This is a genomic window from Vibrio sp. AND4 (assembly GCF_000171815.1).
Taxonomy (GTDB): Bacteria; Pseudomonadota; Gammaproteobacteria; order Enterobacterales; family Vibrionaceae; genus Vibrio.
Map to the genome: position 1 here is coordinate 115,343 of NZ_ABGR01000007.1, position 57,671 is coordinate 173,013.

The 57,671-nt window shown below is 46.4% G+C and carries 54 protein-coding genes (2 of these 54 running past the window's edge); 28 read left to right on the forward strand and 26 right to left on the reverse strand.

The window, feature by feature from the left end; translation table 11 throughout:
- Window positions 1-1,198 carry the 3' portion of a translational GTPase TypA gene (typA, locus tag AND4_RS10275; protein WP_009842899.1) on the forward strand. It extends 632 nt beyond the left edge of the window, so only the last 1,198 of its 1,830 coding nucleotides appear in the window; the start codon falls outside the window, past its left edge; it ends in the stop codon at window positions 1,196-1,198.
- 171 nt (window positions 1,199-1,369) lie between these two features.
- Here typA and AND4_RS10280 read toward each other — a convergent pair whose 3' ends face one another.
- A complete protein-coding gene (locus tag AND4_RS10280; RefSeq protein WP_009842900.1) occupies window positions 1,370-2,011 on the reverse strand; it encodes a DUF2959 domain-containing protein in 642 nt (213 codons plus the stop codon).
- A gap of 35 nt (window positions 2,012-2,046) precedes the next feature.
- Here AND4_RS10280 and AND4_RS10285 point away from each other — a divergent pair, with 35 nt between their 5' ends.
- The 3 genes from AND4_RS10285 to AND4_RS10295 all read left to right on the forward strand — a co-directional run bounded on the left by AND4_RS10285 (window position 2,047) and on the right by AND4_RS10295 (window position 4,409).
- Complete coding sequence (locus AND4_RS10285) at window positions 2,047-2,991, forward strand: virulence factor BrkB family protein (protein ID WP_009842901.1); 945 nt, start codon at window positions 2,047-2,049, stop codon at window positions 2,989-2,991.
- Window positions 2,963-3,397: a D-aminoacyl-tRNA deacylase gene (dtd, locus tag AND4_RS10290; protein ID WP_009842902.1), complete on the forward strand. Its 435-nt coding sequence runs from the start codon at window positions 2,963-2,965 to the stop codon at window positions 3,395-3,397. Before AND4_RS10285 ends, dtd begins: the two co-directional genes overlap by 29 nt.
- 94 nt (window positions 3,398-3,491) lie before the next feature.
- Complete coding sequence (locus tag AND4_RS10295) at window positions 3,492-4,409, forward strand: bifunctional GNAT family N-acetyltransferase/hotdog fold thioesterase (RefSeq protein WP_009842903.1); 918 nt, start codon at window positions 3,492-3,494, stop codon at window positions 4,407-4,409.
- On the opposite strand, the gene AND4_RS10300 is transcribed toward AND4_RS10295, so the two are convergent.
- The 4 genes from AND4_RS10300 to hslR form a co-directional block, all read right to left on the reverse strand.
- Window positions 4,395-6,398, reverse strand: a complete 2,004-nt coding sequence (locus AND4_RS10300) for an AsmA family protein (RefSeq protein ID WP_009842904.1) — start codon at window positions 6,396-6,398, stop codon at window positions 4,395-4,397. The genes AND4_RS10295 and AND4_RS10300 overlap by 15 nt on opposite strands.
- A gap of 209 nt (window positions 6,399-6,607) precedes the next feature.
- Window positions 6,608-8,236, reverse strand: coding sequence for a phosphoenolpyruvate carboxykinase (ATP) (pckA, locus tag AND4_RS10305; protein ID WP_009842905.1), 1,629 nt, complete (start codon window positions 8,234-8,236; stop codon window positions 6,608-6,610).
- 333 nt (window positions 8,237-8,569) lie between these two features.
- Window positions 8,570-9,445, reverse strand: a complete 876-nt coding sequence (gene hslO / locus AND4_RS10310; protein ID WP_009842906.1) for an Hsp33 family molecular chaperone HslO — start codon at window positions 9,443-9,445, stop codon at window positions 8,570-8,572.
- 31 nt (window positions 9,446-9,476) lie between these two features.
- Complete coding sequence (gene hslR / locus AND4_RS10315) at window positions 9,477-9,863, reverse strand: ribosome-associated heat shock protein Hsp15 (RefSeq protein ID WP_009842907.1); 387 nt, start codon at window positions 9,861-9,863, stop codon at window positions 9,477-9,479.
- Between the two features lie 252 nt (window positions 9,864-10,115).
- Here hslR and gspC point away from each other — a divergent pair, with 252 nt between their 5' ends.
- Genes gspC through AND4_RS10375 form a run of 12 tightly spaced genes read left to right on the forward strand, consistent with a single transcriptional unit; the run spans window position 10,116 to window position 21,528 of the window.
- Window positions 10,116-11,039: a type II secretion system protein GspC gene (gene gspC, locus AND4_RS10320; protein ID WP_009842908.1), complete on the forward strand. Its 924-nt coding sequence runs from the start codon at window positions 10,116-10,118 to the stop codon at window positions 11,037-11,039.
- A 36-nt stretch (window positions 11,040-11,075) separates the two neighbouring features.
- Entirely contained in the window at window positions 11,076-13,103 is a 2,028-nt protein-coding gene (gene gspD / locus AND4_RS10325) for a type II secretion system secretin GspD (RefSeq protein WP_009842909.1), read from the forward strand.
- A complete protein-coding gene (gene gspE / locus AND4_RS10330; protein WP_009842910.1) occupies window positions 13,096-14,598 on the forward strand; it encodes a type II secretion system ATPase GspE in 1,503 nt (500 codons plus the stop codon). Before gspD ends, gspE begins: the two co-directional genes overlap by 8 nt.
- On the forward strand, window positions 14,598-15,818 hold the full coding sequence (gspF, locus tag AND4_RS10335; RefSeq protein ID WP_009842911.1) for a type II secretion system inner membrane protein GspF: 1,221 nt from the start codon (window positions 14,598-14,600) through the stop codon (window positions 15,816-15,818). The genes gspE and gspF overlap by 1 nt, the downstream gene beginning before the upstream one ends.
- 60 nt (window positions 15,819-15,878) lie before the next feature.
- Entirely contained in the window at window positions 15,879-16,319 is a 441-nt protein-coding gene (gene gspG, locus AND4_RS10340; protein ID WP_009842912.1) for a type II secretion system major pseudopilin GspG, read from the forward strand.
- 34 nt (window positions 16,320-16,353) lie between these two features.
- Window positions 16,354-16,959 carry a prepilin-type N-terminal cleavage/methylation domain-containing protein gene (locus AND4_RS10345; RefSeq protein ID WP_043991615.1) on the forward strand — a complete coding sequence of 202 codons (606 nt, stop codon included), beginning with the start codon at window positions 16,354-16,356 and terminating at the stop codon, window positions 16,957-16,959.
- Entirely contained in the window at window positions 16,940-17,335 is a 396-nt protein-coding gene (gene gspI, locus AND4_RS10350) for a type II secretion system minor pseudopilin GspI (protein WP_009842914.1), read from the forward strand. Before AND4_RS10345 ends, gspI begins: the two co-directional genes overlap by 20 nt.
- A 22-nt stretch (window positions 17,336-17,357) precedes the next feature.
- Entirely contained in the window at window positions 17,358-18,086 is a 729-nt protein-coding gene (gene gspJ / locus AND4_RS10355; RefSeq protein ID WP_241210256.1) for a type II secretion system minor pseudopilin GspJ, read from the forward strand.
- The gene (gene gspK, locus AND4_RS10360; RefSeq protein ID WP_009842916.1) at window positions 18,079-19,095 is read left to right on the forward strand and encodes a type II secretion system minor pseudopilin GspK; all 1,017 of its coding nucleotides are present in this window, start codon (window positions 18,079-18,081) and stop codon (window positions 19,093-19,095) included. The genes gspJ and gspK overlap by 8 nt, the downstream gene beginning before the upstream one ends.
- A complete protein-coding gene (gspL, locus tag AND4_RS10365) occupies window positions 19,064-20,266 on the forward strand; it encodes a type II secretion system protein GspL (RefSeq protein ID WP_009842917.1) in 1,203 nt (400 codons plus the stop codon). Before gspK ends, gspL begins: the two co-directional genes overlap by 32 nt.
- A 7-nt stretch (window positions 20,267-20,273) precedes the next feature.
- Window positions 20,274-20,765 (forward strand): type II secretion system protein M, encoded by a 492-nt coding sequence (locus tag AND4_RS10370; RefSeq protein WP_009842918.1) that lies wholly within the window; start codon window positions 20,274-20,276, stop codon window positions 20,763-20,765.
- 1 nt (window position 20,766) lies between these two features.
- Window positions 20,767-21,528 carry a type II secretion system protein N gene (locus tag AND4_RS10375; protein ID WP_009842919.1) on the forward strand — a complete coding sequence of 254 codons (762 nt, stop codon included), beginning with the start codon at window positions 20,767-20,769 and terminating at the stop codon, window positions 21,526-21,528.
- 166 nt (window positions 21,529-21,694) lie between these two features.
- On the opposite strand, the gene cysQ is transcribed toward AND4_RS10375, so the two are convergent.
- From cysQ to AND4_RS10395, 4 genes are all read right to left on the reverse strand, one after another.
- Window positions 21,695-22,522, reverse strand: a complete 828-nt coding sequence (gene cysQ / locus AND4_RS10380; RefSeq protein ID WP_009842920.1) for a 3'(2'),5'-bisphosphate nucleotidase CysQ — start codon at window positions 22,520-22,522, stop codon at window positions 21,695-21,697.
- 29 nt (window positions 22,523-22,551) lie between these two features.
- A complete protein-coding gene (gene nudE, locus AND4_RS10385; protein ID WP_009842921.1) occupies window positions 22,552-23,136 on the reverse strand; it encodes an ADP compounds hydrolase NudE in 585 nt (194 codons plus the stop codon).
- A gap of 183 nt (window positions 23,137-23,319) precedes the next feature.
- The gene (gene nfuA / locus AND4_RS10390; RefSeq protein ID WP_009842922.1) at window positions 23,320-23,904 is read right to left on the reverse strand and encodes a Fe-S biogenesis protein NfuA; all 585 of its coding nucleotides are present in this window, start codon (window positions 23,902-23,904) and stop codon (window positions 23,320-23,322) included.
- A gap of 103 nt (window positions 23,905-24,007) precedes the next feature.
- On the reverse strand, window positions 24,008-24,727 hold the full coding sequence (locus AND4_RS10395) for an amidophosphoribosyltransferase (protein ID WP_043991607.1): 720 nt from the start codon (window positions 24,725-24,727) through the stop codon (window positions 24,008-24,010).
- 83 nt (window positions 24,728-24,810) lie between these two features.
- Here AND4_RS10395 and bioH point away from each other — a divergent pair, with 83 nt between their 5' ends.
- Window positions 24,811-25,575, forward strand: a complete 765-nt coding sequence (gene bioH / locus AND4_RS10400) for a pimeloyl-ACP methyl ester esterase BioH (protein ID WP_043991616.1) — start codon at window positions 24,811-24,813, stop codon at window positions 25,573-25,575.
- 136 nt (window positions 25,576-25,711) lie between these two features.
- On the forward strand, window positions 25,712-26,176 hold the full coding sequence (locus tag AND4_RS10405) for a hypothetical protein (protein ID WP_009842925.1): 465 nt from the start codon (window positions 25,712-25,714) through the stop codon (window positions 26,174-26,176).
- A gap of 104 nt (window positions 26,177-26,280) precedes the next feature.
- On the opposite strand, the gene AND4_RS10410 is transcribed toward AND4_RS10405, so the two are convergent.
- Window positions 26,281-28,602, reverse strand: a complete 2,322-nt coding sequence (locus AND4_RS10410) for a Tex family protein (protein WP_009842926.1) — start codon at window positions 28,600-28,602, stop codon at window positions 26,281-26,283.
- A gap of 207 nt (window positions 28,603-28,809) precedes the next feature.
- Between AND4_RS10410 and AND4_RS10415 the strand changes: the two genes are divergently transcribed.
- Window positions 28,810-30,693 carry a RimK/LysX family protein gene (locus AND4_RS10415; protein WP_086026820.1) on the forward strand — a complete coding sequence of 628 codons (1,884 nt, stop codon included), beginning with the start codon at window positions 28,810-28,812 and terminating at the stop codon, window positions 30,691-30,693.
- Window positions 30,694-30,860: 167 nt separating this feature from the next.
- Window positions 30,861-31,346, forward strand: a complete 486-nt coding sequence (gene greB / locus AND4_RS10420) for a transcription elongation factor GreB (RefSeq protein WP_009842928.1) — start codon at window positions 30,861-30,863, stop codon at window positions 31,344-31,346.
- 243 nt (window positions 31,347-31,589) lie between these two features.
- Here the strand turns inward: greB and AND4_RS20255 are convergent, their stop codons facing one another.
- The 3 genes from AND4_RS20255 to AND4_RS10430 form a co-directional block, all read right to left on the reverse strand.
- On the reverse strand, window positions 31,590-31,742 hold the full coding sequence (locus AND4_RS20255; RefSeq protein WP_186004051.1) for a hypothetical protein: 153 nt from the start codon (window positions 31,740-31,742) through the stop codon (window positions 31,590-31,592).
- A 204-nt stretch (window positions 31,743-31,946) separates the two neighbouring features.
- On the reverse strand, window positions 31,947-32,156 hold the full coding sequence (locus AND4_RS10425) for a cold-shock protein (RefSeq protein WP_009842929.1): 210 nt from the start codon (window positions 32,154-32,156) through the stop codon (window positions 31,947-31,949).
- A gap of 207 nt (window positions 32,157-32,363) precedes the next feature.
- A complete protein-coding gene (locus tag AND4_RS10430) occupies window positions 32,364-32,573 on the reverse strand; it encodes a cold-shock protein (protein WP_009842930.1) in 210 nt (69 codons plus the stop codon).
- Window positions 32,574-33,060: 487 nt separating this feature from the next.
- On the opposite strand from AND4_RS10430, the gene AND4_RS20535 reads away from it, so the two are divergent.
- The 3 genes from AND4_RS20535 (at window position 33,061) to envZ (ending at window position 35,203) form a co-directional block, all read left to right on the forward strand.
- Window positions 33,061-33,501 carry a response regulator gene (locus tag AND4_RS20535; RefSeq protein WP_009842931.1) on the forward strand — a complete coding sequence of 147 codons (441 nt, stop codon included), beginning with the start codon at window positions 33,061-33,063 and terminating at the stop codon, window positions 33,499-33,501.
- A gap of 39 nt (window positions 33,502-33,540) precedes the next feature.
- Complete coding sequence (locus AND4_RS20540) at window positions 33,541-33,786, forward strand: winged helix-turn-helix domain-containing protein (protein ID WP_009842932.1); 246 nt, start codon at window positions 33,541-33,543, stop codon at window positions 33,784-33,786.
- A gap of 124 nt (window positions 33,787-33,910) precedes the next feature.
- Complete coding sequence (envZ, locus tag AND4_RS10440) at window positions 33,911-35,203, forward strand: two-component system sensor histidine kinase EnvZ (RefSeq protein WP_009842933.1); 1,293 nt, start codon at window positions 33,911-33,913, stop codon at window positions 35,201-35,203.
- A gap of 110 nt (window positions 35,204-35,313) precedes the next feature.
- On the opposite strand, the gene AND4_RS10445 is transcribed toward envZ, so the two are convergent.
- The 13 genes from AND4_RS10445 to AND4_RS10505 all read right to left on the reverse strand — a co-directional run bounded on the left by AND4_RS10445 (window position 35,314) and on the right by AND4_RS10505 (window position 51,292).
- Window positions 35,314-36,705 (reverse strand): nucleobase:cation symporter-2 family protein, encoded by a 1,392-nt coding sequence (locus AND4_RS10445; protein WP_009842934.1) that lies wholly within the window; start codon window positions 36,703-36,705, stop codon window positions 35,314-35,316.
- 235 nt (window positions 36,706-36,940) lie between these two features.
- Entirely contained in the window at window positions 36,941-39,022 is a 2,082-nt protein-coding gene (gene recG / locus AND4_RS10450) for an ATP-dependent DNA helicase RecG (RefSeq protein WP_009842935.1), read from the reverse strand.
- A gap of 280 nt (window positions 39,023-39,302) precedes the next feature.
- Window positions 39,303-39,986 carry a tRNA (guanosine(18)-2'-O)-methyltransferase TrmH gene (trmH, locus tag AND4_RS10455; protein ID WP_009842936.1) on the reverse strand — a complete coding sequence of 228 codons (684 nt, stop codon included), beginning with the start codon at window positions 39,984-39,986 and terminating at the stop codon, window positions 39,303-39,305.
- A 52-nt stretch (window positions 39,987-40,038) separates the two neighbouring features.
- On the reverse strand, window positions 40,039-42,159 hold the full coding sequence (gene spoT, locus AND4_RS10460) for a bifunctional GTP diphosphokinase/guanosine-3',5'-bis pyrophosphate 3'-pyrophosphohydrolase (RefSeq protein WP_009842937.1): 2,121 nt from the start codon (window positions 42,157-42,159) through the stop codon (window positions 40,039-40,041).
- Window positions 42,160-42,198: 39 nt separating this feature from the next.
- Entirely contained in the window at window positions 42,199-42,471 is a 273-nt protein-coding gene (rpoZ, locus tag AND4_RS10465) for a DNA-directed RNA polymerase subunit omega (RefSeq protein WP_009842938.1), read from the reverse strand.
- A 166-nt stretch (window positions 42,472-42,637) separates the two neighbouring features.
- Window positions 42,638-43,261: a guanylate kinase gene (gmk, locus tag AND4_RS10470; protein ID WP_009842939.1), complete on the reverse strand. Its 624-nt coding sequence runs from the start codon at window positions 43,259-43,261 to the stop codon at window positions 42,638-42,640.
- Window positions 43,262-43,597: 336 nt separating this feature from the next.
- Complete coding sequence (locus tag AND4_RS10475) at window positions 43,598-44,812, reverse strand: hypothetical protein (protein ID WP_009842940.1); 1,215 nt, start codon at window positions 44,810-44,812, stop codon at window positions 43,598-43,600.
- Window positions 44,813-44,823: 11 nt separating this feature from the next.
- The gene (locus AND4_RS10480; protein WP_009842941.1) at window positions 44,824-45,456 is read right to left on the reverse strand and encodes an energy transducer TonB; all 633 of its coding nucleotides are present in this window, start codon (window positions 45,454-45,456) and stop codon (window positions 44,824-44,826) included.
- A 4-nt stretch (window positions 45,457-45,460) separates the two neighbouring features.
- Entirely contained in the window at window positions 45,461-45,868 is a 408-nt protein-coding gene (locus AND4_RS10485; RefSeq protein WP_005430119.1) for a biopolymer transporter ExbD, read from the reverse strand.
- Between the two features lie 43 nt (window positions 45,869-45,911).
- Window positions 45,912-46,439, reverse strand: a complete 528-nt coding sequence (locus AND4_RS10490) for a MotA/TolQ/ExbB proton channel family protein (RefSeq protein ID WP_009842942.1) — start codon at window positions 46,437-46,439, stop codon at window positions 45,912-45,914.
- A gap of 9 nt (window positions 46,440-46,448) precedes the next feature.
- The gene (locus AND4_RS10495) at window positions 46,449-47,810 is read right to left on the reverse strand and encodes a MotA/TolQ/ExbB proton channel family protein (RefSeq protein WP_009842943.1); all 1,362 of its coding nucleotides are present in this window, start codon (window positions 47,808-47,810) and stop codon (window positions 46,449-46,451) included.
- Window positions 47,811-47,813: 3 nt separating this feature from the next.
- Window positions 47,814-48,578 (reverse strand): DUF3450 domain-containing protein, encoded by a 765-nt coding sequence (locus AND4_RS10500; RefSeq protein WP_009842944.1) that lies wholly within the window; start codon window positions 48,576-48,578, stop codon window positions 47,814-47,816.
- A gap of 77 nt (window positions 48,579-48,655) precedes the next feature.
- Window positions 48,656-51,292: a TonB-dependent receptor gene (locus tag AND4_RS10505; RefSeq protein ID WP_009842945.1), complete on the reverse strand. Its 2,637-nt coding sequence runs from the start codon at window positions 51,290-51,292 to the stop codon at window positions 48,656-48,658.
- Between the two features lie 817 nt (window positions 51,293-52,109).
- On the opposite strand from AND4_RS10505, the gene AND4_RS10510 reads away from it, so the two are divergent.
- The 5 genes in view from AND4_RS10510 to AND4_RS10530 are tightly spaced (at most 37 nt apart) and all read left to right on the forward strand, a layout consistent with a single transcriptional unit that may run on beyond the window.
- Window positions 52,110-53,135, forward strand: a complete 1,026-nt coding sequence (locus tag AND4_RS10510) for an ABC transporter permease subunit (RefSeq protein ID WP_009842946.1) — start codon at window positions 52,110-52,112, stop codon at window positions 53,133-53,135.
- A gap of 1 nt (window position 53,136) precedes the next feature.
- Window positions 53,137-54,180: an ABC transporter permease subunit gene (locus AND4_RS10515; protein WP_009842947.1), complete on the forward strand. Its 1,044-nt coding sequence runs from the start codon at window positions 53,137-53,139 to the stop codon at window positions 54,178-54,180.
- 37 nt (window positions 54,181-54,217) lie between these two features.
- Window positions 54,218-56,044 (forward strand): extracellular solute-binding protein, encoded by a 1,827-nt coding sequence (locus AND4_RS10520; RefSeq protein ID WP_009842948.1) that lies wholly within the window; start codon window positions 54,218-54,220, stop codon window positions 56,042-56,044.
- Window positions 56,045-56,053: 9 nt separating this feature from the next.
- Entirely contained in the window at window positions 56,054-56,911 is an 858-nt protein-coding gene (locus AND4_RS10525) for an ABC transporter ATP-binding protein (RefSeq protein ID WP_009842949.1), read from the forward strand.
- 36 nt (window positions 56,912-56,947) lie between these two features.
- On the forward strand, window positions 56,948-57,671 hold the 5' portion of the coding sequence (locus AND4_RS10530) for an ABC transporter ATP-binding protein (protein WP_009842950.1). It continues 116 nt past the right edge of the window; 724 of the gene's 840 nt are visible here — the first part of the coding sequence; the start codon lies at window positions 56,948-56,950; the stop codon falls past the right edge of the window.

Consider the following 57,671-nt stretch of genomic DNA (forward strand, 5'->3'; position numbering starts at 1 on the left):
GCAAGTTTCTCAGCTAGATTACAGCTCTTACGTTGGCGTCATCGGTGTTGCTCGTGTAACTCGTGGTAGCGTTAAGCCAAACCAACAAGTAACAGTTATTGGTGCTGACGGTAAGACTCGTAACGGTAAAGTTGGTACAGTAATGGGCTACCTAGGCCTAGAGCGTCACGAAGTTGAGCAAGCGAATGCGGGTGATATCATCGCAATCACGGGTCTTGGCGAGCTAAAAATCTCTGACACTATCTGTGCACAAAACCAAGTTGAAGCATTACCACCGCTATCTGTTGATGAACCAACAGTAACGATGACGTTCCAAGTGAACACGTCTCCATTCGCTGGTAAAGAAGGTAAGTTCGTAACTTCACGTAACATCCTTGAGCGTCTAGAGAAGGAACTGGTACACAACGTTGCACTGCGTGTTGAGCAAACAGACGATCCAGACAAATTCCGCGTATCAGGCCGTGGTGAGCTTCACCTATCTATCCTGATCGAAAACATGCGTCGTGAAGGCTTCGAGCTAGCTGTATCTCGTCCAGAAGTAATCATCAAAGAAGAAGATGGCCAACTAATGGAACCGTTCGAGACAGTAACGATCGACGTTATGGAAGAGCACCAAGGCGGTATCATGGAGAACATCGGCCTACGTAAAGGTGAGCTGAAAGACATGTCTCCAGATGGCAAAGGCCGTGTACGTATGGACTTCGACATGCCATCTCGTGGTCTGATCGGTTTCCAAACTGAGTTCATGACGCTAACGTCTGGTTCTGGTCTTCTGTACCATACATTTGACCACTACGGCCCACACAAAGGCGGTAACATCGGTCAACGTGTTAACGGTGTACTAATCGCGAACGCGATGGGTAAAGCGCTAACAAACGCACTGTTTAACCTACAAGAACGTGGTCGTCTATTCATCGGTCACGGTGTTGAGGTTTACGAAGGCATGGTTATCGGTATTCACAGCCGCGACAACGACCTAACAGTAAACGCACTGAAAGGTAAGCAGCTAACTAACGTTCGTGCATCTGGTACAGATGATGCGCAGGTTCTTACTCCGCCAATCAAGATGACTCTTGAGCAAGCACTAGAGTTTATCGATGATGATGAACTAGTAGAAGTGACACCTGAAAGCATCCGTATCCGTAAGAAATTCCTAACGGAAAGCGATCGTAAGCGCGCTTCACGTTCAGCAAAATAATTTGCTGTAACGGATTCGATTAAGAAAAAGCCCTGAGTGATGCTCGGGGCTTTTTGTCTCTTACGGAAAAGACAAAGTTGGCAGGGATAATACTGAGAAATCACTTGGGTTGTCGGGTGGAACTTGGCAACCAGATAGGAAAACCTCCTCACGTGGAGGAGGCTAAGCAATTTATTTTTGATTCAGCTGTTGTAAGAACTCATCCGATTCAGCAATCGCGGCGTTCATTTGTTTTATCGCGTATTGAATCTCTTTCTCTAGACTAGAGAATTCCCCTTTCAATGAGCCAATCGCGCTCGCATTCAAGTTGTGCTTCAAGTAAAGCGTGTTATCACGCAGCGTATTCAGCACTGGCGTCATCTTGCTTTCTGCATGCTTCATCGCGCTCAGCATGTCTTTGTAAGACGCTTTGGTTTCACGTAGTTTCTGTTCGCTAGAGCGACGCAGTTTAGCGTTCGTGTATAGGTCTAGCTCGCCTTGCCATTCCTCAAACAACGCATCTGACACATCTTCAATCGCAGCGATACGGTCGCGTACGTCTTGTGCTGCTTTTTCACTGTCTTTGTATTTATCGTTAATGTTGTCATAGACACTTTCTAGCTCGCCACCGTCAAAGTTGGTGAGTGCCGAGACGGCTTCTAGTGCGCTGGTGAACTCTTTCTGCGCATCTTGTTGAGACTCTTTGGCATCTTCCACGCGGTCAACCATAATGTCACGTTTGTGGTACCCCACTTGTTCCATTGCCGAATAATATGCGGATTGACATCCTGTCAAAGTGAAAATTGATAGTACAATTGCTAATAAATAAGGCATTCTAATGTCCTCGACGCTAATATATAGGAAGAACTATGGACCAGTTATCAGAGAGTTACAAGGTGAGATTGAGCAAGCTCGTGCCGGTGAGTGTCGCGTTTTTCCAATATTTGCTCAAGCGCATGACGCACGATCGCGTTAATGTGAACGCAGGCTATTTAGCTTATATCACCTTATTGTCGATAGTGCCGATGTTGACGGTATTGTTGTCGATACTATCGAAGTTTCCGGTGTTTGAGAATGTGGGCGAAACCTTGCAAGGTTACGTCATTGATAACTTTGTCCCTGCTGCTGGTGATGCAGTAAGAACCGCGCTGCAAGAGTTTGTATCGAATACTGGCAAGATGACCGCCGTTGGTGGTGCGTTCTTGTTCGTGGCAGCATTGATGTTGATCTCTAATATCGACAAAAATTTAAACTACATATGGCGTGTGAAAGACAAGCGTCTTCCCGTATTTTCTTTCTCTATGTACTGGATGGTGTTAACTCTTGGCCCAATTTTAGTGGGGGCAAGTATTGCTGCGACCTCTTACGTCACATCGCTGAAGCTGATGGAAAACGAAACGTTATCGGGAGCGTATGACTTATTTCTGCGTTGGCTGCCGTTGCTGCTGTCATTCTTTGCATTCATGGGGCTTTACTTCTTAGTACCCAACAAAAAAGTGTATCTGTCTCATGGGGCCATTGGCGCTGCTATTGCCGCTGTGTTGTTTGAATTGAGTAAGAAGGGTTTTGCCTTCTACATAACCCAGTTCCCCTCTTATCAGTTAATTTACGGTGCACTCGCTGCGATCCCTATTTTGTTTGTATGGGTCTATTTATGTTGGTTAATCGTGTTAATTGGTGCGGAAGTGACCGCCGCTCTTGGTGAAAGAGAGCGCTGGAGTGATGACTTAGAAATGATACACTCGACCGCTGAATTACAATTAACAGATGAAGGAAGCGAGAGTCGTGATAGCACTAATCCAACGCGTCAGTGAAGCCGCCGTTCGTGTCGACGGTGAGGTTGTCGGCGAAATAGACCAAGGTCTACTTGTCCTACTTGGTGTAGAGAAAGATGATGATGAAGCAAAAGCAAAACGTCTAATGGAACGTGTAACGACTTATCGTGTGTTTGAAGACGATGAAGGCAAAATGAACCTCAACGTTAAACAGATACAGGGTAAGGTATTGGTGGTATCTCAATTTACCTTACCAGCCGACACCAAAAAAGGCACTCGTGCCGGCTTTTCTCGCGGCGCTCATCCAGCGGATGCAGAACGTCTGTATGACTACTTCTCGAACTTATGTGAACAAGAACTGCCAACGCAGCGTGGTCGTTTCGCGGCCGATATGAAAGTGTCATTAATTAATGACGGCCCAGTGACTTTTTGGCTGCAGGTCTAATCTGGTAACCAAAGCACCATGGTCTAAACTTTAATGCCAAGAAAATTTACTTGGGTATAAGGCTTTCACTTAGTTCGTATATCAAAGGATTGATATGTTTAAGCTCATAACTCCAAAAACAGAAAACCAGCTCAACAAGTACTATCAATTTCGTTGGCAGTTGCTACGCGAGCCTTGGCGCATGCCGGTAGGATCCGAGCGAGACGAGTACGATGGCATGAGCCATCACCGCATGATTACCGACAGTCGTGGTCGTCCGATGGCGATTGGTCGTTTGTATATTACTCCGGATAATGATGGTCAGATCCGTTACATGGCAGTGAAGAGCAATCGTCGTAGCAAAGGTCTGGGTTCATTATTGCTGGTGGCGCTTGAGTCTCTTGCTCGGCAAGAGGGGGCAAAGCGTTTGGTGTGTAATGCCCGAGAGGACGCAATCGCTTTCTATGAGAAGAATAGTTTTGAGCGTCGTGGTGAGTTGACTGATGAGCGTGGCCCTGTGCGTCACCAACAAATGGTGAAACCGCTCGACCCGATGGCGAATGTATTGCGTCGCCCAGATTGGTGTACTGAGCTGCAACAACGTTGGGAGGCGCAGATCCCAATTGCGGATAAAATGGGGATCAAAATCAACCAATACACGGGTTATCAATTTGAATGCAGTGCGCAGCTTAACCCAAACTTGAATCCACATAATACTATGTTTGCGGGCTCAGCTTTTACTCTGGCGACACTGACGGGGTGGGGCATGACGTGGTTGTTGATGAAAGAGCGTGGCCTACATGGTGACATTGTATTGGCAGACAGCTCGATTCGTTATCGCCATCCAGTCGAGCAGAACCCAGTAGCGAGCACCTCGCTTGATGGCATCAGTGGTGACTTGGACAGACTGGCATCAGGGCGCAAAGCGCGCATCGTTGTCCATGTGGTGATCCACAGTGGCAATGTGCCAGCTGTGGATTTTGTGGGTACGTTCATGCTGTTACCGAGTCAATCCAAGTTACTCGGCTGCTAGAGTGGTTGAGTCTTGCTCTGGTGCGCTCTGATCTGATTGGTCCTGTTCGGCCGGTGAGTGGCTTGACGCCGAAGCACTGCTTTTTTGCAGTGGCTTTTCCTCTCGCTCGGTCTGTGCTGGTTTATTTATGCACTGATTCGTTTCAATTTCGTCACTCAGCACATCGCCTTTAATCATGCCGCACAAGGTTTGGAGTTGGTAAATCACGCCGTTAAGCGGGTTGCTCGCCATATCAAATTGACCAGACAGGTTACCCTTAATGGTCTTGCCTGAAATGGTGACTGGTTGAAGTTTAACTTCGCCGCGCTGAGCCTCTAAACGCAGCGGGCTGAAGGTGATAGCATCGCGTGAATCATCGGCTGTTGATTTTAAGCTGGTATCACGTAAGTTGGCTTCCGCTTCTCCCGATACGCTGTAAGCAAACATGCTTTGATCGCCGGCCAGCCCCTTTAGGTCGAGACTCAAATCAGAGAAACCATCAACCGCGAGTGCCGCTGGTAAAAACGGGTGAAACCATGCCAGAGGAAGCCCATCTGCATTAAGGTTGAGCGCCCAAGGTTGGCTGGTTGTACTGAGATCGATCTGTCCCAAGCCTTCGATATAGCCGTGCTCAAGAGGAACGAACAGGCGTGTCAGTTGCCAGAGGCCGTGGTCACTTTGCGTTGCAATCGCCGCGTGTGAGGAGATTACTTGCTTGTAACTCGCGTTGACGACGCTCGCTTCTAACTTGCCGTTCCAAATCCCCCAGCGGCCGTTGTTATGTTTTGCTTCTAGCTGGTCCCCTTCCATATTTAAGCCAGAAAGCTGCCAGTAAGGTTGTTTTGATAACTGGATAACTTGGCTGCGTTTTATCTCAAACTGCTTTACATCGACCTGGCGGAGCTTATTGGTGGCTTTTTGCCACCAGTCGACCTTGTCATTCGGTTGGATAGTCCATTTTAATCCACTGATGATGGCGCTGTTGATTTTCCAATGCTCAGGTTCAAATATGCCTGAAACCTGCACAGCTCCTTGCTGCCAATCCAAGCTCAGTTCTTGCAGTTGAATCGCCCCGGGCTTGAGGGTGGCATTTAAGCGAGGCTCAACTGCGGTTTGATCTTGGAAACGCACGCTGTCTGCTTGCAGAGAAAGCTGCGCTGTTGTGTTCCATAGTGACAATGGCAGAGAGGCGTTCTCTAGTGATAACTCTAGGTTTTGCCAATGCCAAGCACCGTACTCAATATCCGCATTGAGGAGATCAAGGCTGTTGATATGATTGATGCGAACTGGCAGGGTTTGCCATGGTTTAGCGAGTAAAGATTGCAGCAGTTGATTGTCGATGTTCAGCTTATCGGCGGTCATGTTTATGATTGACCAACCTTGTGGGTATTGTTCACCTTGAGCGGAGATCTCACTGCCACGCCAGTTAAATGAGGCGCCGTAAAGTGTGCTGTCTTGTATTTTGTAATCCAGATCTACCAGCAACTTGTCGAATGCCTCACCATTCCAGTGCAGTTGTTCGGCAGAGAGCTGAATCGTACCATATGGCATCTTTTGTGCGTTAGTTGACCATGTTGGGTCTTGGATTTGTACATTCAAACCCGTAATGCTGAAGGTATCATCGGCGTAATCTAGGTTCTTGAGCGCTATTTGATGGAGGTAAACGTTGCTCGATGGCGGCAGCGTTGGTATGCCTTGTTGTAAGCTCAACCCATCAATCAATAACGTATCGACAATCCATTTCCCATCACGGCGAATATCCGGATTTAACCAGAGATCGATTTGCTCAATCAAGGGCAGATCTTGTCGCTTGGTTACCACGCCACTGAGGGTAAGATGATAAGGAAACTCGTATTGCACGTTATCGACTTGCAGTGGCAAATCGACAAAATCGGAAAACAGATGCCAGGTTTGGCGCGAATGCGAGGTGGTGAGCATACCCACAAAGACGGCCGGAGCTGCGATCGCCAGTATGAGAATAAGAAGTAGAATTCGACTTGTTGTTTTCATTCCTGCCCAAACCTATACATAAATTGGAGTATGAGAATCTCAACTTACTTATACCCAAGTCATTGTTGCTGAATCAAGCATCTCGAGGTTACTTGGGTATAGATAGGTTTAAGCTTGTATCAATCTGGGGCTGGATTCAACAAAAGCCCCTTAAAATAGGGGCTTGAAGATCATTTTTGCCACTGAGATAACAAGGTCTAGTGAATGGTTTAATCGAGCTGAGGCCCTGCTGCCACCAGTGATTTACCCTCAGTATGGTCAGTGTATTTATCAAAATTGTTGATGAAGCGCTTTGCCAAGTCTTTCGCTTTGCTTTCCCATTGCAGCGGGTCAACGTAGGTATCACGAGGGTCAAGGATGTTTGTCTCCACCCCCGGAAGTGAAGTTGGTACCTCTAGATTAAAGATTGGAATATGTTTGGTTTCTGCCTCTTCAATCGAACCATCAAGGATGGCATCAATGATACCGCGTGTATCTTGGATAGAGATACGTTTACCGCTGCCGTTCCAGCCAGTATTGACTAAATAAGCTTCTGCCCCCGCTGCTTCCATACGTTTCACCAGCACTTCTGCGTACTTTGTCGGATGCAAGGTTAGGAATGCAGCACCGAAACACGCTGAGAAGGTCGGTGTTGGTTCTGTAATACCACGCTCTGTCCCCGCTAGTTTTGCCGTAAAGCCTGAAAGGAAATGGTATTTGGTTTGCTCAGGAGTCAGTTTCGATACAGGAGGGAGTACGCCGAATGCGTCAGCGGATAAGAAGATCACCTTGTTGGCGTGGCCGCCTTTGGATACGGGTTTCACTATGTTGTCGATGTGATACAGTGGGTAAGACACTCGGGTGTTCTCAGTTTTAGAACCATCATCAAAGTCGATGGATCCATCGCTGCGAACCGTCACGTTCTCCAATAATGCATCACGGCGAATGGCGTCGTAGATATCAGGCTCGGCTTCTTTCGATAGCTTGATGGTCTTTGCGTAACAGCCACCTTCAAAATTGAAGACACCATCATCATCCCAACCGTGCTCGTCATCCCCAATTAGCGCACGTTTAGGATCGGTAGATAAGGTTGTTTTACCTGTGCCAGATAGCCCGAAGAAGATCGCCACATCGCCTTCTTCACCCATGTTTGCGCTGCAGTGCATCGATGCAATATCCTTCAATGGAAGGAAGTAGTTCATCATTGCGAACATGCCTTTTTTCATTTCGCCGCCGTACCAAGTGCCGCCGATCAATTGCATGCGCTCTGTTAGGTTGAATACAGTGAAGTTTTCAGAATTTAAACCCTGTTGTTGCCATTTGTCGTTGGTGCACTTCGCACCGTTCATTACCACGAAATCAGGTTCAAATGTTGCTAATTCCTCTTCTGTTGGGCGGATGAACATGTTTTTCACGAAGTGCGCTTGCCAGGCTACTTCGGTGATCACTCGAATACTTAAACGAGAATCTGGGTTTGCCCCACAATAACCGTCAATCACAAATAGACGCTTACCTGAAAGTTGGTTGGTCACTTGCGCTTTGAGATCATCCCACACTTCTTGAGTGATGGGTTTGTTGTCGTTTCTCACAGTGTCAGAGGTCCACCACATATGCTCTTCTGTCGTTGCATCTTTAACAATGTACTTATCTTTCGGAGAGCGACCAGTGAAGATACCAGTGTCTACAGCAATCGCGCCAAGCTCAGTAACCACACCACGTTCATAACCGGTTAGGTCAGCACGGGTCTCTTCCTCAAACAGCACTTCGTAGCTAGGGTTGCGTAAAACCTCTTTAGCGTTTTGCACTCCGTGCTTGGTCAGATCAATTGTTGCAGCCTTTGTGTGTTCCATAACGGTCATAGGTGCTCCTTCTAAGGACTTTTGTAGGGATTATAAGAATATTTAATTTTTAGTTGCTCACCATGCTAGCAACGGGATGGGCAGAAAACAGGGATACAGCTCAAAAAGCCCCATGATTTCATTAAGGCTTTCGTTGGCCCGCCACCTACTGGTAAGGGTAGTTTATCGTGGGCGCAAACCTTTGCGCCAGAGGAGAAGAATTATTAATTATATAAAATTAAGCAGTTGTTTTCTTACGCGCTAGGCGAGGTGTTTAGAGGGGGAGGTCACAAAAAGGCCAGCGTTAAGGTGGCCTTTTGAAGGGTAAATTACAAGCTTGTTAAGCTATGAGAATTAATGCAGGGTTTTCTTTGCTGTCGTTGTTTGCTCGTAGAGCTTAGCCACCTCTGCTTTATCAAATGAATATGACGTACCACAGTAATCACAATGTAAAGCAATGGCACCTTCTTCTGCTAAGATTTCATCAATTTCAGATCGTGCTAGGGTAATGATTGCCGCGCCGCTGCGTTCACGAGAACAACCACAGTGGAATTCGACTGGTTGTGGCTCGTACAGGCGAACAGAATCTTGGTTGTAGAGGCGGTAAAGCAGTTCGTTTGCTGGTAGCGTAAACAGCTCTTCGCTTTTCACCGTTGCCGTCAGTTGTTCTAAATGTTCGAAGTCTTCTGGAGACCCTGTCCCATCTGGCATTACCTGAATCATCATGCCGGCAGCGTGAACTTTGCCTTCGAGTTCACCAGTTCGAATCCATAGTCGCGTCTTGAGCTGTTCTGAGTTCGCGAAGTAGCCTTCAATAACGTCAGCCAGTGTCTCACCTTCTAGGCCAACAACGCCTTGATAGCGTTCACCCTTTTTGGGTTCAATGGTGATCACTAGATAGCCTTTACCCATCATTTCGTGCAGGCTTGCATCATCAGCGATGTCCCCTTCCCAGCGTGCAACGCCACGCACCTTCTGATCGTGGTCGCCGTTGATGACAGCAAGTGACACCGGGCCATCACCTTGTAGCTGAATCATGATTGAGCCTTCGAACTTCAAAGTTGCGGTTAAAAGAGTGGTGGAAACGAGAAGCTCACCCAGCAGTTTTTGTAGTGCTACCGGATATTCCTTGCTGGAGATAATACGTTGGTATGCTTCATCCAATTGAACCAACTCGCCACGTACAGAAAGGTCTTCGAATAGGTAGCGGTGTAAAACATTATGTGCCATGGAGTGCGTTCCTCGTTGATAATTCCGGCTTTTATTGATGTTTGAATTTTATGATGTCACGGCGCTGCTTCTTATCTGGGCGGCGTTCCGGACTCGGGTTGTGGGCGTTGAGTTTACGTTGCTTAGCGAACTCTTCACGTTGGCTAATACTTTGGTCGGTTTCGCGGTAGAGCGTTTGAGCGATAGGTGCTCCCATACGACGATCAGAGATTTTTTCGATGATGACGGTCCTCTCTTCATTACCTTGGCGAAGTCGAATCTCAGCGCCCAACTCAACAATTTTGCTTGGTTTGCTTCGTTGCCCATTATAGTGGACTTTACCGCCATCGACCATGTTACGTGCGATGGATCGGGTCTTATAAAACCTGGCGGCCCAAAGCCATTTATCTAGCCTTACGGCTTCATTTACGGAACTCATGCTATTCTACACTGTCTCAACACTGCAATAGAGTGCAGTGGCTGGTGGATTATTCACCTACAAATGGAGCCAAAGGGCTTTTTTTTCAAGGCAGTTATCATAAATTGCACAGGAAAAAGGTATGAAAAAGAGTTTGTGATATAGTTCAGTGCTATTTATTGAGTAATAAGTTTGTTGTAATTTTCGCAAGATAGAGTCGGCAGTCTTAACTTAATTTAGTCCGGCAGACATAAAAATAAAGGAATCAATTCAGTGAAGCGTTTAGAGCTGAGTGCAGGATTGTCAAGTAGCCCGCTACTGGCTCAGATCAAGTCCAACAATTATACCATTCAAGCGAAACTTAGTTTGTTATTTACTTGCCTATTTATTGCAATGACAGGCTGGGCACTAGGTAAAGTGGTGTGGTTAGCAATGCCTCAAACTTCTGATGTCACTCAATGGAGCCCGTCAGGTGTTGCCGTCGTATCTGGTAATAAAAAAGATGCGATTGATTTCGATGCGTTACAAAATGCCAATTTATTCGGAAAGTACAGCGAAAAAAAACCAGTCGTTGTAGAGCAGCCGGTCGTTCAAGATGCACCTAAAACTCGTTTAAACCTAACGCTGGTTGGTGCAGTGGCGAGCAGCAATGCAAAAACCAGTTTGGCGGTCATTGCAAACCGCGGTAAACAAGAGACTTACGGTATTGGTGAAGAAATTGATGGGACGCGAGTAGAATTAAAAGCAGTACTGGTGGACCGAGTCATTATTGACAATCAAGGCCGGGATGAAACCCTTATGCTTGAAGGGATTGAATACACAAAGCTGTCTGACACTCGTCAGGCGGCACGACCACAAGAGGCGAAGGAAAACAAGGCTTCGGCTGTTGGTGGAAAGTTAGAGAAAATTCGAGCGGAAATTGCAAAAAATCCACAGAGTGTATTTAGGTATATCAACATTTCTCCAGTCAAAAAAGACGGCGGAATTGTTGGCTATCGCGTCTCACCAGGTCGCGATGCCGCTTTGTTTAATGATGTTGGTCTAAAACCTGGTGATATTGCGGTGCAACTCAATGGGATCGATCTCAGCGACCCTTCATCTTCAGTGAAACTGATGCAAGTGATGAACAACCCGCAAGAACTGAATTTGACTGTTGACCGTGATGGACAGCAGTATGATATATACATCCAATTGTAATACTTAGGCAAACTGCGTAAGTTCAGGGAGACATACGTGAAACATTGGTTTAGCAAAAGTACTTGGTTACTTGCAGGGACTCTTCTCTGCGCGCCAGGTGCAATGGCGAACGATTTTAGTGCTAGCTTTAAAGGCACAGACATTCAAGAATTTATCCACATTGTTGGTCGTAATCTAGAGAAGACCATTATTGTTGACCCGTCCGTACGCGGTAAAATCGATGTACGAAGCTATGACGTTCTCAATGAAGAGCAATATTACAGCTTCTTTCTCAACGTATTAGAAGTGTATGGCTACGCGGTTGTGGAAATGGACAGTGGCGTTCTCAAAGTCATTAAAGCAAAAGACTCTAAATCTTCGGCAATCCCTGTCTTAGGTGATGGCAGTGCGAAAGGCGATAGTGTTATCACACGCGTGGTTGCAGTACGTAACGTTTCGGTTCGTGAACTTTCTCCGCTACTACGTCAATTGATTGATAACGCGGGTGCAGGTAACGTGGTCCACTACGATCCTGCCAACATCATCTTGATCACGGGGCGCGCTGCTGTGGTGAACCGCCTTGCAGAAATTATCAAACGCGTAGACCAAGCTGGTGATAAAGACATTGAACTGGTAGAGCTGCGCAATGCATCTGCTGCTGAGATGGTTCGCATAGTCGAAGCCTTGAACAAAACAACCAACCAAAAAAGCACGCCTGAATTTCTTGAGCCAAAAATCGTAGCGGATGAGCGCACGAACTCTATTCTGATTTCGGGTGACCCTAAAGTACGCGCACGCCTGAAGCGCTTGATTCGTCAACTTGATGTTGAAATGGCGACCAAAGGCAATAACCGTGTGGTCTACCTAAAGTATGCGAAAGCGGAAGATCTGGTTGATGTACTAAAAGGTGTCTCTGACAACCTGCAAGCGGAGAAGCAAGCAGGTCAAAAAAATACCTCTTCTGCGCAACGTGGTGAAGTGGTGATCGCGTCTCATGAGGCAACGAACTCACTGGTTTTGACAGCGCCGCCAGATATCATGATGGCGTTGCAAGATGTGATTGCTCAGCTGGATATTCGTCGTGCTCAGGTTCTTATTGAAGCGCTGATCGTCGAAATGTCTGAAGGTGATGGTATCAACCTTGGTGTTCAATGGGGTAACCTAGATACGGGTGCTGTAATCCAATATGGCAACACGGGAGCTTCAATCGGTAACGTTATGGTGGGTCTTGAAGAAGCGAAAGACCAGACTCGTACAGAGTACTACACCAACAGCGATGGCGAGCGAACGCCTTATGATGTCACGGAATCTGGTGACTACTCTACTCTAGCGGCAGCACTTGGCGGTGTTAATGGTGCAGCAATGAGCCTTGTGATGGGTGATTGGACGGCGCTTATTAGCGCGGTTTCATCGGATTCCAACTCGAACATCCTGTCTTCTCCAAGCATTACTGTGATGGATAACGGTGAAGCGTCATTTATTGTTGGTGAAGAAGTACCTGTGATCACGGGCTCGACTTCGGGGGCAAATAACGACAACCCATTCCAAACAGTTGACCGCAAAGAAGTCGGTATCAAATTGAAAGTGGTGCCTCAGATCAACGAAGGCGACTCTGTTCATTTAGACATTGAGCAAGAAGTGTCTAACGTATTAGGTGCGGAAGGTGCGGTTGACGTACGTTTTGCTAAGCGTCAGCTGAATACTTCCGTCATGATCCAAGATGGGCAAATGCTCGTGCTTGGTGGTTTGGTTGATGAGCGCGCAATGGAAAGTGAATCAAAAGTACCGCTATTGGGTGATATCCCAGTTATCGGTCAATTATTCAAGTCGACCAGTACGCAAACTCAGAAGCGTAACCTGATGGTATTCATCAAGCCAACCATTATTCGAGATGGCATGACGGCCGATGGGATTACTCAACGTAAATACAACTTCATTCGGGCTGAGCAGTTATACAAAGCACAAGAGGGTTTGAAGTTAATGGATGACGCTAAGATTCCATTAATGCCTGCATTTGGTGAAGACCGTACGCACCCTGCTGAAATTCAAGCTTTCATTGACCAGATGGTAAAGGACAATGGTTGATATGTTAGGCACAGCGCCAAGCATGCGCCGTCTGCCATTCAGTTTTGCCAATCGTTTTAAACTGGTATTGGAGACGGAGCACCCAGAGCGCCCTCCAATTCTGTATTACGTCGAGCCACTCAACCCTGTGGCTTTGGTTGAAGTGCGCCGCGTACTGAAACAAAACTTTATTCCTCAACCAATGGATAAAGAAGCGTTCGATAAAAAGCTCACGGAAGCTTATCAGCGAGACTCTTCTGAAGCTCGACAGTTGATGGAAGATATTGGTGCAGACAACGACGACTTTTTCTCATTGGCAGAAGAGCTGCCGCATGATGAAGACTTGTTAGAATCTGAAGACGATGCGCCAATCATCAAACTGATTAATGCCATGCTCGGTGAGGCGATCAAAGAGGGGGCGTCGGATATTCATATTGAAACGTTCGAGAAAACGCTTTCTATTCGCTTCCGAGTCGACGGTGTATTACGTGAAGTTCTTACCCCAAGCCGTAAACTGGCACCTTTGCTGGTTTCTCGTGTTAAGGTCATGGCGAAGCTGGATATCGCAGAAAAACGTGTGCCTCAAGACGGCCGTATTTCTTTGCGTATTGGTGGTCGTGCGGTAGACGTGCGTGTGTCTACTATGCCTTCATCGCATGGTGAGCGTGTGGTAATGCGTCTTTTGGACAAAAATGCGACTCGTCTAGATTTACACAGTCTCGGTATGACGCCATCAGTGCACGATAACTTTGGTCGTTTGATTCAACGTCCACATGGCATCATCTTGGTGACCGGTCCGACAGGTTCGGGTAAGTCGACCACTTTGTATGCGGGCTTGCAAGAGATCAACAGCAACGAACGCAATATTCTAACCGTTGAAGATCCAATTGAATTCGATATTGATGGTATCGGTCAAACCCAGGTAAACCCTAAAGTTGATATGACCTTTGCGCGCGGATTGCGTGCCATTCTTCGTCAAGACCCGGATGTGGTGATGGTTGGTGAAATCCGTGACTTGGAAACTGCGCAGATTGCGGTGCAAGCGTCTTTGACTGGTCACTTAGTGATGTCAACGCTGCACACCAACACTGCCGTTGGTGCCATTACGCGTCTGCGTGATATGGGTATTGAGCCTTTCCTGATTTCTTCTTCGCTTTTAGGTGTGTTAGCACAGCGCCTAGTTCGTGTGCTTTGTTCTGACTGTAAAGAGCCATTCGAAGCAGACAGAGAACAGAAGAAACTGTTTGGTTTAGAGGAGCACGAATCGCTGGTTCTGCATCGTGCTAAAGGCTGTGAAGTGTGCAACCAGAAAGGCTACCGAGGTCGTACCGGTATTCATGAACTGCTGATCGTGGATGAGCAAGTACAAGAGTTAATTCACGGAGAGGCTGGTGAGCAAGAAATTGAAAAGCTCGTTCGGCAGCATACCCCAAGTATTCGTAGTGATGGTCTGAGTAAAGTGAGCCTTGGTATTACGTCACTTGAAGAAGTCATGCGAGTGACCAAGGAAGTGTAATGGCAGCATTCGAATACAAAGCGCTGGATGCGAAAGGTAAGCAGAAGAAAGGCACAATTGAAGGCGATAATGCTCGTCAGGTGCGCCAACGTCTCAAAGAGCAGGGGATGATCCCTGTTGAGGTGATGGAAACCAAAGCTAAAGCTGCCAAGTCTTCAGGCGCGTCAGTGGGATTCAAGCGTGGCATCAAAACCGCAGAGCTTGCACTAATAACACGCCAGCTTTCCACGCTTGTTCAGTCGGGCATGCCGTTAGAAGAGTGTTTAAAAGCCGTATCAGAGCAAGCAGAAAAGCCCCGCATTCGTTCGATGATTGCAGCAGTGCGCTCCAAAGTCACGGAGGGTTACCCTTTGGGAGACAGCCTAGGTGATTACCCGCATGTGTTTGATGAATTGTATCTTTCTATGGTGGCGGCGGGTGAAAAATCCGGTCACTTAGATGCGGTACTTGAACGCTTGGCTGATTACGTTGAGAACCGTCAGAAGATGCGCTCGAAACTACTGCAAGCCATGATTTATCCTGTGGTTTTGGTGGTGTTTGCCGTTGGTATCGTCACTTTGTTGCTCTCTTCTGTAGTACCTAAGATCATCGAGCCAATCATTCAGATGGGGCAAGAGTTGCCCCAATCGACGCAAATGCTATTGTCGGCCAGTGAGTTTGTCCAAGAGTGGGGCTTGATCATCTTCGTGGTCTTTGTGGTGTTTTTCTACGGCTTAAAAGTGGCACTACAAAAACCCAACTTTCGTTTGGCTTGGGATCAAAAAATTCTTGGTGTCCCCTTGATTGGCAAAATTTCTCGTGGCCTGAATACATCGCGATTTGCTCGCACCTTATCCATTTGTACTTCAAGCGCAATCCCTATTCTTGAAGGCATGCGTGTCGCGGTTGACGTTATGTCGAATCGTTATGTGAAACAACAAGTTTTGGTGGCGGCAGACAACGTACGAGAAGGGGCGAGTCTGCGAAAAGCACTCGATCAAACTCGCTTATTCCCACCAATGATGCTGCATATGATTTCCAGTGGCGAGCAGAGTGGCGAGCTTGAAAGTATGTTGACCCGTGCGGCGGATAACCAAGACCAAAACTTTGAATCGACAGTGAATATCGCGCTAGGGATTTTCACACCAGTACTGATAGCATTGATGGCTGGCCTTGTTCTTTTCATCGTTATGGCGACATTGATGCCAATGTTGGAAATGAATAACTTAATGAGTGGATAAAATTTGAGTTAAGTCGTGTCTACTGATGATATGGCTTGAATCTAACTTTCGGAGATAATAATGAAATTTCAGCGTAATAAACAACAGGGCTTTACACTGCTAGAAGTGATGGTTGTTGTAGTCATCCTAGGTATTTTAGCAAGTGTCGTTGTTCCTAACCTACTTGGTAACAAAGATAAAGCGGATCAACAAAAAGCGATCACCGATATTGTGGCATTGGAAAATGCACTGGATATGTACAAGTTGGATAACAGTGTTTACCCAACGACAGACCAAGGTCTGGATGCATTGGTAAACAAACCATCTAACCCGGAGCCACGCAACTATCGCGATGGCGGCTACATCAAACGTTTACCGTCTGATCCATGGGGCAATGAGTACCAATACCTGAGTCCAGGTGATAACGGCACCATTGATATCTTTACGCTAGGCGCTGATGACCAAGAGGGCGGAGAAGGCTCTGCGTCGGATATCGGCAACTGGAACATGCAAGATTTCTAATCAGATAAAGTGTAAACCAGTACTAATGAAGCAAATGCAAAAACACCTCGGTTTTACATTAATAGAAATTCTATTGGTACTGGTTTTATTATCTCTTACCGCAGTCGCTGTAATAGCGACCTTGCCTACCAGTCAAAAAGACCTTTCTAAACAATACGCGCAAAGCCTTTTTCATCGCTTACTGTTGCTTAATGAAGAGGCTGTGCTGAGTGGTAAAGACTTTGGTCTGCGTGTTGATGATGTGAAATCCACTTATGTCTTGCTTAGCCTGACCCAAGATGGATGGCAGCCATTGGAATTGAAGCAGATCCCGAGTGAAACCAAGTTGGAAGACGATATCTCGTTGCAATTGGAACTCGGTGGCGGGGCATGGGATGATGATGACCGACTGTTTGAGCCTGGCACTCTGTTTGATGAAGAGATGTTTGCGGAAGAAGACGACAAAGAGAAAAAGAAGGTGAAACCGCCGCAAGTGTTCATTTTCTCAAGTGCTGAGGTGACACCATTCACCTTGTCTTTGTTTCCTGAAGAGGGGGATGCATTTAATAATGGTTGGCGAATCATAGGTAAAGAAACTGGCGAAATTAGATTGTTAGCGCCAGGAGAAGAAGCGGAAGACGATGATAATTCGATATTCTAAGTTAAATGATATTCGCTCATCGCGCCGTCATGTCCGAGGAATGACCTTACTTGAGGTGTTAGTCGCACTGGCAGTTTTTGCTATTGCTGCAATCAGTGTGATTCGTTCAGTGAGCCAGCACATCAATACCGTCAGTTATTTAGAAGAAAAAATGTTTGCAGCCATGGTTGTGGATAACCAAATGGCCAATGTGATGCTCTCGACTGAAAAACTCAAAGTGAAAAAAGGCACTGAAGAGTTGGCGGGGCGTACTTGGTATTGGAAGGTGACGCCTGTTACCACCGCGCAGCCATTGCTGAAAGCATTTGATGTCAGTGTCGCCACTGAAAAAGAAGCGAGTCCGGTCGTTACGGTGAGAAGCTATGTTGCCGAATAATAAGCGATATAAAGCATCAAGAATGAAGTCAAACCGTGGCTTTACCTTAATTGAAGTACTGGTCTCGATTGCGATTTTTAGCAGTATGAGTGTGGCCGCCTACCAAGTGGTATCACAAGTACAGCGCAGTAATGTTCAATCACAGGAACGCACTCAGCGCCTGAATGAGCTTCAACGTGCGATGGTCATGATGGACAATGATTTCCGTCAGATGGCGATGCGCCAGGTGCGAACTGATGGCGAAGAACCTGCAAAACAGCTGTTGTTCTGGTCCGAATATTTACTTGATTCAGATAAGAAAGGCGTGATGTTTTCACGTTTAGGTTGGCACAACCCTCAACAACAGTTTCCACGTGGAGAGGTGACTAAAGTCGGCTATCGCATCAAAGATGAAGTCTTACAACGTGTGTGGTGGCGCTACCCTGATACTCCAACAGGGCAAGAAGGTATCGTGACACCATTGCTTACCGATGTTGAAACATTTGATATGCGTTTTTACGATGGCTCGTCGTGGAAGAAAACATGGGAAAATGGCAGCGAGTTACCCAAAGCAGTGTCGGTGGTATTAACGCTGAAAGACTACGGTGAGATCGCTCGTACCTACCTGACACCAAATGGAAAACTGGTATCGAGTGAAGAAGAAAACTCTGACGGTAATGCTTCTCAAGGGAACAATTCTCAGGGGAACAATTCGTCGGAAAGTGACAGCTCATCGCAAGGGAATGATTCGTCTGGGGGCAATAATGGCTAGTCATCAGCATCAGCGTGGGGTCGCGCTCCTTATTGTACTTATGCTACTTGCCATCATGACTACGATAGCAGCAAGTATGTCAGAGCGATTGTTACTGCAGTTTCAGCGTGGTTCGAATCAAATTAATTACCAACAAGCTTACTGGTATAGCTTGGGGGTAGAAGCGCTGGCCGAGATTGGTATCAAACAGAGCTATGAAGACGATGATACGATTAACTTGAGTCAGCCTTGGGCGATAAAAGATCAGGTTTACCCTCTGGATTACGGCCAAGCAGCTGGCCGCATCATTGATAAGCAAGCTTGCTTTAATTTGAATGTGTTAGCGAGTGTACAATCCTCAGGGGGAGAGACAAATCGTCCGTATTTAGTGCGAGTTTTCCAACGTCTGATGGAAGAGAAAGAAGTCGAGCCTTATCAATCGGAAGTGATTGCTGACTCGACATGGGAGTATGTCGATAGTGACAGCACGGTACGTTCTTCGTCAGGTGTGGAAGACAGCACCTATGAAGGTATGAAACCACCATATTTACCACCAAATGGTTGGATGGCGGATGCAAGTGAGTTGCGCGCGGTTTATCAAGTGAGTGGCGACATCTACCAGAAGATAGCCCCGATGATTTGTGCGCTGCCAACCGATGACTGGCGTTTGAATGTAAACACGATTGAGATCGAACAAGCGCCAATCTTGGTTGCGATGTTCAGCCCCAACTTGAGCAGCAGTGATGCGGTTCAATTAATAGAAAAGCGTCCTTTTGATGGTTGGGACAGCGTAGATGAATTTTTGTCTGAGTCAGAATTAGCTGGCTTAAGCGATGACGTAAAGAAAAATGCCAAAGGTTACTTAGGAGTCGACAGTTCTTTCTTTGAACTGGACGTTCAAGTACTGGTGGATGAGTCCCGAGTGCGTCTCCGTAGCCTTTTACAAAGTACAGATAGAAAAACGGTGACAGTGGTTCGCCGTCGTTTTGGAGGAATCAGTGAGCGAGTTTCTGACCGTTCGGCTGAGTAGCGAACAACAAGGTACCATTCCGTGGTTGGTATGGTCGACACAACAACAAGAAGTGATTGCTAGCGGTGAGCTTGCCGGATGGGAACATCTGGATGAGCTGGTTGCCTATGCTGATCAGCGCCAAATTATAGCGCTGCTGTCCAGTAATGATGTTTTGTTAACCAAAGTGGATATTCCACCAGGGGCATCGCGTCAATTTGACAGCATGTTGCCATATTTGGTGGAAGATGAAGTCGCGCAAGATGTGGACGACCTGCATTTCACCGTATTAGACAAGCAAGCGGAAGCGGCACAAGTGTGTGCTGTTGAACGTGCTTGGATTCAGACCATTTTACAGCGTTTCTCCAGCCAAGGTCTTGTTATCAAAGCGATGTTACCTGATGTTCTTGCGTTGCCCTTTAAACAAGAGAGCAGTTCTGCTGTCCAGCTTGGCGAGCAATGGCTAATTCGCCATTCACAAACTCAAGGTGCGGCTGTTGATGAGTCTTGGCTTGATTTGTACTTATCTGCTTACGTACAAGATCGCGAAGAGTGGAAGCTCGAGTGCTACAGCTCTGTGCCTGAATCAGCAGTGGCAGATATCTGGGTAGCAAAACCAGAAGAAATGGCCATGGCATTGCTGGCAAAAGGAGCGCCAGAGAGCAAGGTCAACTTACTGACGGGTATTTTCAAGCCAAAATCATCGTGGGGCAAGTATGTTAAAATTTGGCAAAAGACCGCGATTGCTGCAGGTGTACTGCTTGTGGTATTGGTTGGTCAGCAGCTGCTAACGATGCATAAGTATGAAGCGCAAGCTCAAGCGTATCGTGAAGAGAGTGAGCGCATCTTCCGCCAAGTTTTTCCAAATAAAAAACGTATTCCAACTGTGAGTTACTTGAAGCGTCAGATGACCGATGAAGAGCGTATTTTGTCTGGCGGGGCGAGCGATGTGGCAATGTTGTCTTGGCTCGCGGCGCTGCCTTCAACGCTGGGTCTGGTTAATGATCTGCAAATCACAAGTTTCAAATACGATAGTCAGCGTGGCGAAGCACGCATTCAAGTGAGTAGTTCAGACTTCCAGCCATTTGAGCAAGCTCGTGTGAAATTGGAAGAGAAGTTTAACGTTGAGCAAGGTCAGCTGAACCGCAACGGCGACGTTGTTATGGGCAGCTTCGTGTTGAAGCGTCAGTGAGGTGATAATGAAAAATTTAATCGCACAAGCTCAAACTTGGTGGAGCAGTATCTCACAACGTGAACAACGTTTGATGATGGGGTGTGGCGCAGTTGTTGTACTGGGTATCATTTATTTTGGTCTTTTTCAGCCAATGAACCAACGCGCTGAGATGGCGCAGTCTCGAATTCAAAGTGAGAAGCGTCTGCTCACTTGGGTGCAAGACAAAGCGGATGATATTACCGCCCTGCGTAAAAGCGGCGGTGTTAGCTTGTCTAGTCAGCCTTTGAATCAGGTGGTGTCCTCATCGGCTCGCCGTTACAAAGTTGAGCTTATTCGTGTACAGCCACGAAATGAGAGTGTTCAAGTATGGATTAAACCTTTGGCATTTAACCAAATGGTGGATTGGTTACGTTACCTAAAAGAGAAACAAGGCATTGAGGTCGAATTTCTAGACATTGACCGCAGTGACCAAGCTGGAATGGTCGACGTAAACCGACTGCAATTTAAGCGAGGTTAAGGTGAAAAGAACGATTCTTTATATTGGTATTTTTATTGCCTTTTTCTCGACGAGCTTAATTGCTGGTTTACCAATCTCCTGGGTGCTGCAGCAAGTGTCTATGGTGAGAGGTTTGGATATTCAAGACGCGCAAGGTACGGTTTGGCAAGGCAGTGCATCCAATGTGCGTTGGCAGCGTCAAAATCTAGGTGAAGTGAAGTGGGATTTTCAGCTTTCTGGTTTGTTCACCGGGAAAGCGGAATTCGCAGTGCGCTTTGGCCGTGGCAGTGATATGGAGGTTCGTGGACGCGGCTTGGTTGGCTATAGTTTAGTCAGCGGCCCGTACGCAGAAAACTTAGTTGCTTCAATCCCTGCTAAGAAAGTAATGGAACAAGGGCAATTGCCTGTCCCTATTGGTGTGGATGGGCAACTTGAACTCAATATCCGACATGCGACTTACGCGGCGCCGTGGTGCAAAACCGGTCAAGGTACTCTGGTTTGGAGCGCAAGCAGTATTCAAAGCCCGATCGGCAGTCTTGAACTTGGCCCTGTGATTGCTGACTTAAGTTGCCAAGACAGTGTGCTATCGGCATCGGGTGAACAAAAGAGTAAACAAGTTTCAGCGGCATTTTCTGCTGAGTTGATGCCAAACCTGAATTACTCCACCAATGCGAAGTTTAAACCGGGGGCGGAGTTCCCTTCGAGCATGAGTGAACAACTTAAGTGGCTAGGCAATCCAAATTCTCAAGGCCAGTATGAATTTGATTACCAAGGGCGTTTTTAATCACATTAGAAACCTTACCACGTGATAGAGCTGCTTATGTGCAGCTCTTTTGGTTTTTAGATCATGGTAGGCCAAATTCTTTGATCGTGGCGTACGGATAAAAAGAAAGACCGCAAAGCTGATTCGTTGTCTCTACAAAATCTAGCCATGCATGACCGAATGGTGCTCAGTCTTTATCTTGTAGAATCTCATCCCATGGTAAATCGGCATCGCCCAGAACGATAAAGTTCGGATTCTCCAACGTCTCACGTTCGTTGTACGACAGTGGTTCAAGTTGCGTGCTGAGAATACGTCCGCCGGCTTCTTCAACGATACATTGGGTCGCTGCGGTATCCCACTCGCCAGTTGGACCTAGGCGTAAGTAACAGTCCACCGCACCTTCGGCAACAAGACACGCCTTGAGTGCGGCCGAACCGAGAGGAATTAAGTCATAGTTCCAAGCACTGCTCATGCGATTGGTGATATGGTTAATGTCTTGGCGGCGGCTGATCGCGATAGCAATGTTTTGTCCAGGACGCTCATGTTTGTGAGTATGGATTTTTACACTCTCAGACATGTCAGGGATCTTCCACGCCCCTTTGCCGCTATAGGCATAATAACTGACACCAGAAACCGGCCCGTAAACCACCCCCATGGTTGGTTTATTATTGTCGATAAGTGCAATAATTGTCGCGAAGTCACCACTGCGTGCGATGAACTCTTGTGTGCCATCAAGCGGGTCAACTAACCAGTAGCGCTCCCAATTTGCGCGTTGCTCTAAGCTAATGTCTGCCGCTTCCTCAGAAAGTACTGGGATATCCGGTGTTAGTTCGCTCAAACGTTCTGTGATCAGTTTGTGCGCGGCAATATCAGCACTTGTGACTGGGGTGTGGTCACTTTTGGTGTAAGCTTCGTACTGCTTTTTCTCGTAAATATCGAGGATCAATTGTCCCGCGCTGCGAGCAATTTCGATGACTTGCGGGAGCAGATGAGATAAATCTTTTGTCATTGGCATAAGTAATGGTCCTTTCTCACAGTTATGGCTCAGCTCTCCGGCTGCGATGCATTGTGTTTGTGAGTGGTGTTTTGCAAGTGTTTTAGTGCCAACATCAACGCCGTAATACTTCTTGCTTCACAAAAGTCCAAGTGCGTTAATAGCTCTTCTGCTTGTGCCAAAGGCCAGCGAACAATTTCTAGTGGTTCTGGCTCGTCCCCTTGTTGTTTCTCTGGATACAGACCCTGCCCTAAGAACAGTGTCATTTTGCTAGAGAAATAAGAAGGCGCAAGGATCACCTGTTTTAATGGTGTTAGCTGATGAGAGCCCAAACCAATTTCTTCTTTTAACTCACGATCGGCTGCTTGCAATGGTGTTTCTCCCGGGTCGATGAGACCTTTTGGAAAGCCTAGTTCGTAGCGCTCGGTGCCTGCTGCATACTCGCGCACCAATAGTAAGTCGCCTTGTTCAGTGACAGGAACAATCATTACGGCATCGCGACCGCTTGGTTTCATACGTTCGTAAGTGCGCAGTTCGCCATTAGAGAAGCGAAGGTCGAGGGCTTCCACTGCAAACAGGTTAGATTGTGCGACCGTCTGACAAGAGAGTATCTCAGGTGGGGTCCTTTTCGACATAACGCCGGCTCCTTAGTATCGTTAACTCATTGAGGGAAGTGAGAATGCCTAATATGAGATTTCTTAATATATGAGAAGAAAGCTCGAGTTTCTAGCGCGGTGCTCCAGATTCGCTGAATGAAAAACAAAAATGGGAGGCAAACGCCTCCCACTTTCGTTGATATGCTGCAAGTCATGAGAGACTTAATAGTATGAGTGATCACCACGATCGTGCTCGGTTGCATCGCGAACTGCAGTCAGTTCACCAATAAATTGGTTGAGAAGTTCTTTTTCAATGCCTTCTTTTAGCGTGACATCGACCATTGAACAGCCGTTACAACCACCGCCAAATGCAACGATAGCGATGCCATCGTCTGTGATTTCAACAAGATTGACATGCCCACCGTGGCCTGCAAGTTGCGGGTTCACTTGGGTTTGTATTACGTACTCAACACGCTCCACAAGCGGGGCGTCGTCCGCCACTTTACGCATTTTCGCGTTTGGCGCTTTTAGCGTTAGCTGAGAACCCATTTTGTCCGTCACAAAGTCGATTTCTGCGTCTGCTAGGAATGGTAGGCTGAGTTCGTCAACGTAAGCTGAAAAACCGCTGTAAGGAATTTCAGTGTCAGTACTTTCAATCGCTTCTGGTGGGCAGTAAGAGACGCCACACTCTGCGTTTTGTGTACCTGGATTTACGACGAAAATACGAATGTTTGTGCCTTCAGGCTGTTGGCCCAAAAGGTTGGCGAAATGCGTTTGCGCAGTTTCTGTAATAGTAATGTTTGACACGACGAATACCTGAGTAATTTTGTAGGCTACTGCTGCTATTCTACTCCTGTTCACGCCTCGGTCTAGTTTTTTTGATGCTAAGACACGGCGAAGCAAGTAACACTCAACCGGGCGCAGGAGTTCTGCAGATACAATAAATATCGATGCTTTCTACGCCAACTTCAAGTAATAAATGACATAATTGTCGGACGGTACTGCCCGTTGTCACGACGTCATCTACGATAGCTAGGTGTGGAAAGTTCACCTCACCTTTCAAGACAAATGCCCCATCTAAGTTTTGTTCACGACTGGCTTTTTTGTTTCCACGTTGTGACGGTAGGTTTTTGATGCGCTTGAACAGCTTATCTTCGTAGCGCACATCCAAATGGCGGGCAAGGTACTGGGCCAAAACATGACTTTGATTGAAGCCTCGCTTTATATAGCGCTGCCAATGAACGGGCACACTGGTGATAATGGGCGGTGGTTGCTCAATTCGCTCTGCCAGCAATTGGGTAAGTGCACTTACCTGCCAGGCTTCACCGTGGTCCTTAAAGTTTTGCACCTGTTGGGACAAGGGGAAGTCATAATCCCCCAAAGTATACAGACGCTGCCATGGCGGTGGCTCTTTCAGGCATTCGCCACATTCGGCAGCGGATAGTGATTCATCTTCTGTCATTTTTAATCCACAACGCACGCAGCGTTTGATTGGCGTGAGGTGTTTAAAACAGCTGTCACACCAGTGCATTAGGTTAGGCCTTCGGTTTTTGGGGAGCGGAAATCGGCATAACTCGCACTGGCTGCTCAGTACGTGGTGCATGATGTTTTTCCATTGATGAGATAACATACAATCCATCCAAGTAAGTGAGTCACCAGACTAATGCTTGGGTTGCGTTATAAGGAATAAGATAAGTGGGAGAGAACGAGAGCATGAGCACAAATTTACACTGGCAATCATATGGTCAAGGTCCAGATTTGGTGTTGCTTCATGGTTGGGGAATGAATGGTGCAGTCTGGCAGCAGACGGTTGAGTCTCTTCAACCTTATTTTCGAGTGCATGTGGTTGACCTTCCTGGATATGGCCACAGTGCAGACGTTCATGCAGACGATCTCACCAATATCGCAGACCTTGTACTGCAAGGTGCCCCAGAAAAAGCAATCTGGTTGGGTTGGTCGTTAGGTGGTTTGATTGCAACCCAGATTGCACTCAATGCCGCGCAGCGAGTGAGCAAATTAATCACGGTAGCAAGCTCACCTAAATTTGCTGCTGAGCGTCCTTGGCGTGGTATTCAACCTAAGGTGTTAACTGCGTTTACCGATCAATTGCTGGAAGACTTCTCCGTCACTATCGAACGTTTTATGGCGCTGCAAGCCATGGGCAGCCCGTCTGCACGCAAAGACGTCAAACAGCTCAAGCAAGCCGTACTGTCGCGTCCGCAACCGAACCCCGACTCATTGTTGGTTGGGTTAACTATTCTTGCTGATGTGGATCTGCGTGATCAACTTAAGTCTCTTTCTATGCCAGTACTGCGCCTCTATGGTCGCCTCGATGGCTTAGTACCAATCAAAGTAGCGAGTGATTTGAGCGAACAGTGGCCAAGTACTCAGCAGTTTATTTTCAATCAATCCTCTCATGCGCCTTTCATGACTGAACATGATGCGTTTTGTCTACAAATTCGCGAATTTGCAGCTTAACGGCAAGACCTACACATCGAAGTGAATAAAACCTCTAAAGTTGGTCAAAAATTGGCCGATATAAATAATGGCAATCTTTTCTAGTGGGAGGAGGTTGCTCTATTGACGAGTTGGACGACCCTGAGGAGGGTTTGTAATGATAGTGTCACCGGCTAACGCAGGTGTACCACTGATCGCCCCATCCGTTAATGTGCAGACGGAACAAGCAGCTCGCGACAACAAGGCTCGAGAACCTGTGACACCGACAGTTGCATTGGCGAAAACCAATGCAGAGCGCAAAATAAAAAGTGATGAGAAGCGGCGACGCCAATCTTCGTGGGATCCATCGGAGCATCCTGATTACGAAGTGGAATCAGAGGTGGATTGTGCTTATCACCAAGAGCCAGAAGACACATTAGAACGTCTTTTTGGCTTGCTCGCGCTCGAGAGTTACAGTGAGGAACAGGGTAAAGGCTATGCGATACGCTTTCGATTGCCTAAGCGCATTTTGGATGCAGCGGTCAAACAGGAATTGATGGAAAAGCGCAGAAAGGTGATTAAGTTCCATTATGGTCACTCGGTCGCGCCCCATACCCCGTCAGAAGTGATAGCAGTATTATGATGACTCAATATCCTACCCAAACAAAAACGCTCCAAGCAGGTTCACTGATTGGAGCGTTTTCTTTTTAGCGCTGAAGCCCGGCTAGCGTTGAAACTGAGCTGAGATTACTTTTTCGCTTTCGCAAACGCTGCGGCAAAAGCGCCGCCCATCGCGTTGTTGGATGATGAGTCATCACGGCGAGGCTGGCGTCGCTGTGGTTGGTCATTGCGACGAGGCGCTGCTGTAGAGCGTTGGCTGCGGTTGTCTTGACCTGGTTCGTCGCTCAAACGCATCGATAGACCAATACGCTTACGCTGTACGTCCACTTCCATCACTTTCACCTTAACGATGTCACCCGCTTTTACCACTTCACGTGGATCAGACACAAAGCGATCTGTCAGTGCCGAAATGTGGACGAGACCATCTTGGTGCACGCCGATATCAACGAAGGCGCCGAAATTGGCTACGTTCGATACTACGCCTTCTAGAATCATGCCTGGTTCCAAATCAGAAACCGAGTTAACGCCTTCTGCAAATGTCGCCGTCTTGAACTCTGGACGCGGGTCACGACCCGGTTTATCTAGTTCTTTGATGATGTCTGTAATGGTTGGAACACCGAAGTTTTCATCGGTGTAATCCACGGCGTGTAGGCCTTTTAGGAAGTTAGAATCGCCGATCAGAGCTTTGATGTCTTTGCTGTTCTTCTCAGAAATCGCTTTTACCACTGGGTACGCTTCAGGGTGAACCGCAGACGCGTCAAGTGGATTCTTGCCATCCATGATTCGTAGGAAGCCTGCACACTGCTCGAACGCCTTAGGCCCTAAACGAGGTACTTTCTTCAATGTCGTACGGGCTTCGAAACGACCATTTTCGTCACGGAAGTCGACAATGTTCTGCGCGATGGTGCTCGACAAGCCAGCTACGCGTGTGAGTAGTGCGGCAGAGGCGGTGTTCACATCAACACCAACCGCGTTTACACAGTCTTCTACAATGGCATCCAGACGTTTTGCCAGCATAGATTGACTCACGTCGTGCTGGTATTGACCCACGCCTATTGATTTAGGATCGATTTTTACTAGTTCAGCCAGTGGGTCTTGAAGACGACGAGCAATCGATACGGCACCACGTAAAGACACGTCCATGTTAGGGAATTCTTTGGCTGCAAGTTCAGATGCCGAGTAAACAGACGCCCCCGCTTCACTAACGATGATTTTCTGAACGTTTAGGTTGCCACGCTTAATAACGTCTGCGACAAAGCTGTCAGTTTCACGCGAAGCGGTGCCATTACCAATTGCAATCAAGTCAACATTGTATTTGCGCACTAATTGGTCGACGATGTGCGCAGATTTGTCGTACTGCTTTTGCGGTGGGTGAGGGTAGATGGTTTCGGTTACAAGCACCTTGCCAGTAGGGTCGACAATAGCTATTTTAGAGCCTGTACGCAGACCTGGATCGAGACCAAGAGTGGCACGAGGACCTGCCGGAGCCGCCATCAGCAAGTCTTTTAGGTTGGTGGCGAAGACTTCAATCGCTTCGATTTCTGCGCGCTCTTTCATTGCGCCCATTAGCTCGGTTTCCATGTGCATCGATACTTTGATGCGCCATGCCCAACTGATCACTTGTTTGCGCCATGTATCCGCGGGTGCGCTGCTTAATGTCACGCCGTAGTGGTCAGCGATAATCGTCTCGCAATAAGACTGACGAACGCCTTCTTCTTGTTCTGGATCGGCATTCATTGCCAATGTCAGAAAACCTTCGTTTCGGCCTCGTAGCATTGCCAGCGCACGGTGTGATGGCACTTTGCTGAGTGGTTCGTTGTGGTTGAAGTAATCTTTAAACTTCTCGCCTTCTTGCTCTTTACCCTCAACGACGCGAGCGCCCATCTCTGCATTGCGGTTTAGGTGGCCACGGATTTTCTCTAGTAGGTTGGCGTCTTCTGCAATGCGTTCCATGATGATCGCGCGTGCGCCATCGAGTGCGGCTTTCGTGTCAGCCACCCCTTTATCAGCATCAAGGTATTTACTTGCTTCGCTTTCTGGTTCGGTTTGCGGGTGGTGCCAAAGTTGCTCCGCTAGCGGCTCAAGACCTGCTTCAATCGCGATCTGGCCTTTGGTGCGGCGCTTTGGTTTATAAGGCAGGTATAAATCTTCAAGGCGAGTCTTGCTGTCTGCCTGAGTGATTTCTTGTTCAAGCTCTGGCGTCAGTTTGCCCTGTTCTTGAATCGATTTCAGGATAGTTTGACGGCGGTCATCCAGTTCACGAAGATAAGACAGACGGCTGTCTAGATTACGCAGTTGGGTGTCATCAAGGCCACCTGTTACCTCTTTACGGTAACGTGCAATAAATGGGACAGTGTTACCATCATCAATAAGGGTTACAGCGGCATTGACTTGCTCAGGGCGAACATTCAGCTCTTGAGCAATCATGCGACAGATAGCTTGGCTCATCCGTGTATTCTCTTTAATTTTGTTTGGTATTGGTGTGTTATAGAACATTGGGGTTATTCAGGGAATTTGCAATGTTTTAAACGAGTCGCGCAAAAATTTACCGAGTGCTGGTGGACATCAGTCAGATTTGTGTCAAAACTGTAATCAAATTCAGAACTTATATGTTTGATTGTCGACTAACTCATACCTTAGCTCACACGGAAAACAATGATGAAGAAAATGTCTTTGGCTTTGGCGCTCTTTGGCGCCGTATTGGCGACGCCGCTCGCTTGGTCGCAAACACTTTCCGCGACCACTCAGGATCCGATTTACCAACTTGATGACAAAGTTGTATTGGGGCGAGTAGAGAGTGTTTACTACAGTGACATTGCCGAGCTAAGTGACGTGCCTTTTATCGGCAAGATTGATACTGGTGCTGATACCACCTCAATGCACGCAGAAAATATCCACGTTAGCAGTCGCCATCCAGAATACCAAAATTTTAAAGATGACAAGCTGATGCGGGCAATCGTTGATGATCTTGGTGGCACCAAAGCCAAATGGGATACAGGTAGCTTTAAGCCGTATCAAGTCACCGTGAGCTTCACTATTCATCATCCATACACGGGTAAAGAAATTAAGGTCACGGATGATCTTGAAAGCATCAGTGCGATCCGCAGCCGAACCAGCGAGAAACCGATTCTACGTCCTGCGGTGAAAATGCCGATGACCATTGCTGGGCGTACTGTGGATACTGTGGTTAACCTGACCAAGCGTACTCAATTCTCTGCGCCTATCCTGATTGGTAAGACTTACCTTGATAACAATGCGTGGGTGTTTGCTGGTTACGATTACCTGCAAGAACAACCCAATGCGCAAATTATCGGTAAAAAAGAAACGGTGGAAGTGGAGGGGGTGCCTTACAAGGTTAGTATTTCGACCTCTAGTCGTTACACCAACGTGCATGCACTCAACATCAAAGTCGACCAGAAGAAAAAACAAGTTTCTTTCACCCTTGAAGGTGAAAACGGTAAGCGTCACCCAATGACGTTACCATTAGTGCGAATGCTGAAAACCAGCAAGAGCGAGCGTCCTCTGGTTTACCTTCCGGTCAAAGTGAGCGAGACCGAGACGCAACAATGGTTGGTTTACCTGCGTGATCGCAGCAAATTCAGCTCGCAAATCCGTTTGGGAAGAGATGTTGCAAGCCAGCACTTTGTCATTGATACCGATAAAGAGAACTTGCTCGGTGGTGTGGAAAAGTCATTTAAGAATGCGTTGAAATCTGCGCCGCTAGTGATCTCGCCAGAAGAGTCAGTCAACATTGATGGTCATGTACTGCCAGCGTATCCAACTTTCGCGGTGAAAACGCCACTTCTGCGTGTTAATGGCTTGGAATTGACAGAAAAAGACAAGAAAGAAGTGGTGACCTTTTATCTGCCAAGCAGTAAAGGTAAAGAAGAAAAAATCACTAAGCGTGTGCTGAAGAAGCTTAAAGTGGGGGACTCGGTTCGTCCAGTCGTAGAAGGTGAATTCTTGTTTGGCGATGAAGAGCAGAGCATTGAGTTTGCTATTGATGTACTAGACAAAGACGATCAAGAACAGCCATTTTTCGTGTTTGGGCACGAGATGGCGAAAGGTGGAGTGTTGCTCAATACACGCGCTGACCATTTACTGGAGGCGCGCCCATTGTTCAGAGCCGGTCACATTGAAGTGGCAGAAGTGGAAGGCATGTCTTTCCCTGTGAAGCTGGATACCGGTGCGGATGTGAGCTCGATTAATGCTCAAAACATCAAACAGTTCAAGGAAGATGGTAAAGATATGGTGAGTTTCACTTACGAGAACGCTAGCGGTGTGAAGAAGGCATTTATCAAGCCCGTTGTCGACGTGATGCGCATTACGGCCAAGAAAGGTGAGAAAGCCAACGTACGTCCCGTGGTGGAAATGCACGTTAAGCTGGGCGAATTAGAGAAGAAGATCCGCGTTAACCTACAAGACCGTAGCCGTTTTTATTACAGCATGATTTTGGGGAGGAACTTCCTCAAACATGGTGCGATCGTTGCCAGCGACACTAACTACATAGTGACCGATAAGCCCGACGAAGAAAAATAAGTGGCTTAAGCCCATATCGCACTGTTAAGGTGCGATATGGTTTGCTGGGTGTAGGAGTCATGGGAAGATGGCTTTAAAGTGTCAATTCACGCGAAAGGATTTTTTGTTAAGATGACTATCGCAGTCAAGAATGGATTCACAACAGTAAAGATATTGGATTATTCAAATTGAAAACAAAACTCATCACTCGAGAAGGTTACAACAAACTCAAAGCTGAGCATGATCACTTATGGAATGAAAAGCGACCTGAAATAACCAAGATAGTTACGTGGGCAGCAAGCTTAGGTGATCGTTCAGAAAATGCCGATTACACCTTCAATAAACGCCTATTACGTCAAATCGACCGTCGTGTTCGCTTTTTGCGTAAATTTTTACCTGAAGTGAAGATTGTAGATTACTCGCCTCAGCAGGAGGGTAAAGTATTTTTTGGTGCTTGGGTTGAAATCGAAAATGAGGCAGGAGATGTTAAGCAGTTTAGAATCGTTGGCCCGGAAGAAATTTATGGTGATGCCAAGGGTTATATCTCAATTGACTCTCCAATGGCGCGTGCTTTACTGAAAAAAGAAGTCGACGATGAGATAACTGTCCGCACTCCTGAGGGAGACAAAGAATGGTTTATCAATTCAATCACCTATATGACGGAATCAGCCTGAATCTGGCATATTAAGATGAGGAACCAAGGGGTTACCTTCTTCTTATCTTTCTGCTGTTCAGGTTCTGCTAATCAAGGTATAGAAATATCGAATCATGCAGAATCAATGCTCATTAATTCGGTTTTCTCGGAATTAAGGAAAACCTACCCAAAGCTGCATATCCGTAACTAAATGCAATATTTCTTAGTTTTTATCTGCTGTTCTTTTTCAGTTTAAACCAAATCTTTTTTCGGCTATTGCTTCTCATAATAATTCCTCTAAGACAACACCGCTTTGCCCATTTGATATTCTTTGTAGCAAGCTATTAATTGATATTTTTTTATCAATTAAAACTTTTCTATTGTTGTTTGATTTGTTTTCAATGATATCTGATTTAGTCGATATTTTATTAGACATAGGATGCCCCTTATTTGTTATTTAAATTAAGGTGCACTGAGCATAGGTGTTATTCTAGGATAGAGAATTAAGGGGTATTACAGAGAGATACTTGCAAAGGATGACGCTGAAAACTTACTTTATGTTTTTATCTTGAAACAACGCTTTGTCAGAGCAACTTCCTTATCGCTTTAGCGACAAGGAAGTGAAATTTTTATTGTAAGGCTAGATAGCCATTACATTTTCGGCTTGTAAGCCTTTTGGTCCATGACCAACGGTAAAGGAAACCTGTTCGCCTTCAACAAGTTTTTTAAAGCCATCACCTAAGATGCTACGGAAATGAACGAAAAGGTCATCACCACTTTCTTGTGAAATAAAACCGAAACCTTTAGCTTCGTTGAACCACTTAACTGTACCAGTTGCTTTGTTAGACATATTATGTCCCTTATAAAAAAATTAAAATTAAGGTGCACTGAACATAGGGGTAATTTTAGGATAGAAATTTAAGAGGCATTACAGAGAGAAACTTGTCAGGGATTACGCTGGAAAACTTACTTTAATAATTATATCTTTAAATAACTCTTTGTCAGAGCGACTTCCTTATCGCATAAGCGACAAGGAAGTAAAATATTTACTGTAAGACTAGAGAGCCGTTACATTTTCAGCTTGTAAACCTTTTGGTCCATGACCAACAGTGAAAGAAACTTTTTCACCTTCAACAAGTTTTTTGAAGCCATCACCTAAGATGCTGCGGAAATGAACGAAAAGGTCATCACCACTCTCTTGCGAAATAAAACCGAAACCTTTAGCTTCGTTGAACCACTTAACTGTACCAGTTGCTTTGTTAGACATATTATGCCCCTTATAAAAAATTAAAATTAAGGTGCACTGAACATAGGTGTAATTTTAGGATAGAGAATTAAGAGGTATTGCAGAGAGAAACTTGTCAGGGATTACGCTGGAAAACTTACTTTAATAATTTTATCTTTAAACAACTCTTTGTCAGAGCAAGGGCCACTATACAGGGTTATTTGACTAAAGATAGCTTTATTTGTGATTTTTTGTTTTTATTTTTTCTTACTGTGTTGATTTCTGCGTATCGACCTTTGCTATCGGGCTTAGTGGCACCAACCCCAGTCACTCTTGTTGAGTTCAATACCAGCACTTCAAAGTGTGCATACAGGACAGGAGCTCGTCCTGTGATCATGAAAATCATGCGCTCAAACGAAATTAATTGTTAAAACTTTGGCTTAGATAAAAAGAGTAACAATTTGCACAAGCACGTTTGAAAAAACAGTGATACATTTCGGACAATAGATGCCTTTCAAAGGATGTTTCAATGCAGGAAAATCATAAAATACTCGTTGTTGATGACGATGCTCGTTTGCGTGCCCTATTGGAGCGTTACCTCTCTGAGCAAGGTTTTCAGGTGAGAAGTGTCGCTAACGGCGAGCAAATGGATCGTCTTCTAACCCGGGAAAACTTCCACCTTATGGTGCTGGATTTAATGTTGCCGGGTGAAGATGGCTTATCGATTTGTCGTCGTTTACGTAATGCAAACAACACGCTACCTATTCTAATGTTGACGGCGAAAGGCGATGAAGTCGATCGCATCGTTGGTCTTGAAGTGGGAGCAGATGACTATCTGCCAAAGCCGTTCAACCCCCGCGAATTGTTGGCTCGTATTAAAGCAGTACTTCGCCGTCAAACGGTCGAACTGCCTTGTGAGCCGGGGCAGGGGTATTTTGGTCGTGGTGCAAAACAGAGACTTTCGCCTTAACCTGGGCACGCGTGAAAATGTCCCCGAGGTGACGAAGCGATGCCACTGACCTCTGGTGAGTTTGCGGTGCTGAAAGCATTAGTGACCAATGCGCGCGAGCCCATGTCGCGTGATAAGTTGATGAATATGGCTCGAGGTCGAGAATACTCAGCAATGGAGCGCTCTATCGACGTTCAAATCTCACGTCTACGCCGTATGTTGGAAGATGATCCGAGCAAGCCGCGTTACATCCAAACGGTGTGGGGCTTAGGTTATGTGTTCGTCCCAGACGGCAAACAAGCGTAATCACCTCTTAGGTCTACCGATAATACTCGGTTGCTCATATTCCACCCTCAAACCCTTTACTGTTTGAGGGCTGGATGCTCGCAAAGAATGTTGTTCTCTAGGAACAGTCCATCAGGAATACTCCATGCGAATCCGAAGTTCATTTACACAATCTATTCTACTGTTCGTTTCTTTGCTTCTCGCTAGCCAAGTCTTCTCTTACTACGCGGTATTTAACTACGCCTTGATGCCAAGTTTGCAGCAGTTCAACAAAATTCTCGCTCATGAATTGAATTTAGTCCTTGATCAAAATGAGGGCTCAAATAGTGATACACCGCTGCGCCATGAATTGCTCGAAAACCTGGGCGTCACGGTGCACAGTGTGAAAAGTGACATGATGCGTGAGTTTGATAGTGCGCTGCCGATTGATTTAATGTCGGAAGAAATGACACAGCAGCTTGATTCCCCAACAGAAGTCCGTTTGATGCTAGGTAGCGAGAGCTATATTCTTTGGATGCGTATCGATCAGTTACCGGATTCTATTATTCGAATTCCTCTTTCCGAACTACAAAAAGAAGATTTTGTTCCTCTATTTAGTAACAACTTGATCATGGCATTAGTGATCATTGCAGGGGGGTGGCTGTTTATTCGTTTGCAAAACCGGCCATTGATTGCGCTGGAGAAGGCGGCGGAAGAAGTTGGGCGAGGAGAGATACCGCCACCGTTACCGCAAAGGGGCGCATCGGAAATCCGTTCTGTAACCCGTGCATTTAACCAAATGTCGAAAGGTATACAAGAGTTGGAAGAAGACCGAGCCTTGTTGATGGCAGGGATTAGCCACGATTTGCGTACGCCACTGACGAGAATTCGCTTAGCGACAGAAATGATGTCGCCAGAAGACAGTTACTTAGCGCAAGGTATCATCAGCGATACTGAAGAATGCAATGAGATCATCAGCCAGTTTATGGACTACCTTAAACCCGTTAATAGAGAATCATTTGAACGGGTTGATATCAACACCATAATCAGCGACGTTGCGACATCAGAAGGGAGTTATGATATCGATATCGAAACCGAGCTCAACCCAACAAAGCCAGTGGCGAAAGGCAGTCCTATCGCCATTAAACGCGCGGTGAGTAACCTAGTGGTGAATGCGCTACGCTACGGCAATGGTAGGGTGAAAATCAGTACAGGTGTGACGGCTGACAAGCAGTTAGTGTGGGTGTGTGTTGAAGATAATGGTCCGGGGATCGAACCATCGCAAGTTGCACGCTTGTTTGAACCTTTTACTCGTGGTGATACGGCGCGAGGCAGTGAAGGGACGGGCTTAGGTTTGGCGATTGTTAAGCGCATTGTCAGTCAACATTCTGGTTCGGTTGTGGTGCGTAACCGCAGCCAAGGTGGGTTAAGCGCGCAAATCAGCTTTCCAACCAAGTAAATCTTTTAAGCAAGTAGATTTTCCGGGCAAGTAAGTTTTCCCCCAAACACTGCCAACAAAAAAGCCCAACCAAAATATCGGGTTGGGCCTTTTGAGCATCCAGTGTTAGGTTAAGATTCTTTAATCGTTTGAGCTGTGGGCTCATCATCCTCTTCCAGTTTCTCTGGAAGCAATAGGTTCAGAATGATAGCGGTAATGCCGCCAGCAGCCACGCCAGTTGAGAAAATACTTTTAATGAACTCAGGCATGAATTGCAGAATTTCTGGTTTTTGTGCGATACCCAAGCCCATTGAAAATGACAGTGCCATGATCAAAATAGCGCGACGGTCTAGATCAACACGAGAGATGATGCGCACACCCGCCGCTGCGATAGTACCGAACATCACTATGGTGGCACCGCCCAATACTGGCTCAGGGATCAGCTGAACAAAGCTGGCTACACCCGGGAACAAGCCCAGAATCACTAACATACCTGAGATGAAGTAGCCTACATAGCGGCTGGCGACACCAGTCAGCATAATGATGCCGTTGTTTTGGCTGAAGGTTGAATTTGGGAAGCTGTTGAATACTGCTGCAATGGCTGAGTTCAAACCATCTGCTAATACGCCACCTTTGATGCGCTTCATGTAAACCGGACCTTTTACTGGCTCACCGGAAACCTCAGACGTTGCAGTAATGTCGCCAATTGCTTCTAGAGCGGTGATAAAGAAAATCAGAACCAGCGGGATAAACAGAGACCAGTCGAAGCTCAAGCCGTATTGCATGGGTATCGGCAGTGCGATGAGGTCTGTTTTCCCCAGTTTGGACGTGTCGACCATACCCATAAAGCATGCCATAACGTAGCCAACTAGCATGGCAATCACGATAGATGCAACGCGCACGTAAGGGTTTTTTGAGCGGTTAAGGATCACTATCAAACCAAGTACTGTGCCCGCCAAAGCCAACTTATCTAGGCTACCGAAAGAGCCATCACTTATGGCAGCGTAGCCGCCACCCATAGAGACCAAGCCTACCTGGATAAGTGTCAGGCCGATAAGCGTTACAACAATGCCAGATACCAGCGGCGTGATGATACGACGTGCGTGTTCTAGCACTCGAGATAACAGGATTTCAGCAAAAGAGGCCACCAAGATGGTGCCGAAAATTGCCGCCATCATGGTACTGATGTCAGCGCCGCCTGCTTTTAGGGACAGGCCAGCAGCGATAATCGGACCGAGAAAGTTAAAGCTGGTCCCTTGCACTGAAAGTAAGCCCGAGCCGATAGGGCCAAACGTACGGATCTGGATAAATGAAGATACGCCAGATGCAAATAATGACATGCTGATGATGGTATTCGTTTGGTCAGCAGGCACCCCCAAGGACTGACAAATAATCAGAGAAGGAGTGATAACGGCTACGAACATCGCCAGTAAGTGCTGAACTGCAGCAAAAATGGTCTGAGGTAGTGGTGGACGATCGTTTAATTGATAGACCAGTTCCGAAGCTCGGTTTGAAGTTGTCATGTTTATCTCGCTAGTCGCAATAATTCTTGCCCAGAGCTCGCTGAATGGGAGGACTGGGTGGAGTTGACGTTATATAACCTGTGATTGCTGTTAATCAGTGTCAACTCAGGTTGGTTTGATGTGATAGGGCGCACACCATAAATTTTGAGCGAGATTATAGAGAGATTCATCAAAAAAGCAAACGTTTGCTCTTGGTTGAAAAGAAAAGGCGAACGGTTTTGCTCGCCAAGATAGTTTATGCCTTAGAATAAATGTCACGTTCACCTAACCAACGGTCGATGATTGCTATGGCATTGGTCGGGTAGTTGTCATGAATATGGCGCGCGATACGTTGAACTTCTGGGATTAATCGTTGATCTCTGACTAAGTCAGCAATCTTAAAATCAGCCAAGCCAGTTTGCTTGGTGCCAAGAAGCTCACCCGGTCCGCGGATCTCCAAGTCTTTCTGTGCAATCACAAAGCCATCGTTGCTTTCTCGCAATACACCCAAGCGTTTTTGGGCAGTTTTGGACAGTGGTGAGTGGTACAGCAACACGCAGTGACTGGCGACTGAGCCTCGACCGACACGTCCTCTTAGCTGGTGTAACTGAGCTAAACCTAGCCGCTCTGGGTTTTCGATGATCATCAGGCTGGCGTTAGGCACGTCGACACCAACTTCAATCACCGTGGTTGCGACCAGCAAATGCAGTTGGTTGTCTTTGAAGTTCTGCATGACCGCTTGTTTTTCTGCGGGTTTCATTCGTCCGTGCACCAGACCAATTTTTACGTCGGGCAGTTTGCGTTGTAGCTCCTCTGCGGTATCGGCGGCGGCTTGAGCTTCCAGTACTTCGGATTCATCAATCAAGGTACACACCCAATACGCTTGCTTGCCCTCATTTAAGCAGGCACTGCGTACTCGTTCGACAATGTCATCGCGTTTGGTGTCAGGAATGGCGACGGTTTGGATGGGCGTTCGACCCGGCGGTAATTCATCAATCACCGACGTTTCTAAATCTGCATAGGCTGTCATGGCTAACGTTCGTGGGATCGGCGTTGCTGTCATGATGAGCTGATGTGGGTAAGCGCCTTGTTTTGCGCCTTTCTCACGCAGCTCTAAGCGCTGGTGGACACCAAAGCGGTGCTGTTCATCAATGATGACCAAAGCTAGATGATGAAACGCAACATGTTCCTGGAAGAGGGCGTGAGTACCTACGACCATTTGCGCTTCGCCACTGGCAATACATGCCAGTTCAGCCTCTCTGGCTTTTCCTTTCAATTTGCCCGCAAGCCAACCTACTTGAATGCCCATTTTTTCGAACCAATTGGCGAAGTTGATGGCGTGCTGCTCAGCAAGCAGTTCGGTCGGCGCCATTAAAGCCACTTGGTAGCCGTGCTCAATAGCTCTGGCTGCTGCGAGCGCGGCAACCAAGGTTTTTCCTGAGCCTACGTCACCTTGAACGAGGCGCATCATTGGATGAGCTTTTTCTAAATCCGCTTCAATTTCTTTCACCACTCGTGCTTGAGCATTGGTTGGTGAGAAGGGTAATTGATCCAACAGTTGCTTTTTCAGTGAATCACATGACGCTAAGGGTAAGGCGATGTCTTGTTGTCCTTTGCTACGCACAGCCAGCATGGAGAGGTTCTGTGCCAGCAACTCTTCCATGATCAAACGAATTTGAGCTGGGTGCTTGCCTTCATCAAACTCATCCAAATTAATCTTGGGAGGTGGTCGATGAATGGTATGCAGTGCTTGCGACATGGTGATCTGATGATCGTACAAACCGGCGGGCAACAGCTCTTGTACTGCGGCTTTATCGAGGAGTGATAAGGCTTGCTCTGTCAAGTTACGCAAGGTGATTTGACGCAATCCGTCGGTGGTTGGATAAACAGGGGTTAAGCTCTGTTCTGCGTCCGACTTTTGCTCGTTAGCATAAAACTTGTAGTCAGGGTGGACCATTTCCAAGCCCATACTACCACGCTTAATCTCACCGTAAGCATGTACTAACTTACCCTGTGAGAAATTGTTCTTGATCGCGGCAGTAAAGTTAAAAAAGCGTAGGGTAATGGTGCCATTTCCGTCGCTGATTTTTACTGTCAGCATTTTACGTTTGCCGAAAATGGTATCGACAGCCATGACTTTGCCTTGTATCGCCGCCCATAGTCCGGCATGCAGCTTGGCTATGGGATAAATGCGAGTGCGGTCTTCGTAGCGAAGAGGAAGGTGAAACAGCAGATCTTGAACGCTATGCAAGCCAACTTTGGCGAGTTTTTCTGCGACTTTAGCGCCAACGCCAGACAGGGAAGTTAGAGGAACCGCTGATAACATTTGGGCAGACATAGTAGGCTCAGAAAATAGTTAACATAGCCGTATGTTAACCACTAAGCTGTGTTTTTGTACAGGATTAAGTTAGAAGAAGGGATATGGGAATGCTCACGCTCCGAGATTAGAGAACGCTTCGCTTTGGGAATCGGGATGTGTGCGCTGGGGTATGGACTGAAAGAAGCTTAAGTATAGAAATTGTTGACGGAACTTGTCTCCAGAAAGGCAAAATAGAATCGAATCCCGAATCCCGAATCCCGAATCCCGAATCCCGAATCCCGAATCCCGAATCCCGAATTTATTTCTTCTGCATCTCTTTCCACCACGATTCGTCAGCCACAATTTGCCCTTCTTCATCAAGTTGCGGATATTCCAGTCCCTTGCGCTTAGCCACTTTTGCTAATACCGGGTGACCACGTTCAAATAGAATTCGCTTGATGGCTTCTTTAGGTAATGCGCTTTCTTCACGTTGGTACATACCTGCGGCTTCACGCTGACGTTGCGCTTCGTAAAGAATCACGGCGCTGGCGACAGATACATTCAGAGATTGCACCATACCAATCATTGGGATGATGATGTCTTGGTCTGCGAGTTTCTTGGCTCGATCTGAAGCGCCAACCTTTTCACTGCCAAGAATGATGGCTGTTGGTTTGGTGTAGTCGATGTCACGAAAGTCGACGGCGGTATCGGATAGGTTGGTCACCAAAACCTGCATACCTTGCGATTTTAGCTCGCTAATCGCAGTGTCAATTGAGTCGTGGGTATCCACTTCCACCCAGTTGCGTGCACCTGCTGAGGTGTGGGCAAGGGTGCGCATTTTATCTGGCCAAATCGCATGGACTTTGTGTAAGCCAGTCGCATCAGCGGTACGTATCACTGCGGAAACGTTATTTGGCTTATGTACTTCTTCAAGGCACAGGGTGAGATCGGTTTGGCGTGCTTTGAGTACTTGATGGATACGGTTGTAACGTTCTAAATTCATAATAAATGGGGATATAAAAAATCGCCACCCGGTGTGCGGGTGGCGATAGAGTTTAGTTCTTTCTTCTTCTGACTCGGGTCGCCTGCGGCATGCTCTTGATTTTACGCATGATGCCAGCAAGGTGAACACGATCTTTGGTGGTTAGCAGAACGGTAACCGTATACAAGCGACCATCTCGCTCTTCGGTAGAAAGACCATGAATGTTCGAACCCGTTTTCGAAATCACATTGGTTAATTCCGCCAGAGCACCTTGGCTGTTGAGCATATCGACTTTCAGCTCAGCAATGAACTCTTTGTCGTACTGTTCAGACCAAGCAACGGCCATGTATTTGTCCGGCTCTTTCTGGTAACCGCGCACGTTTGGACACGTTTCACGGTGCACCACAAGACCACGACCCGGTGATACGTGGGCGATGATGTGGTCATCTGGGATCGGGTGACAACAGTTCGCAAACGTCAGCAGCAATCCTTCCGCACCACGGATTGGCAGTTTCTTGTTCGAATCACTTGGAATCGAGCTTGTCGTGGTCAATTCGTCGGTGTCACCCAATAGGCGACGAGCAATGATGATGCTCATCAACTCACCCAAGCCAATCGCTGCCAGCAGATCGTCGACGCTTTCTAGACGCAGATCAGTCAGCACTTCTTGGATGTTTTCAGGGTAGATGGAATCAATCGAATGACGGCCCAAAGCGTGGTTCAGTAGACGGCGGCCTAAGACTATCGACTCTTCACGACGCATGGTTTTCAATACTTGACGAATCTTAGTACGAGCACGTGAGGTGACCACATAGTTCAACCAAGCTGCATTTGGACGCGCGCCTGGTGCACTGATGATCTCCACTGTTTGACCGTTCTTCAGCGCCTTACTTAATGGGTAAGGGTTACGGTCAACACGGGCACCAACACAAGAGTTACCGACATCTGTATGTACGGCATAGGCGAAATCGACGGCGGTTGCACCTAATGGCAATTCAACGATACGGCCTTTTGGTGTAAAGACATAAATCTCGTCAGGGAATAGATCCGATTTTACGTTTTCAATGAATTCGAACGAGTTACCCGCGCTTTGTTGAAGTTCAAGCAGGCTTTGCATCCAACGCTGAGCTTTCACTTGCGCTGTCGTGCCTGACTTGTCGCCCTTGTCTTTGTATGACCAGTGCGCAGCGACACCTTTGTCCGCCATTTGATCCATATCTTCGGTACGGATCTGAACCTCAACGGGTACGCCGTGAGGGCCGACCATCGAAGTATGTAGCGACTGATAGCCGTTTGCTTTTGGCACCGCGATGTAATCTTTCATGCGACTAGGGCGTGGCTTATACAAGCTGTGTACTTGGCCGAGAGCACGATAACAAGTATCAGCAGTATCAACCACGACACGGAAAGCATAGATGTCCATGATGGTGTGGAAACGCTGCTCTTTGGTTTTCATCTTGTTGTAGATGGAGAACAGGTTCTTTTCACGCCCTAACACACGTGCATTCAAGCCAAAATCTTCAAGTCGACCTTCAATTTCGCTGTGAATACGTTGGATCATCTCTTTACGATTACCGCGGGCTGCTCTAACCACTTCTTTTAGAACGCGATAGCGGTTTGGATAAAGTGCTTCGAATCCAAGCTCTTCGAGTTCCGTTTTGATATTATGAATACCAAGACGATGAGCCAGCGGCGCGTAGATCTCCAGCGTTTCGCGAGCGATACGGCGTTTTTTGTCGGGGCGCAGGGCACCCAATGTGCGCATATTATGCGTACGGTCAGCCAGTTTGATCAAAATAACGCGGATGTCTTGCACCATGGCCAAAACCATCTTACGAAAGTTCTCGGCTTGCGCTTCTTTTCTGTCGCGGAATTTGAGTTTGTCCAGTTTAGATACACCATCCACTAACTCAGCGACGGTATTGCCGAATTTCTCTTCGAGATCTTCTTTTGTAACGTCACAGTCTTCGATAACGTCATGCAGTAGTGCGGCTTGGAGGGTTTCGATATCAAGGCGCATTTCGGCCAAGATTCGAGATACAGCAACTGGGTGGATAATGTATGGTTCACCGCTTGAGCGGGTTTGCCCTTCATGGGCATCTCTTGCTACCACATAAGATTGACGCAGAGCCTCAATTTGAGGCTCTGTTAGGTATTCTTGGGCAACGTCTTTGAGGCTATCGAATAGATACAAATTATAGGCTCGGGAGGTTGTTGAATTCTAAAGTCAGAATTAACGGTTGTGAGCGATGCTGCTTACTGCCGCTAGCTCTGCCGCTTCTTGCTCTTGTTGTTCTTGACGTTCACGAGCGTCTAGAACTTCTTTAGTAATTAAACCTTCTTCGATTTCGCGTAGAGCGATAACCGTTGGCTTATCGTTCTCTTCTGGCACTAGTGCATCTTTACCGCCAGTTTGCATTTGACGAGCTCGGCGAGCCGAAATCAGTACTAGGTCGAAACGGTTGCCAACTTTTTCAACAGCGTCTTGAACAGTTACGCGTGCCATAAGGACTCCAAATAGTTAACTAAATTTTAAATGACGAGAAAGTATACAGTCTCAGTAGAATATTTACTAGCGATAAGACGTGTGCAACAGCAATGACTTTCTCTCTAAGTAATATAAGCTTCCTTACTGAAATAAAGAAGCAAAAAATTTGTGTTTCGGGACAGAATTACTCTGCTAGAAGCGCATCAAGCATACCTTTATATTTAGCAGCTTGCTTTTCTTCCTTCAATCTTTCCGCACGTAAAATGGCTTTAAAATCGATTAATGCCGTATCGAAATCGTCGTTTACGATCACATAGTCGTACTCGTTGTAGTGTGAGATCTCAGATTTGGCTTCTGCCATGCGTTTTGCGATCACTTCTTCACTGTCTTGACCGCGCGTGTTTAGGCGGCGTTCGAGTTCACCATTTGATGGTGGCAGGATAAAGATGCTTTTCGCTTCTGACATTTGCTTACGGATTTGGCGTGCTCCTTGCCAATCGATGTCTAGGAAAACGTCGATGCCTTTGTTCAGCGTTTCTTCAATCCACATGCGTGATGTGCCGTAGTAGTTACCGAACACCTCGGCATATTCTAGGAAGTCGCCTTTTGCAATCAGAGCTTCAAATTCTTGTTTTGCAACGAAGTGGTAGTGGGTACCGTTTTCTTCACCAGGACGCATGGCACGAGTAGTATGAGACACAGATACTTTCATTGCATAGGTTGGATTGCGCTCCAGCATGGCTGAGATTAAGCTAGATTTACCTGCGCCGCTAGGTGCAGATACGATATAGAGAGTACCTTTGCCCATTGTACTGTTCCACTTTGGTTGGATTGAGTAAATGCCGAAAGAAGTATCGACCTTGTTGTCATGCCAATGACGTTGATTGACGAGATTGGTATAACAATAGTACTGGCGTTGATGATTTATCACTCAATTACGTGAAGTAGGTGATAAACCCGCCAGAAAAATGGAGGCGAAGAGTACCATGAACTCCGCACGGTTACTAGCCGATCTTTCAGGCCTGAGGTGATATGAAAATAAAAAAAGGGGAAGCTTTCACTTCCCCAGGCGTGCGACTGACTCACACTTAACTTTTGGAGCAACCACAGTGACTTTGGTTACTATTTTGCAAATCTTGACTTGTTAGCTTTGAGACTCCAGGAAGTTAATCCAAGGGCTGGCGGCAGACTTCATGTCGGGCGACTGCGCTGCACTCTTCATGGCTTTTAGCGCGTTGCTCGGCTGGTTTAATTCGAAATACGCCATTCCTCGAATGTAGTTCAGCTCACCTTTATCGTTACGCTTGGCGTCTGGAGCGGCATTTTTGGCAAACTTAGTTGCTGCAGAGTATTGCTTATCCAAGATCATCAAACGAGCAATCTTGATCTGCGTTTTCGCTTTTGGCGCTAACTGGTAAGCCGCGACATAGGTCTCAATCGACTTATCCAATTCCTGCGCTTGTTGCCAGAAAGCAGCCAGCTTTTCCAAGTTCTTAGCATTACGAGTGACCTTACCTTCTTCCATCGACGTTTGCATTGTCTTGGCGGCTCGGAAGGGAACACCCTGATAAGCTTGGAAATTCACTAAACGTAAGTACTCTTTCTCTTCTTCTAGTAGGCCCAACTTATGAGCCATTTCTAGCGTAGAAAGTGCGTTACGCTCTTGTTTTAGCTCCATGTAGATACCGGACAACTGGGTCCAGTAACGCTTATTTTGCGGATACTTGGTGGTTAAGATTTTCAGTACGCCTGCAACACTCTTGAACTGTTTTAATTCGTAGTGTGCTGACATCAACAGTTGGTACCAAGATTCGCTAGGGTTCTTCGTCATCGCAATGGCCTTTTTCGTCGGCGGAATTGCGTTGCGGTAGTCTTGTAGCTGAATGTAAGCACTGGCTAACGTAATGTAAGCGTGTGCTTGCGGCTTTTCTTCTGTTGTTTCAGCAATCTTAAACCATGTATTCATGGTGTTTACTGATTTCTTAAATTGGCCCTCTGCAAGGTAAAGTTGTGCAAGGCTGTAACGAACCTGTTGAGCAACGGGTACTGGCAAAGCGTCTAATTTGAGCGCTTCAGCAAAGTATTTTGCCGCTTTCGGGTAATCGTCTTTTAAAGAATACAAAAAGCCCATTTGTTGCAATAACACGGCGCGATCGTATTTCTTTTTCTTGGTACTGCCTAGTGCCGAGTTCAGTTTCGAGAGAGCGTCTGAGTATTTCTCAGTTGCAATCAGTTCTTGAACCTTGTTTACCGTGCGAAATGTTCTGTCAGATAACTCTGGTGTTTTTGCTATTGCAGGTGCGCTGTACGCACCTGCAATAACCAATAGAGAAGCTAACAATTTTGTATATGCTTTCATGCTGCGACTCCTTAGTTAGTAGAGAACTCTATTTCTTGCGATAAGCGGGAAGTAACCGGCTTTCCATCAACCATTTTGGGTTTAAAGGTCCACTTTGATACGGTTTTTCTTGCTGCTTTACCCAAGCCTAACTTACGTGGGGTTTCTTTTAAGACTTTGACATCTTGCACGCTACCACGCTCATTCACCGTGAACTCTACTAAAACGATACCTTTCTCTATCCCTGCACGAGCCGCTTTACGTGGCATTTGAGGTTGGAATGTAGCCAGAGGTACAGGACCTCCGCTGCCAGCCAGTTGAGCACCACCACCTTGGGTGTAGTGTCCAAGTACTGAACCACCGGTTACGTTAACGGGTAGATCAAGTTTCGGCATATCCATCGGGATTTGATCCATCACCGGCTTGACCGTCGCTGTCACCTTCATTTCCGGTGGTGGCGGTGGGCGTTTCGGTGGCGGTGGTTTCGGGAGTTCGCGCTTTTTCTCCTGTATTTTTTCGTCCGGTTTAATGCGAATGAATTCCACCATGCGGAGATCATCATTCGACACTAGCTCGTGGCGCTCTTTGTTTACTAGCTTGTCCATCCCCCAGAACAATCCGAGGGAGACAATGAGCGCCAGTGCAATTGAGGCCAGATACCGCATAGGCTTAATCCTTATTGGTTGCGGCAATGGAGATGCTTTCTACACCTGCCATCTTAATCTGGTCCATAACCTTCACGACTACACCAGCGTTCGCTTCAGTATCCGCTTGGATAACAACCGCTCCGTCTGGGCTTTCTGCACGTAGACGTTCGATGTTGGCACGTACTGCATCGACTTCGATGCGACGTTTATCAACCCAAACATCACCTGCAGCGCCAATGGCAACCATGATGTTCCCTTTCTTCACGGTTTGCGCTGAGCTTGCCGTAGGACGATTGACTTCTAGACCGGCTTCTTTAACGAACGATGTTGTTACGATAAAGAAAATCAACATGATGAAGACGATGTCGAGCATCGGTGTCATATCGATAGCAGCTTCATCACTGCTGTCATTGCTATAGCGTCTTTTCATGACCTATACCTCTAATTCCATTTACTCAGGCGATGCCCATTGATTAACTAGCGTGCTTTAGCTTGTCTTCAAGCTTCTGCGTGGTGACTTTGGCTAAATGATCAAGACGAGTACTAAAGAACAGTCCTGATAGTGAAGCCACCATTCCCGCTAATGTTGGGATTGTTGCCTTTGAGATCCCCGAGGCCATTGCTCGAGGGCTTCCTGTACCTGTCACTGCTAAAATATCGAATACTTGAATCATGCCGACAACGGTGCCGAGTAGACCAAGTAGGGGACAAAGCGCAATCAGTACTTTAACGATTGGTAGTCCCTTTTTATTCTCAATATCCTGACGAGAAACGATTTCTTGTCGGATCATCTTAGCGTTCCAGCTTTTATGTTCTGAGCGCTCTTGCCAAAAGCTTACGGCTTGTTTCATTGCTTTTGGCGCGACGGCAGCGAAGTAAAACCAACGTTCTAGCAATACTGCCCATAACATGAAGCTGAGGATGAAGATGGCGACGAGTACATCACCACCCATTCCCAAGAAGCGTCTGATTGATTCAAGTTCTCCAACTAACCACCACATAACGCCTCCTTAGCTTTCGGCTTTATGCAGTTTTTCCTGATAGCGAGCGATGAAGCCTGCACTCTGTTCTTCAAGAGTTTGAACCAAACGACGACCTTTACTGTGTACGATGGTGTACAGGAACAGTAGAGGGATAGCGACAACCAGACCAAGCATGGTAGTTACAAGCGCTTCTGAAATACCGCCAGCCATTAGCTTAGGATCGCCGGTACCAAATAGAGTGATGGCTTGGAACGTTCCTATCATACCCATCACTGTACCCAGTAGACCTAGTAGTGGCGCAACAGAGGCGAACAGTTTTATTGAGCCGATAAAGCGCTCGATGCTCGGTGCGTTACGTAGGATGATTTCGTCCAGTTTTGCTTCAAGGTCTTCAAGGTTGTCACCTTTGTGCTCTTGGTAAGCTTGGATAACTTCACCTAACGGGTTGCCAGGAATAACCGTGTCCGATTGCGCTTGCTTACGCATCTTGCCACCGATAACCAGTAAGCGTAGGTAACAAGCCAGAGCGATAAGTGCGCCAACGGCACCCATAGCAAGGATGACGTAACCAACAATACCACCTTGGTCAATGCGCTCCTGAACGGTTGGGCTTTGTACCAATAGAGACAGAATGACACCGCGAGATGGGTCAATAAACAGTGGTTCATATGTGCCCTCAGCGGCTTCAAAACCGCCAACTAAACGAGTGATGTTTTTGCTTGGTTGACGAGATAGCTCCTCGAACTTACCAGTTTGAGGGACGTAGGTGACGTATTTGCTATCTGCGATTGCATTGAACTCACCGACGAGAGTGACGTCACGTACTGCTTCTTTACCTTCACCGTATACAACGGTTGCTGGTGCGGTAGTGGTATCACCTGATGCAACCACCTGTTGTAGGATCGTGTGCCAAAATGCTTCAAGCTCTTGCGTGGATGGCAGCTCTTTGCTCTCTGCTAGTTTAGAAAGCAGTGCGTCACGCTCGGGGAAAAGAACGGCGTTTTGCGAAGCTGCAAACAGGCCTTTAAATTCGCCTGCATATTGACGAACCACACCAAACATCTCACCTAAAGTACCTGAGCGAACACGCAGTGTTTCCGTTAGGTCGGTCAGTTGTTTGTCGTTTTGATCAAACGTAGCCTTCAATTCATCACCAAGGGCTTGCTGTGCGGCCAATTCTGCACGCGCTTTTTCAAGAAGAGCTGCTTGTTGGTCACGGTTGTTTTTGAACTCAGCTTCACGAGCCTTGTTCTGTTTTGATTCGACGATACTCTCTGATTTTACGTTTTTCAGCAGTTCAGATAGGTTCTTTGGTGCTTCAGCCTGCGCACCAGAAATCATAAATAAGCTCGCTAGCAAGCCAGCGGCCAGAGTTTTGAATCCTTTCATCTCTTATTCCTCCCCAGCAAATACAGGCAGTTTGATCAGCGCTGGTGGCGCTTGTTTCTTCGCGATGCGAAGGCCTTGCTGTACGGCGATACGGTAGTTTTCTGGTAATGATTCCCATTGATGGGTTTGCTGATTCCACATACCCGTCTCACCACCATCCGGCGATTGGAATAGAAGCGCGGTACGACCAATACGAAGGAAGTCGTAAGTCACGGTCTCACCGTTACGCTCTAGGCTAGCTTTGTAAGATTCGATTGAGCGAGAGAAGCCTTCTTCAATTTGATACGCTTCCATCACTTTACGGAATTTCTCTGATGTCGTTACGTCTGCACGATCCATTAAGTCACGCAATTCATTGACTCGCTTGGTGCGCTCTTCTTTTTGGAAGGGAAGATCAAGTACAACGAACTCATCAAGGGCGTCGATCATTTTGAGTGTTAGCGGTACAACCTCGGTCGCTGTTTGATCGATTTGAGCAATCTGACTGTTCAGTGAATCCAATTCGCCTTGTTGCGACTGAACCATACGATTGATTTGCTCGTTGTAGACTTTCATGCTGTCGATCTGTCGCAACAGGCCTTTGTATTCAGCCAGCATGCTTTCAGCACTTTCAGCATAGGTGTCGATTTTTTGTTGTGAAGCCTGAGAAGACTTCGTCGTTTTTGCTTGGTTAGCGACAACGGTACCTGAGTCCGCAGCAATAGCTGCACCACTCACCGATAAAATCGCGGCAGTAACTGCACTTACGCCAAATTCCTTTAACGTCATAGTAGCATCCTTGTCAGTGTATAAAGTCAGTCGAATAGGGCTGGCACAAAACTTTGTGCCAGCAAAGAGTTAGTTAATTAGTATTTAACATTTAGGTTTACGTAGAAGTAACGACCAGCGACATCATAAGTAGTGGTATCTGTATTACCTGAGATAGTGTCCATAATCAGAGGTGGTTCTTTATCAAATAGGTTATTGATACCGCCAGAAAGGGTAATGTCGTTGTCAAACATGTAAGCTGCGCTGATATCATGGTAAACCACGGTTGGGACATTGAAGTTGTAGATTTCGCCATTACTACCAGGTAATTCGTATTCAACACCATCAATTAAGCGCGCGTTCCAATTAGTTTTCCAAGAATCTTTTGCCAAGCCTAAACTTAAGTTTGAGCGATATGCAGAGTAGTTGCCAATTTGGCTACTGATAAACTTGCCCTTGTACTCTTCGATAGAGCCATCGGACTGAGTCACGTCGTATTTAAAGGTGTATGTGTTTTCCCAATTGACAATCAACGTTGCAAAGTCGAAGTCGTTCAAGTAGCGAACATTAAAGTCGAGACCGTTAGTTTCTAGTTTCCCTAGGTTTGTCAAACGTGCATCAATAGAGCTGATGTTACCTTTTGAATCTCGAACGATTTTGTCACAGTAAGTTCCATCAGTATTACATTGATTAAGCATCAATTGTGGATCAACGCTATCAATGAGATTTTCTAGTTCGATTTGCCAGTAATCAACAGTAGCTGACATTCCTTCAACAAAGCTTGGTGCGAACACAAAGCCTAATGACGCAGTGTGACCTTCTTCTGGCTTTAATTCATCATTCGAACCATAGAACACTGGGAACTGTGTGCGTCCACTAGTATCTTGCCCTGTTGGATCGGTTAAAGTATCAAAACTCTCTACTGCACCTCCATAAAGCGCTGAAATAGATGGGGCTCGGAATACATCGCTGTATGAACCTCGGAACATGATGTCTTCAACAGGTTGGTACAAGAAGCTGTAACCAAATGTAGACTCACCACCAAAAGAAGAATATTTATCGTGACGGGCTGAGACTTTCGCTTCTAAATAATCTGCCATTGCTACGTCAGATAAGATTGGTATCAGTAACTCTCCGTAGAATGAATCTACCGTATAGGAACCAGAGGTTGCAGACTCTGCATTGCCACTTGCATTGCCTGACACTACAAGCGCGTCTGGTGTATTTTCACCTTCTTCACGGCGTGTTTGATAACCAGCGGCAAATGCAACGGTTCCCATTTCGTGTTCGAAGACATCTCCGGATACGTTAAAGTCAATGGATTGTTGTTGATTATATCCTGTGTCTTGGCGTGTGAAAGTTGCATAATCAAGAGCTGCTTGACTTACTCCACCAAACAGATTCATCGGTACACAACCTTCGATCACTTGGCCTGCGCTGTCTAGACATTGACCATCTTTAGATGCTCCGATTGCATTGTTGACACGGTCTTTCATGAAGACGTTATTTTCACTTTGAACCGACTTTGTTTTCCCCCAGTTGAAACTAGAATCCCAAACCCAGCCATTCGAAAACTCCCCATCTAGTGCAAAGACAAAACGTGCTGTATCTGACTCAAAGTAGCGATTGCGCCCCTCTGTTTCTACCATCCGTCTGCGCCAGTCTACGATATCAGTACCAGTTGTGTTGTACTCGTTATCTTTAGAAATTGGATCATAGCCATTAAAGTAACCAAAAATAGGCTCAGGAGCTAAAAGGTAGTCTGATTGCGAGTTAGAGTAGAGAGCTTCAAAACTAGCAGTAACAGGGCCTAGGTAATCGTTTTCTGTTACGAGGTAATCACCTTGCGCAGCAAGGTACATTTTTTCAGCTGGGCGCTTCAGATAGTTATCTGGTGCGTAATTATATAGGTCGTCAGGTGCAACAAAGTCACGTAATGTATCACCATTTCCTGGCCCGTATGTTTTTCCATCATAGTAGCCCCAAGGTGTAGCGCTACTACCTCCAACGTAACTTCCTCCACTTCCATCGTGCATTATGTCTGTATTAGAGAAGCCTCTGCTACCAGCACTAATCTCTTTCTCTGTAGTGTAACCTGCTGAAAACGTGATGTTGCCTCGGTCACTTGAAGAGCCTGCTAATAAACTAATATCTGTAACTTCACCATCGCTTTTTGAGGTTCTACCTGATTTTACATTTACTTCAAAGCCTTCGTAATTTTGCTTCGTGATAATGTTTACCACGCCAGCAATAGCATCAGAGCCGTATACTGAGGAAGCTCCATTCTTTAATACCTCAATGCGTTCAACCATTGCAGTAGGAATCATGTTCAAATCGACTGAAGCATCTGCACCAGTGCCACCATTCACCATGCGTCTACCGTTAACAAGAACTAGTGTACGCTCTGGTGATAAACCCCGTAAGTTAACGGTCGCTGCACCGTTACTACCATTGTTCACTGATGTACTTTGAACCGTACCACCAACACCTGGTAGTTGGTTTAGGACATCGCCGATAGATACTAGACCGGTATTTTCAATATACTCTGAGCTTAATACTTGAACTGGTTCTGACCCTTCCATGTCCACGCGAGAAATGCGCGAACCAGTAACTTTCATTTTTTGTAGTTTTTCAACTTGTTGCTCTTCTGCCTGTGTTGCTAGTGGGATCACTGCTGTCGCCGTTCCCAGTGCAAGGCTGATCGCAACAGATAAAGCGGTTGTGTTTTTATACATCCTTGTTGCTCCATTTATTATTATTTCCCTTGTGGTCACATAGCGACCTATTGTGACGTTAATATTTCGTCAACGTCCGGATATGTATAACCGAGATGAAAAAAAGAAGTCAAACCAGTAGTAAACAGAGATAAATAAATGTAAAAAAGATGTAAGAATTCAAATTTAGCATAAATAACAGCATAATTTGCCAATGATAACGTCCAGAACGAGATCTAATTTTGAAAAAACGCCACATTTTGTGTTTCTTATAAAGTCTAATAACTTATATGGTTTACGGTTTTTAAGTGGGTGGTTGGTGCTGAAATTTTATTGATATGTAGATAATTATGCTGCTGCTCGATCTTAGTTGGCTGTGTAGTGCATTGGGTCGGTTTTCTTGGTGGGTATCAGAATATGAGACCCAGCGTTGTAAAAGGGTTCACTCGTATTTTAGGTGTAAATCCAAGTCAGATAATTGTGTCTATTTATTCCACATATATGCATTTCTATACAGACTTTTGGTTTAGGTATGGCTAGATTGATATTCTGTGTGAATTGAATTCGTGGTTTTTTATAATTATTTACAAAAATATTTCTACTTTTCGAGACCGAAAGAAGTTTGTCATGTTTTGAATTCAAACACTTGAAGCTTATCCAGATTCAAGATAAATATGACGCTGAAATTATTGCAGTAGTGGAAAAAACTGGCTTTTGAAATTCAAGGAGAGTGTTTCAACGGTTTTAGTTACTACAGGATAAAAAGCACCATTTTAGGTCGGGTTTATCCTTTCCAACCTCGCCTAATAATGGACAGTAGACAAGGAGCAAGTTGTATATGCTGTCGTACTTTTTACGCCGCTTGGCGCTGGTGGTTCCAACGTTTCTTGGCATTACCATTCTCATCTTCGCGATCACTCGATTTGTTCCTGGTGGGCCTGTAGAGCGCATGTTGTCACAAATGCAAGCACAAGGTGATGGTGCAGCCTCTATTACTGCTGCTGGTGGTAACACTGCGCTCTCTGATGAACAAATCGCAGAACTCAACGCGTTCTACGGCTTAGATAAACCAGTCACAGAAGCCTATATTGAGTGGTTAAGTCGCTTGGTTACACTCGACTTGGGTGAATCCACCCGATACTACGAGCCTGTATCAGACATGATTGCTGAGCGTTTGCCTGTGTCTTTGTTCTATGGCGGCATGACCTTCTTTATTAGTTACTTTATCTCAATTCCTCTTGGCTACTATAAAGCGTTGAAGCACGGCTCGGTGTTTGACTCCACTTCTTCTGTTCTTATCTTCGTTGGCTATGCTTTACCTGGCTACGTGGTTGGTGTTTTGCTGATTACCTTGTTCAGTTATCACCTAGAATGGTTCCCAATGGGGGGCTTTGTCGGGGATGACTTTGATGACTATGAAACCTTTTTTGAACGCGCTCAAGACATCATGTGGCATGCGGTACTGCCTCTTATCTGTTACTTGATAGGTGACTTTGCAACGTTAACGATGACGATGAAAAACAATCTGATGGAAAACTTATCCTCAGATTACATTCGTACTGCGATTGCGAAAGGCTTACCGTTTAAGAAGGCGGTTCGTAAACACGCGTTGCGCAATAGTTTGATACCAATCGCTTCTCACTTTGGTAATTCGCTGCTGTTCTTTATGACAGGGGCATTTCTTATCGAGGTGATTTTCAATATCGATGGTATTGGTTTGTTGGGCTATGAATCCATTATGGAACGTGACTACCCTGTCGTCATGGGCATTGTGGCTATCAATGCGGTATTACTGCTTATCGGCAATATCGTTTCCGATATCTGTGTTGCTTTAGTCGATCCACGTGTGAAGTTTGGAGCGTAATATGATTAAAGTCAGCCCATTAACTCAAAAGAAAATCCGTCACTTTAAAGAAATCAAACGTGGCTACTGGTCGTTTTTGATCTTATCCACCATGTTGATCCTTTCTCTGTTTGCTGAGCTGTTGATCAACAGTAAGGCTTTGGTCGTTAAATACGACGGCAGCTATTACTTCCCGGTCGTCAGTGATGTACGTTTAGGTAGTGAGTTTGGCCAAGCGTCTTCGAGTGAAGCTGATTACCGAGAGTTGCAGAAAGTATTTGAAGCACAAGGCGGCGATAACTTTGTTCTTCTGCCGATTGTTCCTTGGAACCCTTATGAGCAAGACTTTAGTGGTGATTTTCCACCAACAGCTCCAAACGCTGAGCATAAACATTATCTCGGCACGGATGTCATCGGTCGTGATATTTTGGCTCGATTGGTGTACGGCTTTCGCACTGCGATGGGGTTTGCGCTATTAACCATGGCGATCTCGTACGCAATTGGTACTGCCGTTGGCTGTGCGATGGGTTTCTGGGGTGGTAAGTTCGACCTGTTTGTTCAACGTCTAATCGAAGTTTGGTCTATGGTGCCGTTTTTGTACGTCATCATGATCTTGGTATCCATAGTGCAGCCTACCTTCACCTTGTTTGTTGCTATTAACGTTCTGTTTGGTTGGATGGGGATGACTTGGTACATGCGTACCATGACCTATAAAGAATCGGCTCGAGAATATGTGATGGCGGCGCGTGCGCTAGGTGCCTCAACAGGTCGTATTCTGTTCAACCATATCCTACCGAACACCATGGTGATGATCGTAACACTTGCGCCATTTACTATTGCCGCCAACATCACGGCACTGACCGCGCTAGATTACCTAGGCCTAGGTCTGATGCCGCCAACACCAAGTTGGGGTGAACTGCTGCAGCAAGGTAAGTCAAACCTAGACTCGCCATGGATTGTTTCTTCAGTCGTGACTTCTATTGTGTTGGTGTTGGTGATGGTGACCTTCATTGGTGAAGCGATTCGAGCTGCTTTCGACCCGAAAAAATTCACACGCTATGTTTGATCAAGCGTTGTGAGCAAAACATAAAAAGGGAAGTTTTATGAAAAAATTATTTTTAGCGACCACGCTGAGTACCCTAAGTTTTGGTGCGATGTCAGCAACGCTACCGACTGACTTAAACTGGCAAACAAACTGGGATGAGCCGCAATATGGCTCGCCTGAAGCAAAGCGCGGTGGGACTTACCGTACTTACATGTCGAGCTTTCCTCAGACTCTTCGTAGCGTCGGCCCGGATGCAAACGCTGGGTTGCGCCGCTACATCTTGGACGATACTCCGGGATTGGTGGTCCGCCACCCAGACACCCTCGAATTTATCCCTGAGCTGGCCAATGAGTGGGCACTGGCAGGTGACAACAAAACGGTTTATTTCAAACTGAACCCAGCAGCGAAATGGTCTGATGGTAAACCCGTCACGGCAGACGATTTTGTTTTCATGCTTAAGTTCTACCGTTCCAAAGACATTCTTGAGCCTTGGTATAACGATTATTACAACAAAACTGTCGCCGAGGTAATTAAGTTTGATGATCACACGTTCGCAGTGAAGGCCGCAAAACAACTCAACCCTGAAGAGCTGTTGTTAAGAATGGGGGCACTGCGTCCTCGCCCTGCTCATTTTTATGCGAACCCAAAGAAAGATGAGAATGGTGATGGTATTCACGACAACTTTGTTCGCTATTACAACTTCAAGAGCGAGCCTACGACCAGTGCTTACTACCTAGACGATATCAAAAAAGGCAAAAGTGTTACCTTTAAGCACGTCGGTGAGGGCTGGTGGGGTTACACCAATAAGTACTACGAGAACCGCTATAACGTCGACAAGATTCGCATCACGGTTATTCGTGATAACGACATCGCCAAGAAGCACTTTGAGAAGGGCAGTTTAGATGCGTTTGCCCTTGTGCTACCAAGTTTATGGCATGACAAGTCCAATACCGCACCTTATCAAAAAGGCTACATTGAGAAGTTTTGGGGGTACAACCAACCCCCTGTCGGTGCAGGTGGCGTGTGGATGAACACCGCAATGCCATTATTGGATGACTTAAACATCCGCAAGGGGATCACTTACGCGATCGATTTTGATGGCATGATCGAAAACATCATGCGTGGTGACTACAGCCGCAAACCCAACCCAACAGGCTATGGTCACGGTAAATACACATTACCAGATGCGAAAGCACCAAAGTTTGACCCAGAAAAAGCGGCACAAGCATTTGCTGCCGCGGGCTTTGATAAAATTGGTTCGGACGGTATCCGTGTCAATGACAAAGGCCAGCGCTTAAGCTTCGAGCTGACCTACTCGACACCAGTGCACACTCCTCGTATCGCATTTCTACGTGAACAAGCCAAGTTGGCTGGTTTAGACATTGAACTTAAGCTGATCGATGGCTCGTCGATGTTCAAATATGCGCTCGAGAAAAAACATCAACTTGCTTTCTTTGATATGGGCACGTCGGAAATCCCAACTTATTGGGAGTACTTCCATTCCGTGAATGCCAATAAACCGCAAACCAACTCATTCACCAATTACAGCACGCCAGAGTTGGATGAAAAGATCATTACTTACCGTTTTACTATGGACATGGATAAGAAAATCCAATTGGGCCATGAAATCCAACGTGACATCATTGATGCGCACGTGATTGTTCCCGGTTACATGGTGCCATACGTACGTTACGGTCACTGGCGTTGGTTGAAACTGCCAGAGAAGCCAATGAACCGAATGACAGAAGCGTTGTTCAGTGGTGGCATTATTGGTGATGGTACGTACTGGATTGATAAGGACGCTAAGAAACAAACCCAAAAGGCGATGAAGTCGGGTAAAACCTTTGAACCGGTTGTTGTCGTTGATGACACGTATAAGCTGTAAGGATGTGTTATGGAAAACGATGTAATCCTGAGTGTTAAAGACCTAGAAGTTGAATTCACTACTGATGACGGCCCAGTGAAAGTACTGCATGGCGTGAACTTTGATGTTCGCGCTGGGCGTACCCTTGGCCTTGTTGGCGAATCGGGCAGTGGTAAGAGTGTGACGTCCATGTCCATTATGGGGCTGCTACCAAAACCATACGGTAATATTGTCAATGGTGAGGTTGATTATCGCGGGACGAACTTGGTGACACTGCCTGCAGAGCAAATGTATGCCATGCGTGGTGATCGCATTTCAATCATTTTTCAGGATCCAATGACGGCACTGAACCCAGTGCACTCAATTGGTCGTCAGCTATGTGAGGTGTTAGAGCTACACCGCCCTGAGTTAAACAAGAAAGCGCGTGCGGCTTACGCCATTGAAATGTTGGCAAAGGTGAAAATTCCGATGCCGGAGAAACGCTTGAATGAGTACCCGCACAATCTATCTGGCGGTATGCGTCAACGAGTGATGATCGCCATGGCGCTGGCGTGTAAGCCCGACATTTTGATTTGTGATGAGCCAACGACGGCACTGGATGTAACGGTTCAGGCGTCTATTCTTGAATTAATGAATGAACTGCAAGAAGAAACAGGCATGGCGATGATCTTTATTACCCACGATCTTGGCGTGGTTGCAGAGGTGTGTGATGACGTAGCAGTGATGTATGGTGGTCGTATTGTTGAAAAGGCGGAGATTTTCGAGTTGTTCGATAACCCACAACATCCATACACAAAGCGTTTGATGGGGTTGATGCCAAGCTTAGATAATGAGCCCAAGCAGATGATCGACATTAAGCCGATCGATGCCAGTATGTTTGCTAGCTAACTGGTGCAAAGTGAACAAGTCATAAAAGAGGATGTTATGGCCAAAGAAGTATTAAGAATTGAAAATCTTAAGCAGCACTTTGTATCTGGTAAAGGACTGTTTAAGAAAGGCTACACCATCAAAGCGGTGGATGGTGTATCGCTGTCAGTAGGCGAGGGTGAGACCCTTGGTCTAGTTGGTGAGTCTGGTTGTGGTAAGAGTACCCTTGGCCGCACGATTCTCAAGTTGTATGAGCCTACGGATGGCAAGATTTTCTTTGAAGGTAAAGACATCACCAGGTTTTCTGTCAAAGAAATGCGCTCGTTACGTAAAGACATGCAAATTGTCTTTCAAGATCCGATGGAGTCACTTAACCAACGCCATACCATAGGCATGATTCTCGAAGAGCCGTATGTGATTCACAACATAGGTACTTCAGCTGAGCGTAAACAATGGGCGAAAGAGCTATTGGTAAAAGTCGGCTTGCCGGAAACGGCGGTGAACCGTTACCCACATGAGTTCTCTGGTGGTCAGCGCCAGCGTATTGGCATTGCTCGTGCGATAGCGCTTAAGCCTAAGTTGCTGATTTGTGATGAGTCTGTGTCAGCATTGGACGTATCGGTTCAGGCGCAAATTCTCAACTTGCTGCTGCAACTACAGCAAGAGATGAACCTAGCGATTATCTTTATTTCCCATGATTTATCTGTAGTGAAGCATGTGTCCGATAAAGTGGCGGTGATGTATTTTGGTAAAGTGGTGGAAGCGGGTGATGCGAAAGAAA

Bases quoted from the DNA above. Each gene is read 5' to 3' on its own strand.
- AND4_RS10405 (WP_009842925.1), top strand. From the start codon at position 25,712: ATGATAGTGTCACCGGCTAACGCAGGTGTACCACTGATCGCCCCATCC.
- AND4_RS10525 (WP_009842949.1), top strand. From the start codon at position 56,054: ATGGAAAACGATGTAATCCTGAGTGTTAAAGACCTAGAAGTTGAATTC.
- trmH (WP_009842936.1), bottom strand. From the start codon at position 39,986: ATGAATTTAGAACGTTACAACCGTATCCATCAAGTACTCAAAGCACGC.
- AND4_RS10395 (WP_043991607.1), bottom strand. From the start codon at position 24,727: ATGTTATCTCATCAATGGAAAAACATCATGCACCACGTACTGAGCAGC.
- gspG (WP_009842912.1), top strand. From the start codon at position 15,879: ATGAAATTTCAGCGTAATAAACAACAGGGCTTTACACTGCTAGAAGTG.
- hslR (WP_009842907.1), bottom strand. From the start codon at position 9,863: ATGAGTTCCGTAAATGAAGCCGTAAGGCTAGATAAATGGCTTTGGGCC.
- hslO (WP_009842906.1), bottom strand. From the start codon at position 9,445: ATGGCACATAATGTTTTACACCGCTACCTATTCGAAGACCTTTCTGTA.
- AND4_RS10410 (WP_009842926.1), bottom strand. From the start codon at position 28,602: ATGAGCCAAGCTATCTGTCGCATGATTGCTCAAGAGCTGAATGTTCGC.
- gmk (WP_009842939.1), bottom strand. From the start codon at position 43,261: ATGGGCAAAGGTACTCTCTATATCGTATCTGCACCTAGCGGCGCAGGT.
- AND4_RS10475 (WP_009842940.1), bottom strand. From the start codon at position 44,812: ATGAAAGCATATACAAAATTGTTAGCTTCTCTATTGGTTATTGCAGGT.
- AND4_RS10520 (WP_009842948.1), top strand. From the start codon at position 54,218: ATGAAAAAATTATTTTTAGCGACCACGCTGAGTACCCTAAGTTTTGGT.
- AND4_RS10445 (WP_009842934.1), bottom strand. From the start codon at position 36,705: ATGACAACTTCAAACCGAGCTTCGGAACTGGTCTATCAATTAAACGAT.
- AND4_RS10295 (WP_009842903.1), top strand. From the start codon at position 3,492: ATGTTTAAGCTCATAACTCCAAAAACAGAAAACCAGCTCAACAAGTAC.
- AND4_RS10500 (WP_009842944.1), bottom strand. From the start codon at position 48,578: ATGACGTTAAAGGAATTTGGCGTAAGTGCAGTTACTGCCGCGATTTTA.
- AND4_RS10345 (WP_043991615.1), top strand. From the start codon at position 16,354: ATGCAAAAACACCTCGGTTTTACATTAATAGAAATTCTATTGGTACTG.
- AND4_RS10510 (WP_009842946.1), top strand. From the start codon at position 52,110: ATGCTGTCGTACTTTTTACGCCGCTTGGCGCTGGTGGTTCCAACGTTT.
- gspE (WP_009842910.1), top strand. From the start codon at position 13,096: ATGGTTGATATGTTAGGCACAGCGCCAAGCATGCGCCGTCTGCCATTC.
- nudE (WP_009842921.1), bottom strand. From the start codon at position 23,136: ATGTCGAAAAGGACCCCACCTGAGATACTCTCTTGTCAGACGGTCGCA.
- AND4_RS10285 (WP_009842901.1), top strand. From the start codon at position 2,047: ATGGACCAGTTATCAGAGAGTTACAAGGTGAGATTGAGCAAGCTCGTG.
- envZ (WP_009842933.1), top strand. From the start codon at position 33,911: ATGCGAATCCGAAGTTCATTTACACAATCTATTCTACTGTTCGTTTCT.
- AND4_RS10485 (WP_005430119.1), bottom strand. From the start codon at position 45,868: ATGAAAAGACGCTATAGCAATGACAGCAGTGATGAAGCTGCTATCGAT.
- AND4_RS10370 (WP_009842918.1), top strand. From the start codon at position 20,274: ATGAAAAATTTAATCGCACAAGCTCAAACTTGGTGGAGCAGTATCTCA.
- AND4_RS10495 (WP_009842943.1), bottom strand. From the start codon at position 47,810: ATGAAAGGATTCAAAACTCTGGCCGCTGGCTTGCTAGCGAGCTTATTT.
- AND4_RS10515 (WP_009842947.1), top strand. From the start codon at position 53,137: ATGATTAAAGTCAGCCCATTAACTCAAAAGAAAATCCGTCACTTTAAA.
- gspJ (WP_241210256.1), top strand. From the start codon at position 17,358: ATGAAGTCAAACCGTGGCTTTACCTTAATTGAAGTACTGGTCTCGATT.
- AND4_RS10430 (WP_009842930.1), bottom strand. From the start codon at position 32,573: ATGTCTAACAAAGCAACTGGTACAGTTAAGTGGTTCAACGAAGCTAAA.
- AND4_RS10280 (WP_009842900.1), bottom strand. From the start codon at position 2,011: ATGCCTTATTTATTAGCAATTGTACTATCAATTTTCACTTTGACAGGA.
- pckA (WP_009842905.1), bottom strand. From the start codon at position 8,236: ATGACCGTTATGGAACACACAAAGGCTGCAACAATTGATCTGACCAAG.
- AND4_RS10425 (WP_009842929.1), bottom strand. From the start codon at position 32,156: ATGTCTAACAAAGCAACTGGTACAGTTAAGTGGTTCAACGAAGCTAAA.
- rpoZ (WP_009842938.1), bottom strand. From the start codon at position 42,471: ATGGCACGCGTAACTGTTCAAGACGCTGTTGAAAAAGTTGGCAACCGT.
- gspK (WP_009842916.1), top strand. From the start codon at position 18,079: ATGGCTAGTCATCAGCATCAGCGTGGGGTCGCGCTCCTTATTGTACTT.
- AND4_RS10505 (WP_009842945.1), bottom strand. From the start codon at position 51,292: ATGTATAAAAACACAACCGCTTTATCTGTTGCGATCAGCCTTGCACTG.
- gspF (WP_009842911.1), top strand. From the start codon at position 14,598: ATGGCAGCATTCGAATACAAAGCGCTGGATGCGAAAGGTAAGCAGAAG.
- bioH (WP_043991616.1), top strand. From the start codon at position 24,811: ATGAGCACAAATTTACACTGGCAATCATATGGTCAAGGTCCAGATTTG.
- AND4_RS10490 (WP_009842942.1), bottom strand. From the start codon at position 46,439: ATGTGGTGGTTAGTTGGAGAACTTGAATCAATCAGACGCTTCTTGGGA.
- AND4_RS10300 (WP_009842904.1), bottom strand. From the start codon at position 6,398: ATGAAAACAACAAGTCGAATTCTACTTCTTATTCTCATACTGGCGATC.
- AND4_RS10480 (WP_009842941.1), bottom strand. From the start codon at position 45,456: ATGCGGTATCTGGCCTCAATTGCACTGGCGCTCATTGTCTCCCTCGGA.
- cysQ (WP_009842920.1), bottom strand. From the start codon at position 22,522: ATGCCAATGACAAAAGATTTATCTCATCTGCTCCCGCAAGTCATCGAA.
- gspI (WP_009842914.1), top strand. From the start codon at position 16,940: ATGATAATTCGATATTCTAAGTTAAATGATATTCGCTCATCGCGCCGT.
- AND4_RS20540 (WP_009842932.1), top strand. From the start codon at position 33,541: ATGCCACTGACCTCTGGTGAGTTTGCGGTGCTGAAAGCATTAGTGACC.
- AND4_RS20255 (WP_186004051.1), bottom strand. From the start codon at position 31,742: ATGTCTAATAAAATATCGACTAAATCAGATATCATTGAAAACAAATCA.
- AND4_RS10415 (WP_086026820.1), top strand. From the start codon at position 28,810: ATGATGAAGAAAATGTCTTTGGCTTTGGCGCTCTTTGGCGCCGTATTG.
- recG (WP_009842935.1), bottom strand. From the start codon at position 39,022: ATGTCTGCCCAAATGTTATCAGCGGTTCCTCTAACTTCCCTGTCTGGC.
- AND4_RS20535 (WP_009842931.1), top strand. From the start codon at position 33,061: ATGCAGGAAAATCATAAAATACTCGTTGTTGATGACGATGCTCGTTTG.